This window comes from Pseudomonas sp. HP_12, from assembly GCF_055283955.1.
Genome location: NZ_JBTOQG010000004.1, coordinates 1 through 57,308, shown reverse-complemented (window position 1 = coordinate 57,308; position 57,308 = coordinate 1). Strand labels below are relative to the sequence as shown.

Annotated in this window: 52 protein-coding genes (1 of these 52 running past the window's edge); 26 read left to right on the top strand and 26 right to left on the bottom strand. The window is 61.6% G+C overall.

The window, feature by feature from the left end; translation table 11 throughout:
- From ACYASU_RS04795 to ACYASU_RS04785, 3 genes are all read left to right on the top strand, one after another.
- Nucleotides 1-29: the 3' end of a thiol-disulfide oxidoreductase DCC family protein gene (locus ACYASU_RS04795; protein ID WP_463582102.1), read on the top strand. The gene continues 436 nt to the left of window position 1, outside the view; the window shows 29 of its 465 coding nt (coding positions 437-465); the start codon falls outside the window, past its left edge; its stop codon occupies nt 27-29.
- Nucleotides 30-100: 71 nt separating this feature from the next.
- Nucleotides 101-397: a hypothetical protein gene (locus ACYASU_RS04790; protein WP_192172422.1), complete on the top strand. Its 297-nt coding sequence runs from the start codon at nt 101-103 to the stop codon at nt 395-397.
- 83 nt (nt 398-480) lie between these two features.
- On the top strand, nt 481-1,449 hold the full coding sequence (locus ACYASU_RS04785) for a L,D-transpeptidase family protein (protein WP_192172423.1): 969 nt from the start codon (nt 481-483) through the stop codon (nt 1,447-1,449).
- A 77-nt stretch (nt 1,450-1,526) separates the two neighbouring features.
- Here ACYASU_RS04785 and oprI read toward each other — a convergent pair whose 3' ends face one another.
- Complete coding sequence (gene oprI / locus ACYASU_RS04780; RefSeq protein ID WP_003199355.1) at nt 1,527-1,778, bottom strand: outer membrane lipoprotei OprI; 252 nt, start codon at nt 1,776-1,778, stop codon at nt 1,527-1,529.
- A 645-nt stretch (nt 1,779-2,423) separates the two neighbouring features.
- Here oprI and ACYASU_RS04775 point away from each other — a divergent pair.
- Nucleotides 2,424-2,705: a GNAT family N-acetyltransferase gene (locus ACYASU_RS04775; RefSeq protein WP_065988521.1), complete on the top strand. Its 282-nt coding sequence runs from the start codon at nt 2,424-2,426 to the stop codon at nt 2,703-2,705.
- A 65-nt stretch (nt 2,706-2,770) separates the two neighbouring features.
- Here the strand turns inward: ACYASU_RS04775 and ACYASU_RS04770 are convergent, their stop codons facing one another.
- A complete protein-coding gene (locus ACYASU_RS04770) occupies nt 2,771-3,847 on the bottom strand; it encodes a 3-deoxy-7-phosphoheptulonate synthase (protein ID WP_192172424.1) in 1,077 nt (358 codons plus the stop codon).
- 212 nt (nt 3,848-4,059) lie between these two features.
- Between ACYASU_RS04770 and ACYASU_RS04765 the strand changes: the two genes are divergently transcribed.
- The 5 genes from ACYASU_RS04765 (at nt 4,060) to cysB (ending at nt 8,057) form a co-directional block, all read left to right on the top strand.
- A complete protein-coding gene (locus ACYASU_RS04765) occupies nt 4,060-4,395 on the top strand; it encodes a YbbN family protein (protein WP_463582101.1) in 336 nt (111 codons plus the stop codon).
- A gap of 12 nt (nt 4,396-4,407) precedes the next feature.
- Nucleotides 4,408-5,376, top strand: a complete 969-nt coding sequence (locus tag ACYASU_RS04760; RefSeq protein ID WP_463582100.1) for a putative 2-dehydropantoate 2-reductase — start codon at nt 4,408-4,410, stop codon at nt 5,374-5,376.
- Nucleotides 5,377-5,422: 46 nt separating this feature from the next.
- The gene (locus tag ACYASU_RS04755) at nt 5,423-6,343 is read left to right on the top strand and encodes a 5'-nucleotidase (RefSeq protein WP_282371410.1); all 921 of its coding nucleotides are present in this window, start codon (nt 5,423-5,425) and stop codon (nt 6,341-6,343) included.
- 93 nt (nt 6,344-6,436) lie between these two features.
- Nucleotides 6,437-6,931 (top strand): universal stress protein, encoded by a 495-nt coding sequence (locus ACYASU_RS04750; RefSeq protein ID WP_346627775.1) that lies wholly within the window; start codon nt 6,437-6,439, stop codon nt 6,929-6,931.
- Between the two features lie 151 nt (nt 6,932-7,082).
- Nucleotides 7,083-8,057 (top strand): HTH-type transcriptional regulator CysB, encoded by a 975-nt coding sequence (gene cysB / locus ACYASU_RS04745; protein ID WP_122534560.1) that lies wholly within the window; start codon nt 7,083-7,085, stop codon nt 8,055-8,057.
- 102 nt (nt 8,058-8,159) lie between these two features.
- Here cysB and ACYASU_RS04740 read toward each other — a convergent pair whose 3' ends face one another.
- The 9 genes from ACYASU_RS04740 to rloA form a co-directional block, all read right to left on the bottom strand.
- The gene (locus ACYASU_RS04740) at nt 8,160-8,894 is read right to left on the bottom strand and encodes a phosphoadenylyl-sulfate reductase (protein WP_463582099.1); all 735 of its coding nucleotides are present in this window, start codon (nt 8,892-8,894) and stop codon (nt 8,160-8,162) included.
- A gap of 379 nt (nt 8,895-9,273) precedes the next feature.
- Entirely contained in the window at nt 9,274-10,617 is a 1,344-nt protein-coding gene (gene pabB, locus ACYASU_RS04735) for an aminodeoxychorismate synthase component I (RefSeq protein WP_463582098.1), read from the bottom strand.
- A gap of 61 nt (nt 10,618-10,678) precedes the next feature.
- Nucleotides 10,679-11,767: an ABC transporter substrate-binding protein gene (locus ACYASU_RS04730; protein WP_463582097.1), complete on the bottom strand. Its 1,089-nt coding sequence runs from the start codon at nt 11,765-11,767 to the stop codon at nt 10,679-10,681.
- A complete protein-coding gene (locus ACYASU_RS04725) occupies nt 11,764-13,875 on the bottom strand; it encodes a TonB-dependent receptor (RefSeq protein ID WP_463582096.1) in 2,112 nt (703 codons plus the stop codon). The genes ACYASU_RS04730 and ACYASU_RS04725 overlap by 4 nt, the downstream gene beginning before the upstream one ends.
- 8 nt (nt 13,876-13,883) lie before the next feature.
- Entirely contained in the window at nt 13,884-14,648 is a 765-nt protein-coding gene (locus ACYASU_RS04720) for an ABC transporter ATP-binding protein (protein WP_463582095.1), read from the bottom strand.
- Nucleotides 14,645-15,664, bottom strand: a complete 1,020-nt coding sequence (locus ACYASU_RS04715; RefSeq protein ID WP_463582094.1) for a FecCD family ABC transporter permease — start codon at nt 15,662-15,664, stop codon at nt 14,645-14,647. The genes ACYASU_RS04720 and ACYASU_RS04715 overlap by 4 nt, the downstream gene beginning before the upstream one ends.
- A gap of 578 nt (nt 15,665-16,242) precedes the next feature.
- The gene (locus tag ACYASU_RS04710; RefSeq protein WP_463582173.1) at nt 16,243-17,211 is read right to left on the bottom strand and encodes an alpha-L-glutamate ligase-like protein; all 969 of its coding nucleotides are present in this window, start codon (nt 17,209-17,211) and stop codon (nt 16,243-16,245) included.
- Nucleotides 17,211-18,761: an osmotic stress tolerance membrane protein RloB gene (gene rloB / locus ACYASU_RS04705; protein ID WP_192172433.1), complete on the bottom strand. Its 1,551-nt coding sequence runs from the start codon at nt 18,759-18,761 to the stop codon at nt 17,211-17,213. The genes ACYASU_RS04710 and rloB overlap by 1 nt, the downstream gene beginning before the upstream one ends.
- 4 nt (nt 18,762-18,765) lie before the next feature.
- Nucleotides 18,766-19,326: a retropepsin-like aspartic peptidase RloA gene (rloA, locus tag ACYASU_RS04700; RefSeq protein WP_346627768.1), complete on the bottom strand. Its 561-nt coding sequence runs from the start codon at nt 19,324-19,326 to the stop codon at nt 18,766-18,768.
- Nucleotides 19,327-19,622: 296 nt separating this feature from the next.
- Between rloA and ACYASU_RS04695 the strand changes: the two genes are divergently transcribed.
- The 5 genes from ACYASU_RS04695 (at nt 19,623) to prpF (ending at nt 26,347) form a co-directional block, all read left to right on the top strand.
- Entirely contained in the window at nt 19,623-20,330 is a 708-nt protein-coding gene (locus ACYASU_RS04695) for a GntR family transcriptional regulator (RefSeq protein ID WP_463582093.1), read from the top strand.
- On the top strand, nt 20,327-21,217 hold the full coding sequence (prpB, locus tag ACYASU_RS04690; RefSeq protein WP_463582092.1) for a methylisocitrate lyase: 891 nt from the start codon (nt 20,327-20,329) through the stop codon (nt 21,215-21,217). Before ACYASU_RS04695 ends, prpB begins: the two co-directional genes overlap by 4 nt.
- Before the next feature lie 54 nt (nt 21,218-21,271).
- Nucleotides 21,272-22,399, top strand: a complete 1,128-nt coding sequence (gene prpC, locus ACYASU_RS04685; RefSeq protein WP_463582091.1) for a bifunctional 2-methylcitrate synthase/citrate synthase — start codon at nt 21,272-21,274, stop codon at nt 22,397-22,399.
- Nucleotides 22,400-22,510: 111 nt separating this feature from the next.
- Nucleotides 22,511-25,105, top strand: coding sequence for a Fe/S-dependent 2-methylisocitrate dehydratase AcnD (gene acnD / locus ACYASU_RS04680; RefSeq protein WP_463582090.1), 2,595 nt, complete (start codon nt 22,511-22,513; stop codon nt 25,103-25,105).
- Nucleotides 25,106-25,156: 51 nt separating this feature from the next.
- Entirely contained in the window at nt 25,157-26,347 is a 1,191-nt protein-coding gene (gene prpF, locus ACYASU_RS04675) for a 2-methylaconitate cis-trans isomerase PrpF (RefSeq protein WP_463582089.1), read from the top strand.
- 63 nt (nt 26,348-26,410) lie between these two features.
- On the opposite strand, the gene ppsR is transcribed toward prpF, so the two are convergent.
- Complete coding sequence (ppsR, locus tag ACYASU_RS04670; protein WP_074887131.1) at nt 26,411-27,229, bottom strand: posphoenolpyruvate synthetase regulatory kinase/phosphorylase PpsR; 819 nt, start codon at nt 27,227-27,229, stop codon at nt 26,411-26,413.
- Nucleotides 27,230-27,378: 149 nt separating this feature from the next.
- Here ppsR and ppsA point away from each other — a divergent pair, with 149 nt between their 5' ends.
- The 8 genes from ppsA (at nt 27,379) to ACYASU_RS04630 (ending at nt 35,682) form a co-directional block, all read left to right on the top strand.
- A complete protein-coding gene (ppsA, locus tag ACYASU_RS04665) occupies nt 27,379-29,754 on the top strand; it encodes a phosphoenolpyruvate synthase (RefSeq protein ID WP_463582088.1) in 2,376 nt (791 codons plus the stop codon).
- Nucleotides 29,755-29,925: 171 nt separating this feature from the next.
- Nucleotides 29,926-30,921: an alpha/beta fold hydrolase gene (locus ACYASU_RS04660; RefSeq protein ID WP_463582087.1), complete on the top strand. Its 996-nt coding sequence runs from the start codon at nt 29,926-29,928 to the stop codon at nt 30,919-30,921.
- Nucleotides 30,922-31,141: 220 nt separating this feature from the next.
- On the top strand, nt 31,142-31,630 hold the full coding sequence (gene rraA, locus ACYASU_RS04655; protein ID WP_172612638.1) for a ribonuclease E activity regulator RraA: 489 nt from the start codon (nt 31,142-31,144) through the stop codon (nt 31,628-31,630).
- Nucleotides 31,631-31,681: 51 nt separating this feature from the next.
- Nucleotides 31,682-32,677 carry a zinc transporter ZntB gene (locus ACYASU_RS04650; protein WP_463582086.1) on the top strand — a complete coding sequence of 332 codons (996 nt, stop codon included), beginning with the start codon at nt 31,682-31,684 and terminating at the stop codon, nt 32,675-32,677.
- 86 nt (nt 32,678-32,763) lie between these two features.
- Nucleotides 32,764-33,033 (top strand): CrfX protein, encoded by a 270-nt coding sequence (locus tag ACYASU_RS04645; RefSeq protein WP_463582085.1) that lies wholly within the window; start codon nt 32,764-32,766, stop codon nt 33,031-33,033.
- Between the two features lie 2 nt (nt 33,034-33,035).
- Nucleotides 33,036-33,860 (top strand): mechanosensitive ion channel family protein, encoded by an 825-nt coding sequence (locus ACYASU_RS04640; protein ID WP_037011040.1) that lies wholly within the window; start codon nt 33,036-33,038, stop codon nt 33,858-33,860.
- Nucleotides 33,861-33,949: 89 nt separating this feature from the next.
- Entirely contained in the window at nt 33,950-34,540 is a 591-nt protein-coding gene (gene sigX / locus ACYASU_RS04635; RefSeq protein ID WP_065988497.1) for an RNA polymerase sigma factor SigX, read from the top strand.
- A 107-nt stretch (nt 34,541-34,647) separates the two neighbouring features.
- On the top strand, nt 34,648-35,682 hold the full coding sequence (locus tag ACYASU_RS04630; protein ID WP_037011036.1) for an OmpA family protein: 1,035 nt from the start codon (nt 34,648-34,650) through the stop codon (nt 35,680-35,682).
- Between the two features lie 162 nt (nt 35,683-35,844).
- Here the strand turns inward: ACYASU_RS04630 and ACYASU_RS04625 are convergent, their stop codons facing one another.
- The 4 genes from ACYASU_RS04625 to ACYASU_RS04610 form a co-directional block, all read right to left on the bottom strand.
- The gene (locus ACYASU_RS04625; RefSeq protein ID WP_463582172.1) at nt 35,845-37,497 is read right to left on the bottom strand and encodes a protein kinase domain-containing protein; all 1,653 of its coding nucleotides are present in this window, start codon (nt 37,495-37,497) and stop codon (nt 35,845-35,847) included.
- Nucleotides 37,498-37,548: 51 nt separating this feature from the next.
- Complete coding sequence (locus ACYASU_RS04620) at nt 37,549-38,760, bottom strand: nitrate/nitrite transporter (protein ID WP_172612634.1); 1,212 nt, start codon at nt 38,758-38,760, stop codon at nt 37,549-37,551.
- A 321-nt stretch (nt 38,761-39,081) separates the two neighbouring features.
- Complete coding sequence (locus tag ACYASU_RS04615; protein WP_172612633.1) at nt 39,082-39,657, bottom strand: ANTAR domain-containing response regulator; 576 nt, start codon at nt 39,655-39,657, stop codon at nt 39,082-39,084.
- Nucleotides 39,658-39,669: 12 nt separating this feature from the next.
- Nucleotides 39,670-40,878: a CmpA/NrtA family ABC transporter substrate-binding protein gene (locus tag ACYASU_RS04610; RefSeq protein WP_463582084.1), complete on the bottom strand. Its 1,209-nt coding sequence runs from the start codon at nt 40,876-40,878 to the stop codon at nt 39,670-39,672.
- 272 nt (nt 40,879-41,150) lie between these two features.
- Between ACYASU_RS04610 and ACYASU_RS04605 the strand changes: the two genes are divergently transcribed.
- Nucleotides 41,151-42,182 carry a quinone-dependent dihydroorotate dehydrogenase gene (locus ACYASU_RS04605; RefSeq protein ID WP_192172446.1) on the top strand — a complete coding sequence of 344 codons (1,032 nt, stop codon included), beginning with the start codon at nt 41,151-41,153 and terminating at the stop codon, nt 42,180-42,182.
- A gap of 147 nt (nt 42,183-42,329) precedes the next feature.
- Here the strand turns inward: ACYASU_RS04605 and rmf are convergent, their stop codons facing one another.
- Nucleotides 42,330-42,545, bottom strand: a complete 216-nt coding sequence (rmf, locus tag ACYASU_RS04600) for a ribosome modulation factor (RefSeq protein WP_074887169.1) — start codon at nt 42,543-42,545, stop codon at nt 42,330-42,332.
- A 572-nt stretch (nt 42,546-43,117) separates the two neighbouring features.
- Here rmf and rlmKL point away from each other — a divergent pair.
- Nucleotides 43,118-45,388, top strand: a complete 2,271-nt coding sequence (gene rlmKL / locus ACYASU_RS04595; protein WP_192172447.1) for a bifunctional 23S rRNA (guanine(2069)-N(7))-methyltransferase RlmK/23S rRNA (guanine(2445)-N(2))-methyltransferase RlmL — start codon at nt 43,118-43,120, stop codon at nt 45,386-45,388.
- A gap of 105 nt (nt 45,389-45,493) precedes the next feature.
- On the opposite strand, the gene ACYASU_RS04590 is transcribed toward rlmKL, so the two are convergent.
- A complete protein-coding gene (locus ACYASU_RS04590; RefSeq protein ID WP_463582083.1) occupies nt 45,494-45,886 on the bottom strand; it encodes a RidA family protein in 393 nt (130 codons plus the stop codon).
- Nucleotides 45,887-46,169: 283 nt separating this feature from the next.
- Here ACYASU_RS04590 and ACYASU_RS04585 point away from each other — a divergent pair, with 283 nt between their 5' ends.
- Complete coding sequence (locus ACYASU_RS04585; protein ID WP_463582082.1) at nt 46,170-47,714, top strand: EAL domain-containing protein; 1,545 nt, start codon at nt 46,170-46,172, stop codon at nt 47,712-47,714.
- Between the two features lie 98 nt (nt 47,715-47,812).
- On the opposite strand, the gene ACYASU_RS04580 is transcribed toward ACYASU_RS04585, so the two are convergent.
- From ACYASU_RS04580 to ACYASU_RS04545, 8 genes are all read right to left on the bottom strand, one after another.
- On the bottom strand, nt 47,813-48,079 hold the full coding sequence (locus ACYASU_RS04580; protein ID WP_192172450.1) for a hypothetical protein: 267 nt from the start codon (nt 48,077-48,079) through the stop codon (nt 47,813-47,815).
- Between the two features lie 162 nt (nt 48,080-48,241).
- Nucleotides 48,242-48,664: a cupin domain-containing protein gene (locus ACYASU_RS04575; RefSeq protein WP_463582081.1), complete on the bottom strand. Its 423-nt coding sequence runs from the start codon at nt 48,662-48,664 to the stop codon at nt 48,242-48,244.
- A gap of 204 nt (nt 48,665-48,868) precedes the next feature.
- Nucleotides 48,869-49,183, bottom strand: coding sequence for a hypothetical protein (locus ACYASU_RS04570; protein WP_192172452.1), 315 nt, complete (start codon nt 49,181-49,183; stop codon nt 48,869-48,871).
- Nucleotides 49,184-49,285: 102 nt separating this feature from the next.
- Entirely contained in the window at nt 49,286-50,716 is a 1,431-nt protein-coding gene (locus tag ACYASU_RS04565) for a DUF2723 domain-containing protein (RefSeq protein WP_463582080.1), read from the bottom strand.
- Between the two features lie 37 nt (nt 50,717-50,753).
- Nucleotides 50,754-51,728 carry a lysylphosphatidylglycerol synthase transmembrane domain-containing protein gene (locus tag ACYASU_RS04560; RefSeq protein WP_463582171.1) on the bottom strand — a complete coding sequence of 325 codons (975 nt, stop codon included), beginning with the start codon at nt 51,726-51,728 and terminating at the stop codon, nt 50,754-50,756.
- 8 nt (nt 51,729-51,736) lie between these two features.
- Nucleotides 51,737-52,477 (bottom strand): SDR family oxidoreductase, encoded by a 741-nt coding sequence (locus ACYASU_RS04555; protein ID WP_463582170.1) that lies wholly within the window; start codon nt 52,475-52,477, stop codon nt 51,737-51,739.
- A gap of 8 nt (nt 52,478-52,485) precedes the next feature.
- The gene (locus ACYASU_RS04550; protein ID WP_463582079.1) at nt 52,486-53,802 is read right to left on the bottom strand and encodes an FAD-binding oxidoreductase; all 1,317 of its coding nucleotides are present in this window, start codon (nt 53,800-53,802) and stop codon (nt 52,486-52,488) included.
- Nucleotides 53,799-55,250: a UbiA family prenyltransferase gene (locus ACYASU_RS04545; RefSeq protein ID WP_463582078.1), complete on the bottom strand. Its 1,452-nt coding sequence runs from the start codon at nt 55,248-55,250 to the stop codon at nt 53,799-53,801. The genes ACYASU_RS04550 and ACYASU_RS04545 overlap by 4 nt, the downstream gene beginning before the upstream one ends.
- Before the next feature lie 377 nt (nt 55,251-55,627).
- Between ACYASU_RS04545 and norR the strand changes: the two genes are divergently transcribed.
- Nucleotides 55,628-57,184: a nitric oxide reductase transcriptional regulator NorR gene (gene norR / locus ACYASU_RS04540; protein WP_463582077.1), complete on the top strand. Its 1,557-nt coding sequence runs from the start codon at nt 55,628-55,630 to the stop codon at nt 57,182-57,184.
- Nucleotides 57,185-57,308 lie beyond the last annotated feature (124 nt).

Genomic DNA, 57,308 nt, shown 5'->3' with positions numbered 1-57,308 from the left:
TTTCCCGACCCTCAGACCAAAACCGCTGATTTAAAGGCCTGCAGGCCTTTTCCGGGCGGGGGCTTTCGGCTAATGTGGCGCCCCCGCTCTGGAGCCCCCAATGCCGCGCCGTCCTTCCTGGTCCCTTTATGCCTATCAACTGATCGAGCCCGACGAACAGCTCGACCTGTTCGCGTGCCAGGAAATCCTCGTGCATCTGGTCGCTCGCCAGCTCGAGCTGGCAGGCTCCGCCGACCGCACCTTGTGCGGCACCTTGCTGCCCGCCCAGCCGCGCTGGTCGGAAGTCCGGCAGACGGTTTATCAGGATGAGCGACTGTGCCCGCTGTGCCGGGCTATCATCGACGCGCAACGGCGGGGCTGGCACCCGATCTGGCCGGAACTGGAAACCGGCGTCTAAGGGCCCGCGCGCACTCCCCGAATGCGCAGGCGTGCGTGTACAATCGCGCACAATCAAGCCTTCGTTTACCAAGGATTCTCCGGATGTTGTCGCGCATTCCAGCTTTCGCCCGCTGTCTGTCGCTCGCTGCGCTGTGCGCGGCCGGCCCCGTCTCCGCCCTGGAGTTTCCGTTGCCGCCGCCCGGTGAGGACATCATCGGTCAGGTGCAGACCGTCACCGCCAAGTACGAAGACACCTTCGCCGATCTGGCCACCCGCTACGACCTGGGCTATCTGGAAATGATTGCCGCCAATCCGGGCGTCGATGCCTGGCTGCCGGGCGCAGGCACTCAAATAGTGTTGCCGACGCGTTTCATCCTGCCGCCGGGTCCGCGCGAAGGCATCGTCATCAATCTGGCCGAGTACCGTTTGTACTACTACCCGAAAGGTCGGAACGTGGTTTACACCTTCCCGCTGGGTATCGGTCGCGAGGGCTGGGGTTCGCCGGTTTCCACCACCAAGGTCACCGCCAAAACGCCGAACCCGACCTGGACGCCGCCCGCGTCGGTCAAGGCCGAGCATGCCGCCGACGGCGACATCCTGCCCAACGTGGTCCCGGCCGGGCCGGACAACCCGCTGGGCCCTTTCAAATTCGGCCTCGGCTTGCCGGGCTACCTGATCCATGGCTCGAACAAGAAGTTCGGCATCGGCATGCGCACCAGTCACGGCTGCTTCCGCATGTACAACAACAACGTGCTTGAAATGGCGGACATGGTCCCGGTGGGCACCACTGTGCGCATCATGAGCGAGCCCTATAAGTTCGGCGTCAGCGGCGGCAAGGTCTACCTCGAAGCGCACACGCCGCTGGACGAAAGCGGCAAGCCGTCGGTAGTCGACAAGCACACCGCCGTGATCAACGCACTGCTCAAGCGTGAAGACCTGGCCAACAGCCTGCGCATCAATTGGGACGAAGTGCGGGACGTGGTGGCTGCCGAAGACGGCATGCCGGTCGAGATTGCCGTGCCGACCACGCCTGCGCCCGTGGTGGGCGGCGCGCCGATGACGCTGCAGTAACGCTGCGACGCCAAACGCCGGGCAATAAAAAAGCCGACCCGTTAACGGGTCGGCTTATCAATAATCCCGGGGGATTATTACTTACGGCTAGCCTTGTCCAACATACGCAGAGCGCGCTCGTTGGCTTCGTCAGCAGTTTGCTGAGCTTTTTGAGCTGCAGCCAGAGCTTCATCAGCCTTGCGATAGGCTTCATCGGCACGGGCTTGCGAACGAGCGGCTGCGTCTTCAGTTGCAGTCAGACGAGCTTCGGTTTCTTTGGATGCGCTGCTGCAACCGGTAGCCAGAACTGCGGCCAGGGCCAGAGCAGAGAATTTCAGAACGTTGTTCATCGTGTTCCCCTTAAAGGACTTCTATCAAATTAGTCATCTCTCGAGAGTGAGAAAATGACCGGCGTACATCTTACTCATTGTTTGTAGTAAGTAAACGGACCGCGCGCAAGATCTGCAGAAAATTCTTGGGTTTGAACGTGTTCCGTGCAACTCCTCACGCTTTTTCTTCGCACGCAAAGAGCCCCAGCCGGTGGTGTCTGTCAGGTGACTCCGGCCCAGGCGATTTCCCACTACCAGCGACGTACCGGCGACCATTTTTGTATAGTCGATTATCGTGACAGGCGCATCCCTGAGGGCGGTTTTAATGACCTTCAAGTGACTTGAGTGCGGGCGTTGCGTCTCAATGGACATTGCCCGGCGACAACAGGTTCCATGGTGCACGCCTTCAGATGTGCGGCAGCGCAATTAACAGTTGATTCACTTGAGCGCACTTGCTCAGGGCGCCTACTATTTGCCTGTGCTCAAATTGTTTGAGAACAGCGACGCTCTTCGCGGTGTCCAAACGGCACAGGGTGGCGCAGTCAGCTCTACTGCAGAAGTCGCTATTGCAGAAGGCAATAGTTGTCATACTGCCTGTAGAGGTTCCTTCGCCGGGAAAATGTCGATAAGGTAAGGGTCCAATTCCAAGACCCGCGAGGAGTAGTGATGAGCGAGGCGTTGTCCATCCACCATGACGAGACCGGTCACCAGTTCGAAGTCAATATTGACGGCTACCGTGCCTATCTCACTTACATGGACCTGGGTAAAGAGACCCTGGATATCTACCGTACGTTCGTTCCCAACGAATTGCGCGGACGTGGGATAGCGGCAGCCTTGACCAAGGTGGCCCTCGACTACGCCGACCGGATCGGCTACACCGTGATTCCTTCGTGCTCCTACGTGGAACGCTACATGGAGCGCAACCAGCGCCAGGCTGCCAAGATCTGACCCAGGCGCGCGTCGCACAGTAAAACGCCGAGCATGTGCTCGGCGTTGTCGTTTCTGCGGGCAGGTCAGTCGCGCTTGCGCTTGGGCAATACGTCCTTGAGCTTGGCGTGCATGCTGCGCAGCGTCTTTTCAGTGCTTTCCCAGTCGATGCATGCATCGGTGATGGACACGCCGTATTGCAGGTCGGCGAGGTCTTTGGGAATGGCCTGGCAGCCCCAGTTCAGATGACTCTCGACCATCAGGCCGATGATTGACTGGTTGCCTTCGAGAATCTGGTTGGCGACGTTCTCCATCACCAGCGGTTGCAGTGCCGGGTCCTTGTTGGAGTTGGCGTGGCTGCAATCGACCATGATATTCGGCTTGATCTTCGCCTTGTTCAGCGCCTGTTCACACAGGGCGACGCTGACCGAATCATAGTTGGGCTTGCCGTTGCCGCCGCGCAGCACGACGTGGCCGTAGGCATTGCCCTTGGTGGTGACGATGGACACGCCGCCTTCCTGGTTGATACCCAGGAAGCGATGAGGGCTGGATACCGATTGCAGGGCGTTGATCGCAACGGTCAGGCCGCCGTCGGTGCCGTTCTTGAAGCCGACTGCGGAGGACAGGCCCGAGGCCATTTCCCGGTGAGTCTGGGATTCCGTGGTGCGCGCGCCGATGGCCGACCAACTGATCAGGTCCTGCAGGTACTGAGGCGAAATCGGGTCGAGGGCTTCGGTCGCGGTCGGCAGCCCTTTTTCGGCCAGGTCGCGCAGCAATTGGCGGCCGATGTGCAGACCATCCTGAATCTTGAAAGAGTCGTCCAGGTACGGGTCGTTGATCAGGCCTTTCCAGCCGACGGTGGTGCGTGGCTTCTCGAAATACACGCGCATGACCAGATACAACGTATCGGACACCTCGGCGGCGAGTGCTTTCAGGCGATCGGCGTATTCGTGGGCGGCCTTGAGGTCGTGGATCGAGCAGGGCCCGATCACGACGAACAGGCGGTGATCCTTGCCATCGAGGATGTTGCGGATGACTTCGCGGCCCTGGCTGACAGTGGCCTGGGCGGCGGCGGTCAGCGGGATTTCGCGTTTCAGCTGATCCGGGGTGATCAGTGTCTCGTTGGAGGCAACGTTGAGGTCGTCAATCGGTAAATCAGCCATCGTGTTACTCATCAGGTCACGGATGCTGGCCGCCAGCGTCCCCGTGCGGCGGAGCCGAGCATGATTGAGCGCAACGGGGGAGCCGAACCTTAGCGCGTTAGCCGGTGGTTCGACAATGGGTAAACGTGGCTTTCGTCCAACGGTTGCGGCATTGTCTGACCTGTCTGGGGTGGCGACAGGCATCACCCGAACATCATTCAGAGGAGAAGCGTGTGGATCAATTGCAACTGACGGACTTCGACCTTGACCAGCAACTTCTCAACCTGCCCGGCGTCTCACTGCTGATTTTCACCAGCCTGGGCTGCTCCAGTTGTCGCTGGGCCCGGCATCATTTGCCCGAACAATCCTTGCCGCTGGATCGCCTTTGCTGGATCGATGCCGAAGAAAACGGCGGCGCGGTGCAGCGCTACGGCGTGTTTCATCTGCCGATGATGTTTGTGATCCGCGACGGCGCCTTCTTCGGGCCCCTTCGCACGCAGATGTCCGCCGACGCTATCGGCACAGGCCTGGCCCACGCGCTGGCGACGCCGCCAGACGAATTACCCTGAAGCGGAGTTTTCATGAGCGAGAGCACAGCGAGCGAAAGCTCAACCAGACCCCGGATCGGCATCATCGGCACCGGCGCGATTGGCGGCTTCTACGGCGTGATGCTGGCCCGGGCCGGCTTCGATGTGCACTTTCTGCTGCGCAGCGAATTCGAGGCCGTCGCCCGCAACGGACTGCGGGTAGACAGCCATGTGCATGGCCCGTTAGTGCTGGAAAATGTCCAGGCCTACGCCTCCGCCGCCGACATGCCGCCCTGCGACTGGTTGCTGATCGGCGCGAAGACCACCGGCAACGGCGGGGTGGCCTCCGCCATCGTTCAGGCCGCGGCGCCGGACGCCAAAGTTCTGCTGCTGCAAAACGGGTTGGGCGTCGAGGAAGAGCTGCGCGCCGAGCTACCGGATTCCCTTCATCTATTGGGCGGCTTGTGTTTTGTCTGCGTGCATCGCACCGGTCCGGGCCAGATCACCCATCAGGCCTTCGGTGCCGTGAATATCGGCTATCACAGCGGGCCGGCCGATACGGCAACGCGCGGGCATTGGGTCGAGGAGGGGGCGTCACTCTTTCACCAGGCCGGCGTCGACTCTGTGGCGATGGACAACCTCGACAAGGCGCGCTGGCAGAAACTGGTGTGGAACGTGCCCTACAACGGGCTTTCCGTGCTGCTCAACGCCAGCACCACGCCGCTGATGGCCGATGCCGACAGTCGCGCGCTGATCCAAGGCCTTATGGCGGAAGTGATGCAGGGCGCCGAAGCGTGCGGCCACGTGCTGCCGGAGGGTTACGCCGAGCAATTGCTTAAGGTCACCGGCCATATGCCGGATTACCGGCCGAGCATGTACCACGACTTCACCGAAAAACGCCCGCTGGAACTCGACGCCATCTATGCCCGGCCCCTCGCCGCTGCGCTTGCCGCTGGCTGTGACATGCCCAAGGTGCGCGCCCTGTATCACGCGCTGGCGTTCATTGATCGCGGCAATCGTTGACGGCCATTGCCGTGCGCTTGCCCAACTGCTGCTTTAAGGAAGACTGATGAGCACCGAGCTGAACGTTAAAACCCCGGGGAGCAAGCTGGTGCTGGCGATCTCCTCGCGGGCGCTGTTTGATCTGCGGGAAAGCCATGACGTTTACATGGCCAATGGGGTCGCTGCCTATCGTCAGTACCAGATCGACCACGAGGACGAAATTCTCGAGCCCGGTGATGCGTTCCGGCTCGTGGAAAAACTGCTCAGCCTGAACGCCAGCCTGAACCAGTCCCGGGTGGAAGTGGTGCTGGTCTCGCGCAACAGCGCCGACACCGGCTTGCGCGTGTTCAATTCGATTCAGCATTACGGCCTCGACATTTCCCGCGCGGCATTCGTTGGCGGGCGCAGTCCGTTTCCGTACCTCGCCGCCTTCGGCAGTCACCTGTTCCTGTCGACCCATGCCGATGACGTGCGCAGTGCGCTGGACGCGGGGTTCGCCGCCGCGACCATCCTCTCCGGTGGCGCCCGTCGTGCCGCCAGTGCCGAGCTGCGCATCGCCTTCGACGGTGACGCCGTGCTGTTCTCCGATGAGTCTGAGCGCGTGTATCAATCGGGTGGGCTGGAGGCGTTTCAGGCCAACGAGCGCGAGGCGGCGCGACGGCCATTGCCCGGCGGGCCATTCAAACCCTTTCTCGCGGCACTGAATGCCCTGCAGCGTGAATTCCCCGAAGAGTCCTGTCCGATTCGCACGGCGCTGGTGACCGCGCGCTCGGCTCCGGCTCATGAACGGGTGATCCGTACCCTGCGCGAGTGGGATATCCGTCTGGATGAGTCGCTGTTCCTCGGTGGGCTGGACAAGTCGGCGTTTCTCGAAGCCTTCGCCGCGGACGTGTTCTTCGACGATCAGCCGGGCCACTGCGAGCGCGCACGCGAGGTGGTCGCGACCGGGCACGTGCCCCACGGCATCAGCAACGAGCTAAAACCCTGAGGCGTTAGACCGAAAAGCAGCAGTCGGCCGTCGCAGTGCGCAGCGCGCTGCTACGCTGATGAAGTCTTCACTTCACAGGCTGCCGGGGGTCCCATGATCCGTTCGATGCTCTACGCCACGGACCTCGGTGCTTATGCGCCGTATGTGTTGCAGCACGCGCTGGTGTTGGCGCGGACCTTCGACGCCGAGCTGCACGTTGTGCATGTGGTGGAGCCGATGGGCGTGTTTGCCGAGTCCGTGCTGCAGAGCTATCTGGCGGCAGACGTCTTGAAACAGCTGCACAGCGAGGGCGTCAACACGGTCATCGACGGCATTGAGGCGCGGGTGCTGGCCAGTTTTCGCGAGGAACTGGGCGAGGGCCATGAGGACCTGGCGCTGATTCGCAGTGTTCGCGTGGTCCAGGGCGACCCATCCAACGTGATACTCGATCAGGCGCGCCTGCTCGGCGTTGATCTGCTGGTGGTGGGCAGTCGCAGTCACGGTGGGGAGGGCGATACGCCCATAGGCCGAACCGCGGCGCGAGTGCTGCAACTGGCCGACGTGCCGGTGTACATGGTGCCGATGCTGCAAAGTCGTACACAAACGTGATCGCGTTCCGGGAATGTGCCAAGGGCGTTAAAAGCTGCGTGCCATTACTGGATAAAAGTGATAAAAAGTTCTAGCTTTGCCTTCCTGACCAATAATCCAGTTATATACCGTCGCTGATGCCCGTGGCGTCTTCCGGCTTTGAGGGATACATATGAAGCTTCAACAATTGCGCTACATCTGGGAAGTGGCGCACCACGACCTCAACGTTTCAGCGACCGCGCAAAGCCTCTACACCTCGCAGCCAGGTATCAGCAAGCAGATCCGCCTGCTGGAAGACGAGTTGGGCGTCGAAGTCTTCGCCCGCAGCGGCAAGCACCTGACCCGCGTCACCCCGGCAGGCGAGCGCATTATCACCACCGCCGGCGAGATCCTGCGCAAAGTCGAGAGCATCAAGCAGATCGCCCAGGAATTCTCCAACGAGAAAAAGGGCACGCTGTCCATCGCCACGACCCACACCCAGGCGCGTTATGCGCTGCCGCCGGTGATCAGCAATTTCATCAAGCAGTACCCGGACGTCGCGCTGCACATGCATCAGGGCTCACCGATGCAGATCGCCGAAATGGCCGCCGACGGCACGGTCGATTTCGCCATCGCCACCGAAGCGCTGGAACTGTTCGGCGATCTGGTGATGATGCCGTGCTACACCTGGAACCGCTGCGTGGTCGTCCCTCAGGGCCATCCGCTGACCAAGGTGCCGAAGCTGACCCTGGAGATTCTCGCCGAATACCCGATCGTGACCTACGTGTTTGGTTTCACCGGCCGTTCCAAACTCGACGAAGCGTTCAGCCACCGTGGCCTGACGCCGAAAGTGGTGTTCACCGCCGCCGACGCTGACGTCATCAAGACGTACGTGAGGTTGGGACTGGGCGTTGGCATCGTCGCGAAAATGGCCGTCGACCCGAAGCTGGACAGCGATCTGGTGGTGCTCGACGCCAGCGAACTGTTCGAAGCCAGCGTGACCAAGATCGGCTTCCGCCGTGGCACCTTTCTGCGCGGCTTCATGTGCGATTTCATCGAGAAATTCGCCCCGCACCTGACCCGCGACGTCATGGCCAAAGCCATTCAGTGCCACAACAAGCAGGAGCTGGAAGAGCTGTTTGCCGGGGTTGAACTGCCGGAGCATTAACAGGCGAGCCTCAGCTTCAAGCGGCAAGTTTCAAGCTGCAAGAAACAGCAGACCTCACGCGGACCGCCGTTCTCTTGCAGCTTGAGGCTTGCAGCTGGTTTTCTATCCTTTCGCGATCATATTCCCGGCGTGCAACCCGCATTCCTTCTGCGTGGCTTCTTCCCACCACCAGCGGCCTTCGCGCTCATGCTGATTCGGCAGGACAGGGCGCGTGCAGGGTTCGCAGCCGATGCTGATGAAGCCGCGCTCGTGCAGGGTGTTGAAGGGCAGTTCGAGCATGCGGATGTAATTCCACACGTCAGCGCTGCTCATCTGGGCCAGCGGGTTGAATTTGTACAGCGTGCGCTCCGGGGTGGAGAACGCGCTGTCGATTTCCACCACCGCCACGTTGTTGCGCGTGCTCGGGCTCTGGTCGCGACGCTGACCTGTGGCCCAGGAGGTAACGCCGGACAGCTTGCGGCGCAACGGCTCGATCTTGCGGATCCCGCAGCACTCGCCATGGCCGTCGCGGTAGAAGCTGAACAAGCCCTTTTCCTTGACCATCGGCTCGAGCTTTTCGCGGTCCGGGCTGACGATGTCGATGTCGATTTTGTACTGCTCGCGGACCTGATCGATGAAGCGATAGGTCTCCGGGTGCAGCCGGCCAGTGTCCAGGCTGAACACCTTGACGTTCTTGTTGATTTTCCAGGCCATGTCCACCAGCACCACGTCCTCCGCGCCACTGAAGGAAATCCACAGGTCGTCGCCGAAGTGCTGAAAGGCGAATTTGAGGATGTCGGACGGGGATTTGTTGGCGTAGGTGGCGGCGATGTCGTCGACGTCGAAAGGGTGGTTCATCTGGGCGGCTTCCTGATCAGGGCTGGCGCTTAGGCGCTCGTAATGGCGCAGATGGTAACAAAAAACATCGCGCCTTTTGGCTGAAAGCGCCGGATTGCTTTGGGTTGGAAGCTGAGTGCTGAGCAATGGGTGCAGAGGGTGGGGTTGGGACCGACGCTGATACTCCAACAGGTCCAACGAACGGCCGAAATCCTGAGGCGACCCACGATCCTGCGGGAGCGAGCTTGCTCGCGAATGCTTACTGTCATTTCCCGGAGAAAGTGGCTGGCTGTGTTGGCGTCTTCGTGAGCAAGCTCACTCCCACATGGAACGTGTTCGCCGTCCAACGGCGCGGTATCTGCGCAATCGAGAGTCGGTCCATCCGCACCCGCCGCCCCGCTCACAACCCCTCAAGCGTCTCCATCAACACCCGCACTTTGGTGAAGGTCTCCTGATATTCCGCCTCCCACTGCGAATCAGCGACGATCCCGCCGCCGCCCCAGCACGCCATCTGGCCGTCTTTTGCCAGCAAACTGCGGATCGCGATGGAGCTGTCCATCTCGCCACGCACGTCCAGGTACAGCAACGAGCCGCAATACAGCGCCCGTCGAGTCGGCTCCAGTTCGTCAATGATCTGCATGGAGCGGATCTTCGGCGCGCCCGTGATCGAGCCGCCGGGAAAGCTGCCGCCAATCAGGTCCAGCGCGTCCTTGCCGTCGGCGAGTTCGCCGGTGACGGCGCTGACCAGATGATGCACGTTGGGATAGCTCTCCAGGCTGAACAGCTCCGGCACGTTTACCGAACCGATCCGGCAGGTCCGGCCCAGATCGTTGCGCAGCAAGTCGACGATCATCAGGTTCTCGGCGCGGTCTTTCGCACTCGTTAGCAGCTCTTGAGCAAACGCCACGTCCTCATCGGCATCCCGCCCGCGCGGCCGCGTGCCTTTGATCGGCCGGGTCTCGACCTGACGCTGACTGACTTTGACGAACCGCTCTGGCGACAGGCTCAACACCGCATCGCCCTCCGGCAGGGCCAGATACCCGGCGAACGGCGTGGGGCAGGCCAACCGCAGCGCCTGATACGCCGCCCATGGATCACCGAGGTACTGCGCGCGAAAGCGCTGGGCGAAATTGACCTGATAGCAGTCACCGGCCTGGATGTAGGCGTGAATCCGCTCGATGGCCTGTCGGTACTGCTCGGCATCGATGTCCGTCGCAAAGGGCGCGGTCAGCTCGAACGATGCGTCCGGTTGCGCCACCGGTTGCTCGAACAGCGCGATCAGGCGCTGGCGTTCGACGTGATCAAGGGCAGGATGAAACACCAACTGGCTGGTGTGCTCGTGGTGATCGGTGACCAGCGCCCAGGGGTAGAGCCCCAGCCGTGCGGAGGGCAGGTGCAAATCATCGATGGCCTGATCGGGCAGGGGTTCGAACAGGCGGCCGAAGTCGTACGCCAGATAGCCGATCAATCCACCGGCGAACGGCAGCGCGCAGTGCTCGGGCAGGTCGGCTTCGCCGAGGCGGGCCAGTGATTCACGCAGGCGATGAAGAAAGGCCGGGCCGGATTCGTCCGCCACCGGCTGCGGGGTTTCCAGCGGCCAGGCGCTGAGCAGATCGAAGCGGCCCCGGTCGGCAGTCGGGCGACCGCTGTCCAGCAGCACGGCACCCGGGGCGCGGCGCACGCGGGCGAAGTAGCCGCTGGGGTCGGCGTGATAGGGCAGCGGGTGTACGGAGCAAGTTGGCATGCGAGGCGTGGATCAGTCAGTGCGCGAGGACGGCGATTGTAGTCTTCCCCAAGGGCGAGTCCTAGGGGGAAGGCGCAGTCGCTGGCGGCTCGCCGTGCAAAATTCGTTGGGCATCCTCCGGCGTCAGCGGGTAATCGAAAAAGCGCCGGTAGAAGTCCATCGTCTGTGCCGCCATGTCGACGTCAGGAAACAACGCCGGATGCAACTGCTGCGCGGCCCAGGCCACCTGAAGCGCCACTTCGGTGCCGTAACGGTCCCACGGGAAAACCCCGGCCGGGTTACGCAGGACGCGCCCGTTGCGCACGGCATCAAGCTGGTTCAGCAACTGCGGTTGCGCTGCCTGATTCAAATCACCCGCGGCCGCCGCGAGGATCAGCACATCCGGCTGCCACGCCAGCAACTGCTCAGCCGACACGATCTGCATATTGCCCTTGAGCCCCGTCGCAGCATTGCGGCCTCCGGCCATCTCGATCCAGTCGTCGATCAGCGTATCGGCGCCATCCACTTTCAACGGATTCACCGACGCGATGTGCAGCACTTTGGGGCGCTGTTCCGTCGGGATACCCGCCACCACCCCATTGACCGCTTCCAGCTGTTGATCCAGAAACCCGTTATAGGCGAGAGCGCGCGCAGTGGGTTCTGCACCGCCGAGGGCCTTGGCGGTGTTGAGCATCGAGCGTTTCAGCCCGGCCAGGTCGGTGTAGCCCATCTGCATGACCGGCAGGCCGAGCTGTCGATAGGCGATGACCTGCCGATCGCCGAGGGCGGTGAACACCAGATCGACGTGCGCGGCGAGCAAGGTCTCGGCATTGAACGCCGTGCCCTGGATGGCCGTGGCCTGGCTCAGCGCGGGGAGGACCTTGAACATCCACGGCTGGCTTTCAGGATGGTTGACCGTCGCAACAATGCGCGAGCCGGCGCCCAGCGTCATTAGCAGCACGTGATGGGCATACCAGGCGTCAGCGATACGCGCGGGTTCGGTGGGAATGCTGATCCGTTGGCCGACATCGTCCTGCACCTGTCCGGGTTTCAGCGGGCTGGCCTGAATGTGCTGGCCGGCATCGTTCGGGGCAGCGAAGGCGCTGGCACTCAGACTGACGAGCATCACGACGCTCAACAAACCGCGCACGCCGACCCGCCCCTTGCTCACAGGTCCACCTGAATCGACGCCTGCACCATGCGCGGCGCGGCCGGTGTCGCGCTGGCTTGCCCGGCGCCGGTGTAGCCGTTCAGCCCGCCGGGGACGATGTTGGTCCAGTAGCGTTCGTTGGTCAGGTTGGTGACTTCGAGGCGGTAGACCGTGTCGCGCTTCATCAAACGGGTGCTGTAGCTGGCGCCGGTGTCGAAGGTTGTGTAGCTGCCGACCCAGTGATCGTTGCTGTCATCGGTGGGGCGGGCGCTGGCATAACGGGCGTTGAGGTTGACCGCGAGGCCCGGCACCTGATCGATGTGGTATTCGGTCAGCAGACTGGCCGTCGTCCGTGATAGCCCAACGATCCGGGTGTCTTCCGTGCTGTCGTTGCCGGTGGACAGCAGCTTCGGGTCCAGCCAGGTGATGCCGCCGAACATCTTGAGATTTTGAGTCAGGTCGCCGTCGGCGAGGAATTCCACCCCGCGATTGCGCTGATCACCCGCCACGGCGTAGACGTTATCGGGCTGGGTGTAGGCGAAGGGGCGTTTGATCTGAAACGCCGCCAGCGACAGGTTGACCCCGCGCGCGACCCATTTGCCGCCCAGCTCCCACATGCGGCTGCGATACGGCGACAGGATCGCCCCGGCGTTGCTGCTGCCGGCCGCGGCGCTGTCGCCCTGTTGCAGGCTGTCGGCGTAGGTCAGGTACAGCGTCAGGTCGTCCACCGGCTTGTACATGACGCTGCTAGCCGTGCTGATGCCCGAGTCCCGGGATGACGTGTGGACGCCCGCTTGAGAATAATTGTCGGCGGTCAGGCGGCTCTGGCTGCCGCTGAGCATCAGGCTCCATTTCGGTGTGAAGGTCAGGGTGTCGCCCAGCACGAACGAGCGTTGGCGGGCGTTGGCCGAGTGGTATCGGTCTGTGAAGTCGGGGAAGTCCGGCTCGTCGAAGGCGCCCGGGTGGCTCAATGACGCGCTGCCCAAGGTTGTCGTTCCGCCCGCCACGGGGTTGTAGTTGTCCCAGCCAAAACCGGTCACGCCGACGGTCAGGTCGTGGCGAATGCCGGCGGTGTAGACGCTGCCGTTGAGGTTGGCCAGGTAGCTATTGATGGTGAAACGGCTGGCAGTGGCGCTGGCCACCGAGCTGCGATACGTCCCAGTACTGTTGATCAGTGTGTTGGTGACCGCGGTGGATTCGCGGTCAGCGATCTGCCGCAGTGCGCCGACGTCGAGTTTCCAGTTGCCGTCGAAGTCGTGCTTGAAGTGCGCGCTGGCGGTGTCCGTGGTGTTGTTGTCGCCGGCATAATTTTGCCCGAGATTGCTGCGGGTCGGGTCCGGCGCGTGGGGCAGCGTCGCGCCCGAGGCGACGGCGAACTTGCCGGGCAGGCCCTTGGATAGATAGCTGTAGTGGCTGAAGTTGGTCTCGATGACGCTGTCGTCACTGATCTGGACATCCGTGGCGAGGCTGACCAGCTGCCGGCGCAAGGTGCTGCCCGGGGCATAGCTGTGGCCTTGCTCGTCGGCGACGTTCAGGCGGTATTTGATCTTGCCGTCCGGGTCGAACGGGCCGCTCAGGTCGGCGGCCTTGAGCCAGGTCAGACCGGTGCCTACGCCGACCGTCACCCGATTGCGGGTGAAATCCGTCGGTCGTTTCGACAGCAGGTTGAAGGTGCCGGCCGGATTCGCCGGGCCATACAGCGAACCCGACAGGCCGCTCAGCACTTCGACGCCGCCCAGTTGCTCGGCCTGGTAATCGGTGGTCGAGACCACGTTGAGGCCGTCCAGCCGGCTGTTCTGCACCACGCTGCCCTGCAGGCCCCGGGTTTGCGGCCGGGCGCCGTCGGCCTGTACGGAGGGCATGTAGCGAATGATGTCTTTGAAGCTCTTGAGCTGTTGGCTGTCGATCAGGTCGGAGGACAGCACGCTGATGGAGTAGGGCGTGTCCAGCAGCCTGCGCTCACCCATGGGGCCGAGGGTCGCCGACTTCTCCCGCGCCTGATCGGCAATCGACTGTTCGGCGCTGATGTCCAGCGGTGCCAGGGTCATTTCCTGCGCCAGACTGACCTGGGTAAAGCCGCCAAACAAAAGCGGCGCGAACGCCAGGCGCGATGAGAAGGATCGGGTCATGTAAACACTCAGCAAGGAATAAAAAAGCGGTGGCCGTTGGTGTCGATCTGCTCGACGGCGATCTGGTAAAGACGCGCCATGAGGGCGCTGTCGATGACGTCGTGGGGCGCGCCGTCGGCGATGAGTTGGCCGTCGTGCAGCACCAGCACGCGATTGGCTGAGGCAAGGGCATGTTCAGGGCGATGGGTGCTGGAGAGAATGCTCATGCCTTGGGCGGCGAGGCGCTTGAGCAAGGCCAGCAGGCGCAATTGATGGCCGTAATCGAGACCGGTGACCGGCTCGTCGAGAATGATGATATTGGCGCGCTGAACCATGGCCCGGGCGATCAGCACCAACTGGCGCTCGCCACCGGACAGTTCGGTGTACGGCCGTTCACTCAAGTGATGAATGCCCAGGTCGGTCAGGGCCTGCTGCACAGAGGCCTTGTCGTCGCGGCTCGGCGCATGGCCCAGACCCACAGTGGGCAATCGCCCCTGCCCGACGATGTGGGCGACGCTGAACGGAAAGCTCGGGACGTGGCTCTGCGGCACGTAGGCAATCTGCCGGGCCACGGCGCGACGTTTCATCGAGCGCATCGGTTGGCCGTCGATCAGCACCTCGCCGGAGTGCGGCGTCAGCAACCCCAGCAGCAGCCTCATCAACGTGCTTTTTCCGGCGCCGTTGGCCCCCAGCAGGGCGATGTTGTCGCCGGCTTTTATGTCCAGGCAGACGTTATCTAGGATCAAGCGCTCGCCGATCCGATAGGTCAGTCCGCGGGCCTGCAAGCGCTTCATAGCCAACCCTTGCGCACGCGATGCAGCACCAGCACAAAGGCGATCGCGCCGAGCAACTCGGTAATGATGCCGAGGGGGATTTCTCCCGCCGACACGCTGCGAGCGATGCCGTCGGCCCCCAGCAGGAAGATCCCGCCCAGGCAGGCGCTGAGGGGCAGCAGGCGCGTATTGCCGGGGCCGACCAGCAACCGCGCCAGGTGCGGAATCAACAGGCCGATCCAGCCGACCATCCCGGCCAGACTCACAGTGAGCGCGCAGATCAGCGTGGTGAGGACAATCAGGCCGCCGCGAATCTGTTCGACCGGCACGCCAAGGCTCAGGGCTTCGTCGTCACTCAGTGACAGCGCGTCGATGGCGCGGCCGGTCAGGCACAGCAACACGATGGCCACGCCCAGAATGGGGCCGATGATCCACAGCGCCTGCACATCCACGGCACTGAGGCTGCCGAGCAGCCAATAGACGATGCTCGGCAACTGGTCCACCGGATCGGCCATGTATTGAGCAATGGACAGCAAGGAAGTGAAGAGGGCGTTCGCGACAATGCCGCCGAGCACCAACAGCAGGATCGAGGGGGTCTGAAACATGTGCGCGATGCCCAGACCGACCGCTACGGCGATGAGCCCGGTCACGCAGGCCACCAGCGCAATGGCCAGAGGCGGCAGGTGCCAGATGATTCCCAGCGCAGCGCCGAACGCGCAGCCGCTCAACACCCCCAGCAAGCCCGGCGACACCAGGGGATTGCGGAACACGCCCTGATAGGCCGCGCCTGAGACCGATAGCCCGGCGCCCACCAGTATCGCCGCGATCACCCGTGGCAGGCGCGCCTCGATAATCAGGGCGTGGAGCAGGTCGTAGCGCGGGGCGGGCATGTCGCTGAGGCCCAGCATCGTCGCAACGAACGAGCAGAGATCGTGGATTGAAATTTGATAGCGGCCCAATAACAGCGCGCAGACAGCCGTCAGGATCAACGCCAACAGGCTGAGCAACAGAGGGAAATACAGCTTGGCAGGGGACATCTGTTACTCATTGTTTCGGTATGTAAAAAACTATACAGCGATGGGCGAGGGTTCTCTAGGGACGGGATGCCGCATGGGGTGAATCTTCATTTAGCAGGGGGTTTATGGGTGGCGAGTTTCGGCTTGAGTTTTGCGGTGTGACGCCTGACGTCTTCCCGGCTAAAGCCGGTCCTACAGCCCGAGTTTCAGCCGGTCCCACTGACGGCACGCGGTATTTAGTGGGACCGGCTTCAGCCGGGAAGGGGGCGGTGTGAACGCCATCAGATGTGCGGTGTGGCGCCTGACGTCTTCCCGGCTAAAGCCGGTCCTACAGTCCGAGTTTCAGCCGGTCACATTGACGGCACGCGGTATTTAGTGGGACCGGCTTCAGCCGGGAAGGGGCCGGTATGATCGCCATCAGATGTGCGGTGTGACGCCTGACGTCTTCCCGGCTAAAGCCGGTCCCACAGTCCGAGTTCAGCCGGTCCCACTGACGGCACGCGGTATTTAGTGGGACCGGCTTCAGCCGGGAAGGGGCCGGTGTGAGCGGCATCAATGTGTCAGAGGAACACTGAACATCGTGATCAACAGACATAGAATTAAACGTGCCCAAACAACCCCTGAGCAAACTTGACCCGCTCTTCGGGACTCTCCTGAACACCTTCCGCCGCCAGTTCCTCGAGCCGCTTCTCCACCGCCACAGTCCGGTGAGTCAGCCCGCAGTCATTGGCGATCTGGATGTTGAGCCCCGGCCGGGCATTCAGCTCCAGAATCAACGGCCCTCGATCCTGGTCCAGCACCATGTCAACGCCGATATAGCCCAGGCCGCACAGCTCGTAGCATTCAGCCGCGAGCCTCATGAAACCGTCCCAGTTCGGCAGTTGCACGCCGTCTACCGCATTGGTGGTGTCGGGGTGCTTGCTGATGATGTTGTTCAGCCAGGTGCCGCGCAGCGTCAGCCCGGTCGCCAGATCGACGCCGACACCGATGGCGCCCTGGTGCAGGTTGGCCTTGCCGCCGGACTGTCGGGTCGGCAGGCGCAGCATGGCCATGACCGGATAGCCCATCAGCACGATAACCCGGATGTCCGGAACGCCCTCATAACTGATGCTCTTGAAAATCTGATCGGGCGTGACCCGGTATTCGATCAGCGCGCGGTCGCGATGGCCGCCCAAGGAGTACAGCCCGGTGAGGATGCTGGAAATCTGGTGCTCGATTTCGTCGTGGCTGATGATGCGCCCGGACACCGTGCGGAAGCGCTCTTCGAAACGGTCGGCGATGACCAGAATGCCGTCGCCACCCGCGCCTTTGGCTGGCTTGATGACAAAGTCGCTGCGCCCGCCGATGATCCCGTCAAGCTTGTCGATTTCCTTTTCGGTGGAAATGACCCCGTACAGCTCGGGCACATGAATGCCCGCCGCGATGGCCCGCTCCTTGGTGATGATCTTGTCATCGACGATCGGGTAGAGGCTGCGCTTGTTGTACTTGAGCACGTAGTCGGCGTTACGCCGATTGATGCCCATGATCCCCTTGGCTTCCAGTGCCTTCCAGGTTTTCCACCAGCCGATCATTGATGGTGTTCCCGCTCGGCATCTTCCTTGAGGAAGGCCTTGAAGCGAATCAGCTCGGTCAGCCGATAACCGCGATAACGTCCCATCGCCAGCATGAAGCCCACCAGAATCAGCAGAATCGCCGGGAAGGTGAACACGAAGTAGATGAACTCCGGAATGCTCATGATGATGTGCGCCAGGGACGCCGCGAACAGCGTGCCGATGGCGACTTTCATCGCGTGCCCGCCGCCGCGTTCTTCCCAGGTGATCGACAGGCGTTCGATGGTCATGGTCAGAATCACCATCGGGAACAGCGCCACCGACAGCCCGCGCTCAAGGCCCAGTTTGTGGCTGAACAGGCTGATGGCGGCAATCAACACCACCACGAAGGTCAGCACCACCGACAGCCTCGGCAGCATTTGCAGTTTGAGGTGTTCCAGGTACGAGCGCAGGGACAGGCCCAGTGCCGTGATGATGGTGAACAGCACGATGCCAAAGCCCAGCTGGGTCTCGCGGAACGCCAGCGCGATCAGCACCGGGGTGAAGGTGCCCAGGGTTTGCAGGCCTACGAGGTTGCGCAGGATCAGGATCACCAGCACGCCGATCGGGATCATCACCATGATCATGAAGGTCTGCTGGGTTTGCAGCGGCAAGCTGTAGAGCGAGTATTCGAGGAAGTCGGCGTCGGTGCTTTCATCGGTCAGCTTGGCCAGACGAATCGCGTTCATCTCGCTGTTGTTCAGGCTGAAATTCACCGTGGCCTTCTTGCCGCCCTCGACGGAGATCAGGTTGTCATTGCCGATCCACCACAGCAGGCGGTCCTGGGGCAGGCCCGCTTCACCGGTTTCCGGATTGAAATACAGCCAGTCCTTGCCATTGAAGCTGCGCAGCCACAGTTCCGGCGACTGCGGCTGATCGGCGACCAAACGGATGGTGTGGGCTTTCTCCACCGGCACGTGGGCGATGGACAAAAGGGTTTCGGTGATGCGCGCCTTGTTCGCCACCGAGGTATCGCCGGCCAGCAGCAGCTTGACGTTGTCGTCGCTCAGATTGTTGACCCGCTTGATGGCTTCGCTGACGAAGGTTTCGACGTCGGCGGAATGCTGCCGGATCGGCGCAAGCAGGGCGTCGGCAGCGATTTTTTCCGGCCCTTCGACGACGATGCTGTCGCGGAAGATCGGCCCCTTGATCTTGGCTTTCTCGCCGCTATAGCGCTTGGTCAATACCAGTCGGTAGTACAGCGTCTGATTGCCGGTGGCCCGGCGCGCGGACCAGGTGACCTTGCGGTTGCCGTCGGCGCGGTTGACGTTCACGCCATAGTTGTTGGAGATGAAGCTTTCATTGAGGCTGATGTAATCGCGGGACAGCGGCGGCACGTACATCTGCACCTTGACCGTGTCCTTGGGGTTGGCGACGAACTCGACCTTGGCGTCGATGTTCCACAGGTCGTCGGTTTCATCTTCGGTCACCGGAATGCCGAGTACCAATATCTGATAAGCCGTGATCGCGATGCCCAGCGTGACGAGGGTCGCGATCAGGATCTTCAGATGGAGGGTAAGAGAGCGCATGTCGTTACTCTGCGGTTGGAGCATTGACGCAGGCAGGCTTGCCCGCTGCGTATTTCAGGCTTGGATCGACCAGCGCATCGAAGTGCTTGAGGGCTTCGGAGCCAATCAAAAGCGGGTATTGGAATGCGCTGCGGTCGGTCAAGTTCACTTCTATGGTGCGCAGCGCCTCGCCCATGCAGACATCCAGGCTGATGACCGGGCGTGCGGTGTATTTCTTGTCGTCATCAGCGTCGATGTCACCTGCGCGGCGCTTGATTTTGCTGACCCGGGCCAGGGGGCGTTCGATGGGGTGTTCGTGGGCGTCGTCGATGGCCAGGTAAAAACGCACCCAGGAATCGCCATTGCGCTTGAAGCGCTTGATGTCGCGGGCGCTCAGGGAGGCGGTTTTGGCGCCGGTGTCCAGTTTGGCCGCGACCTGCAGGTCGATGTCGGCCAGCTCGGCATATTCGTTCAGGCCATACACCGTCTTTTCAGCGGCCAGGGCCAGGCTGGGGAGAAAAAACCCGGGCAGAAAGAGGCCTGGCAGGTACAGCGATAAGAGGAAGAGAAGAGGGTGGCGGCTCATAAGTCCAGGCGCGATGAAAAGTGAAGAAGCTGCTTTGACGTCGAAAAGTGGTTTTGGTTTGACCAAGGGTGCCGCTCCTGCGAAAGCCGCCTGCTGCCCGCGTGGGCGTTTTGAGGCGGCCGGCATTCTAGCATGAAGCTTTTATGGCACCAGCGAAGGGCGGCGCGGATACGGGCTGTCGGACTTTTCGTCAAAATGTGTCGCTATTAGATGATTGTCGACAATCGATCGTTTTGTTTTGACGAATCTGGCATCTTTCGCTAGATTTACTGGCATTCAATCAGCAGGTGTCAACAATGTTGGATGCCGCAGAAATTCTGCCTGCCTCTCCGGTGGATGCCGAGACCCTGTCCGAGAACGTGTTCCGCCGTATTCAGGCGGCTATCGTCAAGGGCGATATCGCCCCCGGCAGCAAGATCTCCGAGCCCGAACTGGCGCGCACTTACGGCATCAGCCGAGGGCCGTTGCGCGAGGCTATTCACCGGCTCGAAGGCCAGCGCCTGTTGGTCCGCGTGCCCCACGTCGGCGCTCGCGTGGTTTCCCTGAGCCATGCCGAACTGGTCGAGCTGTACGAAATCCGCGAATCCCTCGAAGGCATGGCCTGTCGCCTGGCCGCCGAGCGCATGACCGCTGAAGAAGTCGACGACCTGCGCCGCGTGCTGGAAACCCACGAATGCGACAGCGCCTTCCAGGCCGGCGTCGGCTATTACCAGCAGGAAGGCGATTTCGACTTTCATTACCGGATCATCCAGGGCGCGCGCAACAGCACGCTGACCCAGATGCTCTGCGATGACCTCTATCAACTGGTGCGCATGTACCGCATTCAGTTCTCGACAACGCCCAACCGCCCGCGCCAGGCGTTCGCCGAGCACCACCGTATTCTCGACGCCATCGCCGACCGTGACGGCGAGCTGGCCGAGCTGTTGATGCGCCGCCACATTGCCGCATCCAAATGCAATATTGAGCAGCACTTCCACGCTGCCACTGCCCGAGGTGAACAATGACCACAAGAACCACTCCCGGCCAACGCTTCCGTGACGCTGTCGCCAGTGAACATCCGCTGCAAGTGGTCGGCACGATCAACGCCAACCACGCGCTGCTGGCGCAACGCGCCGGCTTCAAGGCCATTTACCTGTCCGGCGGCGGTGTTGCGGCGGGTTCCCTGGGCGTGCCGGACCTCGGCATTACCGGTCTGGACGATGTGCTCACCGACGTGCGCCGCATCACCGATGTCTGCGAGCTGCCGCTGTTGGTGGACGTCGACACCGGCTTCGGTGCCTCGGCGTTCAACGTGGCGCGCACGGTGAAGTCGATGATCAAGTTCGGCGCGGCGGCGATGCACATCGAGGACCAGGTTGGCGCCAAGCGCTGTGGTCATCGGCCTGGCAAGGAGATTGTTTCGCAGCAGGAAATGGTCGATCGCATCAAGGCGGCGGTTGATGCGCGAACCGACGACAGTTTCGTGATCATGGCGCGCACCGATGCGCTGGCGGTGGAAGGGCTGGAGTCTGCTCTGGACCGCGCCGCTGCGTGCATCGAAGCGGGCGCGGACATGGTCTTCCCGGAAGCGATCACCGAGCTTGAGATGTACAAGCTGTTTGCCTCAGGGGTGAAGGCGCCGATCCTCGCCAACATCACCGAATTCGGCTCGACGCCGCTGTTCACCACCGACGAGCTGAAGTCCGCCGAAGTAGCGCTGGTGCTGTACCCGCTGTCGGCGTTCCGGGCAATGAACAAGGCGGCGGAAAACGTTTACACCGCGATTCGTCGCGACGGCACCCAGAAGAACGTCGTCGACACCATGCAGACGCGCATGGAGTTGTACGAGCGCATTGACTATCACGCGTTCGAGCAGAAGCTCGATGCGCTGTTTGCGCAGAAGAAATCGTAGAAAAGCCGCAAATGAATTGCCGATTCCCACACAACTACAAGACTGGAGACAGCAATGGCTGAAGCAAAAGTATTGAGCGGCGCAGGCCTGCGAGGCCAGGTGGCCGGACAGACCGCGTTGTCCACCGTCGGCCAGGCCGGCGCCGGATTGACCTACCGCGGCTATGACGTGCGTGAACTCGCCGCCCACGCCCGATTCGAAGAAGTCGCGTACCTGCTGCTGTACGGCGAACTGCCAACCCAGGCGCAGCTCGACGGTTACCTGAAGAAACTTCAGGGCCTGCGTGACCTGCCCCAGGCGCTGAAAGTAGTGCTTGAGCGCATTCCCGCCGACACCCACCCCATGGACGTCATGCGCACCGGCTGCTCGATGCTCGGCAATCTCGAGCCCGAAGCCAGTTTCGCCCAACAGCTTGATTCCACTGACCGCCTGCTGGCCGCGTTCCCGGCGATCATGTGCTACTGGTACCGCTTCAGCCATGACGGCAAGCGCATCGACTGCGTCACTGACGAGGTGTCGATCGCCGGGCACTTCCTCAAGCTGCTGCTGGACAAGGCGCCCAGCGAATTGCATCGCAAGGTGATGGACGTCTCGCTGATCCTCTACGCCGAGCACGAATTCAACGCGTCGACCTTCACCGCCCGGGTCTGCGCGTCGACCCTGTCCGATCTGTTTTCCTGCATCACCGCAGCCATTGGCACGTTGCGCGGGCCTTTGCACGGCGGCGCCAATGAAGCGGCGATGGAGATGATCCAGAAGTTCTCGTCGGCCGAAGACGCGACCCAGGGCACCTTGGCGATGCTCGAACGCAAGGACAAGATCATGGGCTTCGGTCACGCGATCTATAAGGACAACGACCCGCGTAACGAGGTGATCAAGGGCTGGTCGAAAAAACTCGCGGAGGAGGTCGGCGACACGGTGTTGTTCCCGGTCTCCGAAGCCATCGACAAAACCATGTGGGAGCAGAAGAAGCTGTTTCCCAACGCTGACTTCTATCACGCCTCGGCGTACCACTTCATGGGCATCCCGACCAAGCTGTTCACGCCGATCTTCGTCTGCTCGCGCCTGTCCGGCTGGGCCTCCCACGTGTTCGAACAGCGCGCCAACAACCGCATCATCCGACCGAGCGCCGAATACATCGGCGTCGAACAGCGCACATTCGTGCCCATCGAACAGCGCTGATGGGGCAGGGGCCACTGACTGAAGACTGAGACTAATTCCTGTGGGAGCGTGCTCAGTTCAAGGCCGGTGCAATCCCCCGCCTTTTGAAACTACCGTGATCGAGTCCTGACGATGAACACTGAATACCGCAAAGCCCTGCCCGGCACTGCGCTGGATTATTTCGATGCCCGCGCGGCGGTCGATGCGATCAAGCCCGGCGCCTACGCCACGCTGCCGTACACCTCCCGCGTGCTCGCCGAAAACCTGGTGCGCCGTTGCCATCCGACGACCTTGACGGCCTCGCTCACGCAGTTGATAGAACGCAAGCGTGATCTTGATTTCCCGTGGTTTCCGGCGCGGGTGGTCTGCCACGACATCCTCGGCCAGACCGCGCTGGTGGACCTCGCCGGCTTGCGCGATGCCATCGCCGACATGGGCGGCGACCCCGCGCAGGTCAACCCGGTCGTTCCGGTGCAGTTGATCGTCGATCACTCGCTGGCCGTCGAATGCGGGGGCTACGACCCGGATGCGTTCAGCAAGAACCGGGCGATTGAGGACCGTCGCAACGAAGACCGCTTCCACTTCATCAACTGGACCAAGCAGGCGTTCAAGAACGTCGAAGTGATCCCGCCGGGGAACGGCATCATGCATCAGATCAATCTGGAGCGGATGTCGCCGGTGATCCAGACGCTGAATGGCGTCGCCTTCCCGGATACGCTGGTCGGCACTGACAGCCATACGCCTCACGTGGATGCGCTGGGCGTCGTCGCCATTGGTGTAGGCGGCCTTGAAGCCGAGAACGTCATGCTCGGCCGCGCCTCGTGGATGCGCCTGCCGGACATCATCGGCGTCGAACTGTCAGGCCGTCCGCAGCCGGGCATTACCGCCACCGACGTGGTGCTGGCGCTCACCGAATACTTGCGTCAGCAAAAGGTCGTCGGCGCGTACCTTGAGTTCTACGGCGAAGGCGCCCGCGCGCTGACCCTCGGCGACCGTGCGACCATCTCGAACATGGCCCCCGAATACGGCGCAACCGCCGCCATGTTCAGCATCGATCAACAGACCATCGATTACCTCCGGCTGACCGGTCGCGAAGACCAGCACGTGCAACTGGTCGAAACTTTCGCCCGCCACACCGGGCTCTGGGCAGACAGCCTGGTCACCGCCGAATACGAGCGCGTGCTGCGTTTTGACCTGTCCAGCGTCGTGCGCAACATGGCCGGGCCGTCCAACCCACACGCACGTGTAGCCACTTCTGATCTCGCCGCCAAAGGCATTGCGGCGCCGTGGGAGGAAACCCCGGGCGAAATGCCGGACGGCGCGGTGATCATCGCCGCCATCACCAGTTGCACCAACACCAGCAACCCGCGCAACGTCATCGCTGCAGGCTTGCTGGCTCGCAATGCCAATCGCCTCGGCCTGACGCGCAAACCCTGGGTCAAGTCGTCCCTCGCGCCGGGCTCGAAGACCGTCGCGCTGTACCTCGACGAGGCGGGGCTGACCGGCGAGCTGGAGCAACTGGGTTTCGGCATCGTCGCGTTCGCCTGCACCACCTGCAACGGCATGTCCGGCGCGCTGGACCCCGTGATCCAGCAGGAAATCATCGACCGCGACCTGTACGCCACGGCAGTGCTTTCGGGCAACCGCAACTTCGACGGGCGCATTCACCCTTACGCCAAGCAGGCATTTCTCGCCTCGCCGCCGCTGGTGGTCGCCTACGCCATCGCCGGAACGATCCGCTTCGATATCGAGAAAGATGTGCTGGGTCTTGGCCCGAACGGCGAAGAAATCCGCCTGAAAGACCTCTGGCCAACTGACGCCGAAATTGACCAGGTGGTGAAGGCCTCGGTCAAGCCGGAGCAGTTCCGTCAGGTGTACATCCCGATGTTCGCCATCCACGAAGATACCGGGCCGAAAGTCGCGCCGCTGTACGACTGGCGCCCGATGAGCACCTACATTCGCCGACCGCCGTACTGGGAAGGCGCCCTGGCCGGCGAGAGAACCCTCAAGGGCATGCGTCCGCTGGCGGTGTTGCCGGACAACATCACCACCGATCACCTGTCGCCGTCCAACGCGATCATGCTCGACAGCGCGGCCGGCGAATACCTGGATAAAATGGGCCTGCCGGAAGAGGACTTCAACTCCTACGCCACCCATCGCGGCGATCACCTGACGGCCCAGCGTGCCACCTTCGCCAACCCCAAACTGTTCAATGAAATGGTGGTGGAGAACGGCAAGGTCAAGCAGGGTTCCTACGCGCGGATCGAGCCGGAAGGCCAGGTCACGCGGATGTGGGAGGCCATCGAAACCTATATGGCGCGCAAGCAGCCGCTGATCATCATCGCCGGCGCCGATTACGGCCAGGGTTCGTCCCGGGACTGGGCCGCCAAGGGCGTGCGCCTGGCGGGCGTCGAAGTCATCGTCGCCGAAGGCTTCGAGCGCATCCACCGCACCAATCTGGTGGGCATGGGCGTGCTGCCGCTGGAGTTCAAGCCGGGCACCAATCGCCTGACCCTGGGCATCGATGGCAGTGAAATCTACGACGTGATCGGCGCGCGTACGCCGGGTGCCACCCTGACGCTGATCATCCAGCGCAAGAACGGCGAGCGCGTTGAGGTGCCGGTGACCTGCCGCCTCGACACGGGGGAAGAGGTGTTGATCTACGAAGCCGGGGGCGTGCTGCAACGCTTCGCCCAGGACTTCCTCGAATCCTCGGCCGTCGCCTGAGCCGACGCGCGCTCTATATGACGCGCGCTCTATATAAAAAAGGAACAGTTCATGGCTTCCACAGCACAGATCAAGATTCCCGCGACCTACATGCGCGGTGGCACCAGCAAGGGCGTGTTTTTCCTCCGGGACAATCTGCCCGAAGCCGCGCAAACCCCCGGCGCGAGCCGTGACGCCTTGTTACTGCGGGTGATCGGCAGCCCCGACCCCTACGCCAAGCAGATCGATGGCATGGGCGGCGCGACGTCGAGCACCAGCAAAACGGTGATTCTGTCGAAGAGCGAGAAAGCCGATCACGACGTCGATTACCTGTTCGGCCAAGTTGCCATCGACAAGGCCTTCGTCGACTGGAGCGGTAATTGCGGCAACCTGTCGGCGGCGGTCGGCCCGTTCGCCATCAGCAACGGTGTGGTTGACCCGTCGCGCATCCCCCGCAACGGCGTGGCGGTGGTGCGCATCTGGCAGGCCAACATCGGCAAAACCATCATCGCCCACGTGCCGATGACCGACGGCGCGGTGCAGGAAACCGGCGATTTCGAGCTCGACGGCGTGACCTTCCCGGCGGCGGAAGTGCAGCTGGAGTTCATGGACCCGGCCGCGGACGAGGAGGGCGCTGGCGGCTCGATGTTCCCCACCGGCAATCTGGTGGATGAGCTTGAAGTGCCGGGCGTCGGGACGTTCAAGGCGACGATGATCAATGCCGGCATCCCGACGATCTTCGTCAACGCCGCTGACATCGGCTATACGGGCAGCGAGTTACAGGACGCGATCAACAGCGACCCGAAAGCCCTGAGCATGTTCGAAACGATCCGCGCCTATGGGGCCGTGCGCATGGGGCTGATCGGCACTGTCGAGGAGGCAGCAACCCGTCAGCACACCCCCAAAGTGGCGTTTGTGGCCGCGCCTGCGGACTACCTGTCTTCCAGCGGCAAGCGCGTCACACCCGAAGATACTGATTTGCTGGTCCGCGCCATGTCCATGGGCAAACTGCACCACGCCATGATGGGCACCGCGGCAGTGGCGATCGGCACGGCGGCAGCGATTCCGGGCACCTTGGTCAACCTGGCAGCGGGCGGCGGCGAGCGCAGCGCCGTGCGCTTCGGCCATCCCTCCGGGACCCTGCGTGTCGGCGCTGAAGCGGTCCGGGTCGACGGCGAATGGCAAGTCAAGAAAGCCATCATGAGCCGCAGCGCGCGGGTGTTGATGGAAGGCTGGGTGCGCGTGCCGGGTGACAGCTTCTGACCGAACGGCACGGCCTGACTCCGTCAACTCGCAGCTTGTAGCTTCAAACTTGCCGCTGCTCAGCTACTTAAACCGCCGCTCGACGCCTTTCTCCACCAGCACCTTCGCCGAGATTTCCTCGACCGAAAAATGCGTGGAGTTGATGTGCGGGATGTTTTCGCGGCGGAACAGGCCCTCGACTTCGCGCACCTCGAACTCGCACTGGGCGTAGCTGGCGTAGCGGCTGTTGGGTTTGCGTTCGTGGCGGATGGCGGTGAGGCGGTCGGGGTCGATGGTCAGGCCAAACAGCTTGTCCCGGTGCAGTTTCAGCGCAGCAGGCAACTGCAGGCGTTCCATGTCATCTTCTGTCAGCGGGTAATTGGCCGCGCGGATACCGAATTGCATGGCCATGTACAGGCAGGTCGGGGTTTTGCCGCAGCGTGACACGCCCACCAGAATGATGTCGGCCTTGTCGTAATAATGGGTTCTGGCGCCGTCGTCGTTGTCCAGCGCGAAGTTCACCGCCTCGATCCGCTCCATGTAATTGGAGTTGTGCCCGATGGAGTGGGATTTCCCCACCGAGTAGGACGAGTGTGAACTAAGCTCCAGCTCCAGCGGGGCGAGAAAGGTCGAGAAGATGTCGATCATGAAGCCGTCGGAGGTCGCGAGAATCTCGCGGATGTCCTGATTCACGATGGTGTCGAAGATGATCGGGCGGGCTTCGTCCTTCTCGGCGGCCTTGTTGATTTGCTGCACCATGGCCCGCGCCTTCTCGACGCTGTCGATATAGGGGCGCGTGAACTTGTTGAATGTAATGTTTTCAAATTGCGCTAGCAGGCTCTGGCCAAGGGTTTCGGCGGTAATGCCGGTGCCATCGGAGATGAAAAAAGCGGATCGTTTCATTTGCGCCCCGGGGCCTTAAGTTGAAGACAATTTGTGGATATGATAGGCCGACTTGCGGGCCATGACTGGCCGCAGTCTACCCGTTTTCAATCGCCGCGATTCCCGCACCAAAGCATTTCCAACAATAACCGGTTAGTGGAGAGATCACCTTGGTAGAGTACGTAGTTTCCCTCGATAAGCTCGGCAAACATGATGTTGAGCACGTGGGGGGCAAGAACGCATCCCTCGGCGAGATGATCAGCAACCTGGCGGGCGCAGGCGTGTCCGTTCCCGGTGGCTTTGCCACTACCGCCCAGGCCTACCGTGATTTCCTTGAGCAGAGTGGCCTGAACGATCAGATCCATCAGGCCCTCGACGCGCTGGATGTCGACGACGTCAACGAGCTGGCGAGAACCGGCGCCAAGATCCGTCAGTGGATCATGGAAGCTGAATTCCCCGAGAAGCTCAACGCCGAAATCCGCACCGCCTTCGCCGAGCTCTCGGCGGGCAACCCGGACATCGCGGTGGCCGTGCGCTCTTCCGCTACCGCTGAAGATTTGCCGGACGCCTCCTTCGCCGGTCAGCAGGAAACCTTCCTGAACATCCGTGGCGTCGAAAACGTGATCCGCGCGGCGAAAGAAGTGTTCGCCTCGCTGTTCAACGACCGCGCCATTTCCTACCGCGTGCATCAGGGTTTCGACCACAAGCTGGTGGCGCTGTCCGCTGGCGTGCAGCGCATGGTGCGTTCTGAAACCGGCACCGCTGGCGTCATGTTCACTCTGGACACCGAATCCGGTTTCCGCGACGTGGTCTTCATCACCGGTGCCTACGGCCTGGGCGAAACCGTCGTCCAGGGCGCGGTCAACCCGGACGAATTCTACGTTCACAAAAACACCCTTGAAGCCGGTCGCCCGGCGATCCTGCGCCGCAACCTGGGCAGCAAGGCGATCAAGATGATCTACGGCGAAGAAGCCAAGGCCGGCAAATCGGTCAAGACCATCGACGTCGACCTGGCCGACCGCGCGCGTTTCTGCCTCACCGACGAGGAAGTCAGCAACCTGGCACGCCAGGCCATGATCATCGAAAAGCACTACCAGTGCCCGATGGACATCGAGTGGGCCAAAGACGGCGACGACGGCCAGCTGTACATTGTGCAGGCGCGTCCGGAGACCGTGAAAAGCCGCAGTTCGTCCAATGTCATGGAGCGTTACCTGCTGAAGGAGAAGGGCACCGTTCTGGTGGAAGGCCGCGCCATCGGCCAGCGCATCGGCGCTGGCAAGGTGCGGATCATCAAGGACGTGTCCGAGATGGACAAAGTCCAGCCCGGCGACGTGCTGGTCTCCGACATGACCGACCCGGACTGGGAACCGGTGATGAAGCGTGCCAGCGCCATCGTCACCAACCGTGGCGGGCGCACCTGCCACGCCGCGATCATTGCCCGCGAGCTGGGCATTCCGGCCGTAGTGGGTTGCGGCAATGCCACCGAGCTGTTGCAGGAAGGTCAGGGCGTCACCGTGTCCTGCGCCGAGGGCGACACCGGTTACATCTTCGAGGGCGAGCTGGGCTTCGACATCAAGCAGAACTCCGTCGACGCCATGCCTGACCTGCCGTTCAAAATCATGATGAACGTCGGCAACCCCGATCGCGCGTTTGATTTCGCCCAGCTGCCCAATGCCGGTATCGGCCTGGCGCGTCTGGAATTCATCATCAACCGCATGATCGGCGTGCACCCCAAGGCGCTGCTGAACTACGCCAACCTGCCCCAGGACATCAAAGAAAGCGTCGACAAGCGCATCGCCGGTTACGACGACCCTGTCGGGTTCTACGTCGAGAAGCTGGTCGAAGGCATCAGCACCCTGGCAGCGGCCTTCTCGCCGAAGAAAGTCATCGTGCGCCTGTCGGACTTCAAGTCCAACGAATACGCCAACCTGATCGGCGGCAAGCTCTACGAACCGGAAGAAGAAAACCCGATGCTGGGCTTCCGTGGCGCGTCGCGTTACATCAGCGAAAACTTCCGCGACTGCTTCGAGCTGGAATGTCGTGCCCTCAAGCGCGTACGCAACGAGATGGGCCTGACTAACGTCGAAATCATGGTGCCGTTCGTCCGCACCCTGGGCGAGGCGAGCCAGGTTATCGATTTGCTTGCTGAGAACGGTCTGGCCCGTGGCGAGAACGGTCTGCGCGTGATCATGATGTGCGAACTGCCGTCCAACGCCCTGATGGCCGATGAATTCCTCGAATTCTTCGACGGTTTCTCCATCGGTTCCAACGACCTGACCCAGCTGACCCTGGGCCTGGACCGTGACTCCGGGATCATCGCCCACTTGTTTGACGAGCGTAATCCTGCGGTCAAGAAGCTGCTGTCCTACGCCATTCAGGCCTGTAACAAGGCCGGCAAATACATCGGCATCTGCGGCCAGGGCCCGTCCGATCACCCGGATCTGGCGCGCTGGCTGATGGAACAGGGCATCGAAAGCGTTTCTCTGAACCCCGATTCGGTACTGGAAACCTGGTTCTTCCTGTCCGAAGAGGACGCTCCAACCTGATGCAGATCGAGTAAGATGCCGGCCCGTTTCCATGGGCCGGTTTCCCGAGAGGGCGGTTTTTAACGAATCCGCCCTTTTTTGTGGGTGATTTTCAGTGCGCTGGCAGCGTCAACCTGCTGTTCCGCGCAACCGCCATTCACCCATCCACCAAGAGCGTCCAGCAAAAGCACCATGCAAAGCAGCAGTCATCTCTTTCCCGTGGCCCTGATCAGTGCCGAGCGTCGTGGCGACCTGACCGAGGACGTCTACCGTTTGAAACCCGGCAACAGCCCGGATTTCACTGTCGAAATCGCCGTCACCCGGCTGGGTCTTGTGGCTGCACCGGATGCCCGAGGCGTGCCGGTGGTCCTGCTGCACGGCAGCTTTTCCAATCGGCGCTTCTGGTACTCGCCCAAGGGCATCGGCCTGGGCGCGTATCTGGCCCGCGCCGGGTTCGATGTGTGGATCCCGGAAATGCGCGGTCACGGCCTGTCGGCGCGCAACAGTGCGTACAAAACCAATTGCGTGGCCGATTACGCACGCTTTGATCTGCCGGCCATCGCGGCGTTCGTGCGCGAGCAGACCGGCGAGGCGCCCCACTGGATCGGCCACTCCCTGGGCGGCACGACCCTGGCTGCAGCATTCGGCGGGCAGTACCTGACGGCGGACGACGCGGCCTCGGTGGCTCTGTTCGGCAGTCAGGTCACCCGAAGCCATTGGCCGCTGAAAGTACCGCCGCTGCAATGGGCGGCACGGCTGCTGCTTAAACGCTTCGAGCACGTGTCAGGCCCGCGTTTCAAGCGCGGCCCGGAAGACGAGCCCATGGGCGTCCTGCTGGAAAGCATGCGCTGGGATAGCCTGTTCGGCGGCTTCGGGCACAAGAAGGAGGACTGGTGGGCCGGGCTGCAACAGGTGACGGTCCCGCTGCTGTGCGTAGCTGGCGCTGGCGATCATCAGGACCCGGAATGGGCGTGCCGCGACCTCTTCGAGCGCTTCGGCTGCGAAGACAAGACGTTTCTCGTCCTTGGCCGCGAACAGGGTTTCAGCGAAGACTTCGGCCACGTGCCGATGCTGGTCAGCAAAGCCGCGCAAACTCAGGTGTGGCCGCGCGTGACGGACTGGCTGAACCGCCATGTTCCGGTGGTAAAGGCTGAATCAACGCTGAACATGATGGCAACTCCGTCATAGTCACGGTTTCAGCCATTCCTTGGGCGCCGACTTGTCGCTAAGCTGCACCCATTCTCATCACCGGGGCCGAACGGCAGGTGGCGACTCGTTGGTCAGATGTGTGTTCTGTGTGAGGTGCTATATAAGGATGCAGCCCGTTGAAGCGTCGGCCGTTGACGCAGGCCATCTATCCTTGTAGTTGTTTTCCCCCATCACAGAGCTTTCCTGACAGGAGTTACCCATGCATTACATCACCCCGGACTTGTGCGACGCCTACCCTGAGCGGGTTCAGGTGGTGGAGCCGATGTTCAGCAACTTTGGTGGCCGTGATTCATTCGGCGGCGAGATCGTCACGCTCAAGTGCTTCGAAGACAATTCGCTGGTGCGCGAGCAGGCCGAACAGCCTGGCCACGGAAAAGTATTGGTCGTGGACGGCGGAGGCTCGCTGCGTTGCGCATTGCTCGGCGACATGATTGCCGAAAAAGCAGCGAAAAACGGTTGGGAGGGCATGGTGATCTTCGGCTGCGTCCGCGACGTCGATGTACTGGCACAGACCGACTTGGGTGTGCAGGCATTGGCCAGTCACCCGCTCAAGACCGAAAAGCGTGGCCTCGGTGACCTGAACAAGGTGGTGACCTTCGGCGGTGTGACGTTCAAGCCGGGCGAATTCATCTATGCCGACAACAACGGAATCATCGTTTCGCCCAGCGCACTGAAGATGCCGGACTGATCGGTTTTATCCCTCTTCACGCTGGTAGCCATTCACTCAGCAAGGACACGAATGTTCGACGAAACAAACGCGCAGTGGGGGCTGGTTCATGCCCTCGTGTTGGACGGGAAGGGCGGGGCGCGTTCAATCCCCCGAACTGCACTGGATGGCCTGCAGCTGGAGCCCCACGAAAGTGTGTGGCTCCACTGGGACCGCAGCCATCCGCAGACCCAGACTTGGCTGCGCAAGACCAGCGGTCTCAGCGAATTCGTTTGTGACCTGATGCTGGAAGAAAACACCCGGCCACGGCTGCTGGCCTTGCCCGACAACGAGCTGTTGCTGTTCCTGCGCGGGATCAACCTGAACCCTGGCGCCGAACCGGAAGACATGGTCTCGGTACGCATCTTTGCCGCCGCCCAGCGCGTTATCTCGTTGCGATTGCGTTCGCTAAGGGCAACCGATGAGCTGATCACTTCACTGAATGAGGGCAAGGGTCCTAAAACCGCGTCCGAATTGCTGCTGTATCTGGCTCAGTTTCTGACCGACAAGGTTCAGGCAGTGGTCAGCGAGCTGACCGAACTGGTCGATGACATGGAAGAACGCATAGATGCCGACGAGCGGTATCTGCCCGAGCACGGCAACATGGTGCACATCCGCCGGCGAGCGGCGGGACTGCGTCGGTTCCTTGCACCGCAGCGCGAAATCTACGCCCAGCTGACGCGCAGCAAGACGCCGTGGTTCGTGGAAGACGATGCCGACTACTGGAACGAATTGAACAACAGCCTGACGCGCTATCTCGAAGAGCTGGAATTGACCCGAGAGCGCGTGGGGCTGGTGCTTGAGGCGGAAGACAGGCGCCTCAACGAGCGAATGAACAGGACCATGTATCGGTTTGGGATCATCACTGGGATCTTCCTGCCGATGAGCTTCCTGACAGGATTGTTGGGGATCAACGTGGGGGGCATCCCGGGGTCGGAAAATCCCTACGGATTTGTGTACGCTTGCGGCCTGATGCTCATTGTGGCCGTCGGCCAGATGTGGCTGTTCAAGCGTTTGCGCTGGGTGTGAGGATGAAAAATCGGAAGGCGTTCATGTGCGTCGTGTGACTCAGGCAGAATTGGCTGCGTCTTTCAGTGACATTGCGTGAGGTGCCTATGCACGACCCGTTTGAAGAATCACTGCGAGACATGCTCAACTCGTCGTCCAGCAGCCGGGACGACGATGCCGTTCTGGGCCGAGTGTTGAAGACCGCCAACCGTCAGGTGGGCGCCGGTGATCTGTTCAGCCTTCTGGGTCGTTGCACGCAGGCTTTGATGATCGCCGTCAATAACGGTTCCGCTCACGTTTCACCCGTTTCCCGCCGCAAGGCGACACGTGCCGGTACTACGTCTACCGGTGCCGGTACACAAGACAAGGCTGATTGAATATGGAATTGGATCTCTGGACGCAGAGCCTGGTTACCGCAATGACTGCGCTGTGGACCAAAGTCGCGAATTTCATCCCGAATCTGTTCGGCGCGCTGGTCGTTGTGCTTTTGGGCTTCGTGGTGGCAAAGCTGCTCGACACCCTGCTTTCGAAGTTGTTGGCCAAACTCGGTCTGGATCGCCTGATGGGCGGCACCGGTTTGACCAAGCTGATCAGCCGCGCGGGCATTCAGGTCCCGATTTCGACCCTGATCGGCAAGATCGTTTATTGGTTCGTGCTCTTGATTTTTCTGGTGTCGGCGGCAGAATCGCTGGGGCTGGAGCGGGTTTCGGCGACGCTGGACATGCTCGCGCTGTACCTGCCGAAGGTGTTTGGCGCCGCGCTGGTGTTGCTGGTGGGTGTCTTGCTGGCGCAGTTGGTCAACGGTATTGTGCGGGGCGCTGCCGAAGGGGTGGGCCTGGATTACTCGGCTGGCCTGGGGCGAATCGCCCAGTGGCTGGTGATCATCATCAGTATTTCGGTGGCGATCAGTCAGCTGGAGGTCAAAACCGACCTGCTGAACCACGTTATTGTTATCGGATTGATTACCGTTGGTCTGGCCGTTGCGCTGGCCATGGGCCTGGGAAGCCGCGAAATCGCGAGCCAGATCCTGGCAGGAATTTATGTACGTGAGCTGTACCAGGTAGGGCAACAAGTGCGTGTGGGTGAGGTCGAAGGGCAGATCGAAGAAATTGGCACGGTGAAGACCACCCTGCTGACCGAGGAAGGCGAGTTGGTGTCTTTGTCCAACCGGATCCTCCTCGAGCAGCGAGTGAGCAGCCGTTGAGCCGGCGAATCTGCTAATGTATGCCGCCGCAAAACCCGGGCGATTCCCGGACGCGGCGGACATCTACCCGACTGTCGGCACGACTTGTTTTGAATAACGTTCAAACGCCCTCTCTGCGCTACGACCCACGCGAGCTCTCCGATGAGGAGCTGGTTGCGCGTTCGCACGCCGAGCTGTTTCATGTGACGCGTGCCTACGAAGAGCTGATGCGTCGTTACCAGCGGACACTTTTTAACGTCTGCGCACGGTATCTGGGGAACGATCGCGATGCTGACGATGTCTGTCAGGAAGTGATGCTTAAGGTGTTGTATGGCTTGAAGAACTTCGAGGGTAAATCGAAGTTCAAAACCTGGCTCTACAGCATCACGTACAACGAATGCATCACGCAGTACAGGAAGGAGCGGCGAAAGCGTCGGTTGCTGGACGCTTTGAGTCTTGACCCCCTCGAGGAAGCGTCGGAAGAAAAGACGCCGAAACCAGAAGAAAAGGGCGGGCTTGATCGTTGGCTTGTGCATGTGAATCCGATCGACAGGGAAATTCTGGTGCTACGATTTGTCGCAGAGCTGGAATTTCAGGAGATCGCCGACATCATGCACATGGGCCTGAGTGCCACGAAAATGCGTTACAAACGGGCACTTGATAAATTACGTGAGAAATTTGCAGGCGTTACCGAAACTTAACTCGGTGCAAATATCTCTAACGAGCAGGCAAGTTCTGATAGACTTGCCGACGAGTTGTCTCTCGCTAAGGGGGACTGCTTTACAATCACCAGATGGGGATTTAACGGATGAAACTGAAAAACACCTTGGGCTTGGCCATTGGTACTATTGTTGCCGCAACTTCGTTCGGCGCTCTGGCTCAAGGCCAAGGCGCAGTCGAAATCGAAGGCTTCGCCAAGAAAGAACAGTTCGACAGCGCTCGTAATTTCAAAAACGACGGCAACCTGTTCGGCGGTTCTGTTGGCTACTTCCTGACCGACGACGTTGAATTGCGTCTGGGCTATGACGAAGTGCACAACGTCCGTAGCGACAATGGCCAGAACATCAAGGGCGCGAACACCGCTCTGGACGCTCTGTACCACTTCAACAACCCGGGCGACATGCTGCGTCCATACGTTTCGGCTGGTTTCTCCGATCAGAGCATCGATCAGAACGGCAGCAACGGTCGTAACCGCTCCACCTTCGCCAACATCGGCGGCGGTGCCAAGCTGTACTTCACTGACAACTTCTATGCCCGTGCTGGCGTTGAAGCTCAGTACAACATCGACCAAGGCGACACCGAGTGGGCGCCAAGCGTCGGTATCGGTGTGAACTTCGGCGGCGGTTCGAAGAAAGTTGAAGCAGCACCGGCTCCAGTAGCTGAAGTGTGCTCCGACAGCGACAACGACGGCGTTTGCGACAACGTTGACAAGTGCCCTGACACCCCAGCAAACGTGACTGTTGACGCTAACGGCTGCCCAGCTGTTGCTGAAGTCGTACGCGTTGAGCTGGACGTTAAATTCGACTTCAACAAGTCGGTTGTGAAGCCAAACAGCTACGGCGACATCAAGAACCTGGCTGACTTCATGAAGCAGTACCCACAAACCACCACCACTGTTGAAGGTCACACTGACTCCGTCGGTCCTGACGCTTACAACCAGAAGCTGTCCGAGCGTCGTGCAAACGCCGTTAAGCAAGTTCTGGTTAACCAGTACGGTGTTGGCGCTAACCGCGTAAACTCGGTTGGCTACGGTGAAACCCGCCCAGTTGCTGACAACGCAACTGACGCTGGCCGCGCTGTAAACCGTCGCGTAGAAGCACAAGTAGAAGCCCAAGCTAAGTAATTAGCCTCGCTTCACGAAAAACCCGGCTCCGGCCGGGTTTTTCTTTGCCTGCGATTTAACCTCCTCTCGTCCCCATTCATTCCCGGTCTGATCGTCTAAGCGAATAGACAGAGATGAACCTGGATCCATCTAAGCAGATGCCCTTGAACGACTAAGTCCAGACTAGCGTTTGAGCAGCAAACCCCACAAAACCAGATTGAACAGCAGCGACATCAGCGCAATTGCGCGCCACACCTTGAGCGGCTCGCGCTCCAGTAGTGGGACAGTGCGTTTATCCAGCGGCGAAAGTTCGCCCTGTTGAAAATGCACGAGCCAGTGCTCCGCAGTCTCGAAACGCTTCAGCGGATCAGCCAGCAGCGCGCGTTGCAGATGCTGCTCTAGCCACTCCGGGACATCCGGTCGGTAACGACTGACCGACAGCGGTTTGCCAAAGCGGCGGCGCTGGAAGGGCTCGATCTCGCCGTAGGGGTAATGACCGGTCAGCAGGAAATACAGCGTGACGCTGGCGGCATACAGGTCGAAACCTTGGCAGGGTTCTGCGCCTTCGAAGACTTCAGGCGCCATAAAGCTGGGCGTGCCGGGTACGTCGCCGCCTTGATCCACTGACAGACCCGGGCTGTAGGCGAGCCCGAAATCCAGGACGCGCAAACCTCCCGCCTGCTCGAGCAGCAGATTTTCCGGCTTGATGTCGCGGTGAATGATGTTGCGCCGGTGCAGCAGACCAACGGCAGCGATCAACTCCCTGGCTAGACTCAGCCACGGCGACAGCGCCATCGGCCCTTCCTGCTCAAAGATCTCAGCCAGGGTCTGTCCGGGGTACTCGCGCATGACGTAGTACAAATGCTGGCGCTGGCCGAGCGGGTGCAGCTCGGGAAAGAAGCGACCCGCAACGCGACGCAGGAACCATTCTTCGAGCAACAAGGCCTCTGCCGCGCCGGCCTCGTCAACCCGTGAGGGCGGCAGCGTCTTCAGCAGCCACGGTTGCTGCTGGCTGTCGCGTACGCGGTAGAGCAGGGACTGTCGCGAGTCGCTCAAGCGCGTTTCGACCTGCCAGCCTTCAAACGTCTGGTCTGCTTTGAGAAGGGGTGGGGCAGGCCATTGCTGCAGTTGCAGCAGCGTTTCACCCAAGCTGTCCGAGCCCAGTTGATCCACCTGAATCAGCAAGGCGCTGGCATTATCGGCGCTGCCCGAAAGATGCGCGGCGTTGACCAGCGTGCGGACGGCCGTGTCCAGATCTGCCTGTTCGTTGAGGATCGAGCCGATTCGGTCATCGCCCAGCGTTGCCCACACGCCGTCGCTGACCAGCAGCAAGCGCTCGCCGGGCCGCAGTTCGCCGTCCAGGTAATCCATGACCACGTATTGATCCAGACCCAGCGCGCGTTTCAGCACGTGCTGCATGTCTGGCTGTTCCCATACGTGGTCCTGGCTGATTCGCTGGAGCAGCCCTGAGTGCCAGCGGTACACACGACAGTCGCCGACATGGGCGAGGGTGAAGCGTCGCCCACGCAGGACCAGCGCACTGAGGGTGGTCAACAAGCCGTTGGCCAGCAGCCAGCGGTTCTGTGCCAGCAGCAGGCGGTCAAGGGCCTGGGCGACGCTCCAGGTTTCCGGCGTCGCGTAATAGTCCATCGCCAGCGCTTGCAGCGTGGCCCGGGAGGCCAGACCGCCATCGGCGCATTGGCTGACGCCGTCGGCAAGGGCGAACAGATAGCCCTTGCTGGCCGCGAGCGCTGGAGCGGGAGTGACCACGCGAAGGGCGTCCTGATTCTCCGCCCGCGGCCCGGTGGCGCTGAATTCGGCGACGCGCAGTTGCAAACCGGTCGCAGTGGGCGCGACCGGCGTCAGCCCCGGATTGACGCTCACGGCCTAGACACGGGCGGCGGTGACCGCGGCCGAGCCCCAAGTGGTTCTCCAGCGACGCTTGACATTCATCAGGCCGAACCAGGCTAGCACGCCAAGGAACGCGAACAGCCATAGGCCCAGTTGGTACTCGCCAGTGTTCTGCTTGATCGCGCCGAGCCCGGCGGCGAGCAGGAAGCCACCGATGCCGCCGGCCATGCCGATCAGGCCGGTCATCACGCCGATCTCTTTGCGAAAGCGTTGCGGCACCAGCTGGAACACCGCGCCGTTACCGGCACCGAGGCCGAGCATGGCCGCGACGAACAGCGCCAGTGCGGCCCATGAGCTGGGCAGGTTAAACCCGACGGCGGCGATGCAGATGGCGGCGACAGCGTACATGCCCGACAGCGTGCGAATCCCGCCGAAGCGATCGGCGAGGGCGCCGCCCAGTGGCCGCATCATGCTGCCGCCGAAGACGCAGGCGGCGGTGTAGTAACCCGCCGTCACCGGGCTCAAGCCGTATTGATCGTTGAAGTAGCCGGGCAGGGCGCTGGCCAGGCCGATGAAGCCGCCGAAGGTCACGCTGTAAAAGAACATGAACCACCAACTGTCGCGGTCGCCCAGGGCCTTGAAATAGTCAGCCATGGATTTGGCTTTGGGGCGTTCCGGGGCGTTTTTCGCCATGAGCGAGAACGCGATGAGGGTCAGCAGCAATGGCGCGACGGCAAAACCGAACACATTGTTCCAGCCGAAGCTGGCGGCCAGGACGGGCGCAATCAGTGCCGCGAACACAGTGCCGGAGTTGCCGGCGCCGGCGATGCCCATGGCTTTGCCCTGGTGCTGCGGCGGGTACCACTGGGAGGCGAGGGGCAGGGCCACGGCAAAGGACGCGCCCGCCATGCCAAGGAATACGCCGAGCAGCAGCGCCTGTTCATAGCTGTGAATGCCCAGTTGCCAGGCGCCCAGCAGCGCGGTGATGACGATGACCTGGCCGATGATCCCGGCAGTTTTTGGCGACAACTGATCGGCCAGCATGCCCATGATGAAGCGCAGCACCGCACCCGCGAGAATCGGCGTGGCGACCATCAGGCCCCGCTGCTGGGTGGTCAGGTGCAGGTCGGCGGCAATCTGCACGGCCATCGGGCCGAGCAGGTACCAGACCATGAAGCTCAGGTCGAAATACAGGAACGCTGCGAACAGTGTCGGTTTATGGCCGGCTTTCCAGAAACTCGTGTTCATCTACCACCTCATCTGCAGGGATTCGTGTTCGGTGGAGATGTCGCTCGCACCGCTACGGGTCAGGTCATGCAGGCGAAGCACCAGACCGGCACTCCACCCGCCCCGATGTGTTCAGGGCAAAAACGAAAAAACGCCGCAGCCCTGTGCGCTTTCGCGAAGGGGTGCGACGTCTTTGTCGTGAGTGGGCAACCGCCGTTGGCTACCTGTGATGTGTAGCTAGCAATACATGGGCCAAATGTGCGCCGCGAGCTGTGGGCTAGAGAAGGGTTGGGTGAAACCGTCTGGATCAAACAAGCACGGCCAGCCCGAAAATGGAAAGGCTCAGCCCAACAGCTCACTCATGGCAATGATTTGTTCCGCCACCTGAATCAGTTTCTGCTGCCGGCTCATGGCCTGGCGTCGCATCAGGGTGTAGGCCTCTTCTTCGTTGCACTGCTTCATCTTCATCAGCAGGCCCTTGGCCGTTTCGATGCGCTTGCGTTCGGCCAGTTGCTGGTCGCGGGCATGCAGTTGCGCGCGCAGGTCCTGATCGCTTTCGAAGCGGGCCATGGCCACGTCCAGAATCGGCTGCAGGCGCTGTGCGTGAATGCCTTCGACGATGTAGGCGCTGACCCCGGACTTGATCGCCTGACGCATCACGACCGGGTCGTGCTCGTCGGTGAACATCACGATGGGGCGCGGCAGATCGCGGGTCACCAGCACCACTTGCTCCAGCACATCACGGCCCGGCGATTCGGTGTCGATGAGGATCACGTCCGGGCGCACTGCCTGAACCCGCGCCGGCAGGTCGATGATCAGCCCGGATTCGTCGATCACCTCGAAGCCGGCCTCGGTCAGCGCCGCTTTCAGGCGACCGACCTTCTTGGGGGTGTCATTGATCAGCAGGATTCGCAGCATCTTGGCGTCTCCTCAGCGATCAGCATGAACGAGGGTGGCATCGGCCAGCGCGTGCAGCTTGAAGCTGCGGGCGTAACGCGCCGGGTCGCTGCCGTCCCAGATTTTGCCGTCGATCAACTGGCTGCTGCGCATCGGCGACGGCGGGACGGCGATGCCCAGTGCGTCGGCGGCCTCGCGGTACAGGTCGAGCTGCTGGACGCTGCGGGCAACGTCGAGATAATCCGGGTCTTCGCGCAGCAATCCCCAGCGGCGGAACTGGGTCATGAACCACATGCCGTCGGACAGCCAAGGCATGTTCACCTGACCGTGGCCATGGAAGCGGATCGCGTGGTGGTCGTGCCATCGGTTGCCGAGCCCGTCGTCGTACTCGCCCAGTAGCCGGGATTCGATGGCGCCGACCGGTGCATTCACGTACTCGGCGGCGCTGAGCAGCTGCGCGGTGCTGCGCCGGTTGTCGGTGCTCTCTTCGATGAAGCGACTGGCTTCAAGCACGGCCATTACCAGCGCCCGCGCGGTGTTCGGGTACTGCTCGGCAAATTCCAGGCTGCACGCCAACACCTTTTCCGGGTGATCCGGCCAGATGGCCTGGGAGGTCGCCAGGGTGAACCCCAGGTTCTGCTGAACGGCGCTGGCACCCCACGGCTCACCGACGCAAAAACCATCGATGCGCCCCGCCTGCAAGTGTTCAACCATCTGCGGCGGCGGCACCACCACGCTGTCGACGTCGCGCAGCGGATGAATGCCCTGGCTCGCGAGCCAGTAATACAGCCACAACGCATGATTGCCGGTGGGGAAGGTCTGGGCGAACGTCAGTTTTGAGTCGCTTTGGTGCGTGCGCCGATCGAGTGCCTCAGGAGTGGTCACGCCGGCATCCTGCAGCGCCCTCGACAGGTTGATGCTCTGGCCGTTCTGGTTCAGCCCCATTAGCACGGCCATGTTTTTTGCCGGCCCGGCCAGCCCCAGTTGCACGGCATAGACCAGACCGTAAAGGCTGTGGGCGGCGTGAAGTTCGCCGCTGACCAGTTTGTCCCGCAGGTTGGCCCACGATGTCTGCCGGTGCAGGTTGATGTGCAGGCCATAGGGCTGAGCGAAGCCCTGGGTCGCGGCGACGATCAGCGAGGCGCTGTCAGTCAGCGCCATGAAACCGAGGTCGACACTGGTCAGTTCCGGTGCATCGCTGCCGTTGACCCAGGCCAGCGAGGGGGTAAGCGTGTCATTCATGAGTGCCATTCCGCGTGGAGGCCGACGCGCTGGTCAGCGCTGCCGATCGTCCAAAAAAAACGCCGCCTCGCCCCGATTGAACCGGGGCGCCAGCGACGTCGTTGTCCTGTGTCTCGCTCCGCCATTGGATCGAGTCGATATAGGCACTAAGCAAGCCATATGCCAGCGGGAGCCGAGGTTGTAAGCAAAGTTCTCGACATGCCTCGCGCTTCGCCCGCACCGGCGTTTATAATCCGCCGCTGATCCCAGCCGCAATCGAGCCGCCCCCGCCCATGTATAACTTGGCCCGCCAGTTACTGTTCAAACTCTCCCCGGAAACCTCCCACGATCTGTCCATTGACCTGATCGGAGCGGGCGGGCGTCTGGGGCTCAACGGCCTGTTCAACAAGGCGCCGATGCAGTTGCCGGTGACCGTCATGGGCCTGCGCTTCCCCAACCCGGTCGGGCTGGCGGCAGGGCTGGACAAGAACGGCGCGGCCATCGACGGCTTCGCCCAACTGGGCTTCGGTTTCGTCGAGATCGGCACGGTCACGCCGCGCCCGCAGCCGGGCAATCCAAAACCGCGCGTATTCCGTCTGCCCCACGCCCAGGCGATCATCAACCGCATGGGCTTCAACAACCTGGGCGTCGACCATCTGGTGAGCCGGGTGCAGGCCGCGCAGTACAACGGCGTGCTGGGCATCAACATCGGCAAGAACGTCGACACGCCGGTTGAGCGCGCCGTAGATGACTACCTCATCTGCCTGGACAAGGTGTACGCCCACGCCAGTTACATCACCGTCAACGTCAGCTCGCCCAACACGCCGGGACTGCGCAGCCTGCAATTCGGCGATTCGCTCAAGCAACTGCTCGAAGCCTTGCGGGTACGTCAGGAAGCCCTGACGCTGATCCACGGCAAACGCGTGCCGCTGGCGATCAAGATTGCCCCGGACATGAGTGACGAAGAGACCGTACTGGTGGCCAGCGCGTTACTGGAATCGGGGATGGACGCGGTGATCGCGACCAACACCACCCTCAGCCGCAAGGGCGTCGAGGGCTTGCCCCACGGTGACGAAGCGGGCGGGCTTTCGGGCGCGCCGGTGCGCGAGCAGAGCACGCACATCGTCAAGGTGCTGGCGGGTGAGTTGGGTGGGCGCTTGCCGATCATTGCCGCTGGCGGCATCACCGAAGGCAGGCACGCAGCCGAGAAGATCGCGGCGGGGGCGAGTCTGGTGCAGATTTATTCGGGCTTTATCTATAAAGGGCCGGCGCTGATTCGCGAGTCGGTGGACGCGATCGCAGCGATGACTCGCCAAGCGGTCTGATCGCTGACGGCGTGAACAAAAAGAGGGGTTCCGACTGGAACCCCTCTTGGGCTTTAGCCCGCCGCCCGGGTGGGGCGTGCGTGGTCATGATGAAGCGATCAGGAATGTCGAAGAAGCTTTAGGTCAGGCCGTAACGTGAGGGTGGCGTCAGCCGACCGCGTGAAGTTCGTTGAGTCTGTGAATGCCCGCAGTGCCGGTCATACCGTCCCAGTTGTCGCCGCGTCCTTCTCGCCAGCCATTGATCCAGGCTTGACGCACTGACGGTAGAGTAAATGGGCAAAGCTCACGGGATTTACCGGATACGCCGTACTGGTATCCGCGCGAAAATGCTCTTTCCATCGGATCACGCTTAAGTCTTCTCATAGGGTTTTGCCCTCGTTTGTTGACTGTAATGTCCCTGGAGACCTCAGGTTGAGGTCCGGCAGAAAATCCTCTGCCGTTAGCAGCCCGCTGCCGGCGTCGCGGGCTTGAGGCCACCGCCGTTGCGGCGATGACCTTGGGTGATTTCTAACCAATGAGGGATACGCTGTGAATGATCGTTTTGTCATAAGAACGTAACCATTCAGGCATTACGACCATAAGCGCTGACGCGTTTCAGCGCAGTTTTGTCAGAGGGTCCCCTTGAACCGGGGCTTTCACGTGGCAGTGCAAGTGTTTCGCAATTGAGAGTGCTGGCCGTTTGCAGTCAGTGGAAAAACGACGAAGGGTCGGCGATGTGACTTTTTATTGCAGCCACCGTCGTGCTGAATAGTGGTTTTTTAACATCAAAACGTCGGCGTTGATGCGCTGGCGGACCGTCGCACTCGAAATGTATCGGTGCGAGGGAAAGGCACAAACTGTGTGCCGCGCAGGCGTCCTCCTTGAAAGGCGTCTGTTGGAATCGGGCCGGACAATGCGTTGTCCGGCCGCTATGGCCTTAGGCTCTGGAATACTCAATGTCGGACCGTTACGAACTTTTCCTCACCTGCCCAAAAGGCCTCGAAGGGTTGCTGGCGGAGGAAGCCACCGCCCTCGGTCTCGAGGAAACCCGCGAACACACTTCCGCCATCCGCGGCACCGCCGACATGGAAACCGCCTACCGGCTGTGTCTGTGGTCGCGTCTGGCCAACCGGGTGCTGCTGGTGCTCAAGCGTTTCCCGATGAAAGACGCCGAGGACCTCTACCACGGCGTGCATGACATCGAGTGGGCTGACCATCTGGAAGCGGAAGGCACGCTGGCCGTGGAGTTCAGCGGTCATGGTTCGGGCATCGACAACACCCATTTCGGCGCCTTGAAGGTCAAGGACGGCATCGTTGACCGCCTGCGCACGGCAGACGGCGTACGCCCGTCGGTGGACAAGCTCAACCCGGATCTGCGTGTGCACCTGCGTCTGGACCGCGGCGAAGCGATTCTGTCCCTGGACCTCTCCGGCCACAGCCTGCACCAGCGCGGCTACCGTCTGCAGCAGGGCGCCGCGCCGCTCAAGGAAAACCTGGCCGCCGCGATCCTGATCCGTTCCGGCTGGCCGCGCATTGCCGCTGAAGGCGGCGCGCTGGCTGACCCGATGTGCGGCGTGGGGACTTTCCTGGTCGAAGCGGCGATGATTGCCGCCGACATCGCGCCCAACCTCAAGCGCGAGCGCTGGGGTTTTTCGGCCTGGCTGGGGCACGTGCCGGCGATCTGGCGCAAGCTGCATGACGAAGCGCTGGAACGTGCGCAAGCGGGTCTGGCCAAGCCGCCGCTGTGGATTCGTGGTTACGAAGCCGATCCGCGTCTGATCCAGCCGGGCCGCAACAACGTCGAGCGCGCCGGCCTGAGCGAGTGGATCAAGATCTACCAGGGCGAAGTGGCGACCTTCGAGCCGCGTCCCGATCAGAACCAGACCGGTCTGGTCATCTGCAACCCGCCGTACGGCGAGCGTCTCGGTGACGAAGCCAGCCTGTTGTATCTCTACCAGAACCTCGGCGAGCGCCTGCGTCAGGCCTGCCTGAACTGGGAAGCGGCGGTGTTCACCGGTGCGCCTGACCTGGGCAAGCGCATGGGCATTCGCAGCCACAAGCAGTACGCGTTCTGGAACGGCGCACTGCCGTGCAAGCTGTTGTTGATCAAAGTGCTGCCGGATCAGTTCGTCACCGGCGAGCGTCGCACCCCGGAGCAGCGTCAGGCCGAGCGTGAGCAAGCCGCCTACGATCAGGCGCCGGACGAGCCGCAGGAGCGCCAGTACAACAAGAATGGCAACCCGATCAAGCCGACGCCGGCCCCCGCGCCGGTCATCGAGCAACCGCGCCTGAGCGAAGGCGGGCAGATGTTCGCCAATCGCCTGCAGAAGAACGTCAAGGCGCTGAGCAAGTGGGTCAAGCGCGAAGGCATCGACTGCTACCGTGTCTACGATGCGGACATGCCCGAGTACGCCATGGCCATCGACCTGTACCACGACTGGGTCCATGTTCAGGAGTATGTGGCGCCGAAGTCCATTGATCCGGAAAAGGCTTCGATCCGCATGTTCGATGCGCTGGCGGCCATCCCTCAGGCGCTGGGCATCGACAAGAGCCGCGTGGTGGTCAAGCGGCGCGAACGCCAGAGCGGCACCAAGCAGTACGAGCGCCAGAGCGCCCAGGGCAAATTTAACGAGGTCAACGAAGGCGGCGTGAAGCTGCTGGTCAACCTCACGGATTACCTGGACACCGGCCTGTTCCTCGATCACCGGCCGATGCGCATGCGGATCCAGCGCGAAGCGGCGGGCAAGCGGTTCCTCAACCTCTACTGCTACACCGCAACCGCCAGCGTGCACGCAGCCAAGGGCGGCGCGCGCAGCACCACCAGTGTCGATCTGTCGAAAACCTACCTGGACTGGGCGCGTCGCAACCTGTCGCTGAACGGCTTCTCGGACAAGAATCGTCTGGAGCAGGGCGACGTGATGGTGTGGCTGGAAGCCAGTCGCGAAGAGTACGACCTGATCTTCATCGACCCGCCGACCTTCTCCAACTCCAAGCGCATGGAAGGCGTGTTCGACGTGCAGCGCGATCAGGTGCAACTGATCGACCTGGCCATGGCACGTCTGGCGCCGGGCGGCGTGCTGTATTTCTCCAATAACTTCCGCAAATTCCAGCTCGAAGAGACGCTGGTGGAGCGTTATGCGGTGGAGGAGATCACCCAGCACACCGTGGATCCGGACTTTGCGCGCAACGGCAAAATCCACCGCGCGTGGAAGATCACCGCGCGCTGAGAGTAAATGGCAGGCTGAAGCGTCGGGATAACTGACGCTTCAGCCTGGGTTTCCCGAAGCCAATGCGCCTGCGTTTCGCACACACAGAGGCCACGCTTCTGATGATCAGCGCTGCACCGCCACGCACTTGATTTCCACCAGCAGGCCGGGCCGGGCCAGTTCGCTGACGCCGAGGCATGTCCATGGGCAGGTGCCGCGGGGGAAGACGCTGTCCTTCACTGCCCTGAACACGGGCATGTGACGGTGCAGATCAATGTGATAAGTCGTCAGGTCGACGACGTCTTCGAAGGTGCATCGTCCAGCGGCCAGCACGAGCCGCAGGTTTTCCCACGCGGCCAGGAATTGCTGCTCCGGGTCTTCGATGACTGTCAGCTCAGGGGTGCGACCGACCTGACCGGCGCAGTAAAGCGTTTTGCCGACCTTGACGGCAGGGGCATAGCCCGCGCGCTCGGCGAGTAGACGCATTTCGTCCGGGACGATGAGTTGACGGTCGGTCATGGGGTGGGCACTTTGAGTTTCGTTGGAGGCGCACGCTATCCCAGGTGGTTGATGTCCGTCCAGAGCGTGGGTGGCCTCTCGGTTTTCGAGAGGTGATGTGTGGCTGGCCCGAACGTCAGCGTTTTTCCGTTTTGCGTTGAGAGCGCAGAAAGAACGTCGGCGCGAAGTGTTCGGGTGGCAAAACCTTCCGCGCCTCCTTGCCCGGTAGTCCAGGATAAATCACACTCCGAACGCCAGGTCATGATCATCGGGAAAGGATGAGTCCATTTTTTGAGGCAAGGGAATGCGTAAATCAAGAGTCATCATAATAGCCACCCTGTCAGGGCTGATAGGGGCTGTTTTGCCCATGATAACGATGGCTTACATTTCCTGGGAAAGGGCCCTGGCCAAAGAACGAACGCATTTGGAGACCTACTCCGAGCGGGCTCTCAAAAATATTAGCTTGTCATTGCAGCAAGGACTCAACGTTATATCGGACATGGAGAACTGGTCCGGAACTCCGTGCTCTCCCGAGCATATTTCGTTGATGCGAAAAGCGACCGTGAACACCCGTGCGGTGGAAGAAATTGATTATCTTGAGCAAGGGTCGCTTGCTTGTACCTCATGGGGAGTCACGTCGATACTGTCTGGATCGACGACGTCGACCTATACCGATGCGGGAGGCTATAAAATCAATGTTCGCCTGATCCCGCGTGACCACGGGATCCAGCCGATTACGATCATCCATCGTGGTGCCTACAACGTACTTATAAATGCAGAAAGGCTGAGCGACATCATTCTGGATGATCGAATGCAGCTCGGGGTTTTTTACCAAGGTCAGTTAGTGAATATCTCTCGGGGCGCGGATGAAAAGACGATTTCCCGACTTGCTTCAAGTCAAGATCGAAATAATAAAGACTATCTCCATGCGGCTTCCACTCAGGACGACTGGTTCGCGCTTGTGATGGAGCCCATTACCAGCGTCGACACAAGCTTTTACAGCGAGCTGGCCTGGATGCTGCCGATTGGCATAGGTATCGGTTTCGTCGTCGTGCTATCCGTCATCCGAATCATGCGCATCAGACTCTCGCCGATGGCGGAGATGCAGATCGCAATCGCCCAGCGGGAGTTCACTGTTCACTATCAACCGATCATTGATCTTGAAACTGAACAATGTACAGGGGCCGAGGCATTGGTCCGATGGCTGAGGCCGGACGGAACGGTTGTGGCCCCTGATCAGTTCATTCCGCTGGCTGAAGAAACAGGGCTGATTTTGCCCATCACTGACCAAGTCATCCAGGGCGTCATCAGAGACATGGCGCAACTTCTGCGGGATAACCGTCATCTTCATGTCGCCATCAACATATGTGCAGATGATCTTAAATCTGGGCGTTTTCTTGACACGCTTGATCATGCATTGAAAGGCTCCATGATTGACAACAGTCAAATATGGATAGAGGCAACTGAGCGAGGCTTCATTGATGTTGAATCGGCCGTCGCGACACTTGAAAGAGCTCGGGCGCTGGGGTTCAAGATAGCCATCGATGACTTTGGTACGGGGTACTCCAGTTTGCAATATCTGGAGCGCCTTCCTGTCAATGTGCTCAAGATAGATAAATCTTTCGTGGACGCCATCGATAAATCTTCAGCGTCCAGCTCGGTGGTGACGCATATTATTGCAATGGCTAAAACACTGGGTCTGGACATTGTTGCCGAGGGGGTCGAGAGCCCCCATCAAGCAGATTACCTGCGAATGCATAAGGTAGATTACGCTCAAGGTTGGCTGTACTCGAAAGCATTGCCCTCCCATGATTTTCTGAACTTCATCAATGCCCAAAAAAACCGCTAGGGCATCTCCGCGATCTCACACAGGTCGAGGAGCTGGACATTGCCAGAAGCGGGGCACCTTGGCGGTGCCCGCTGCGCTGAGTTTCTGCTCAACAGGGATTAATGCACCGCCCACGAACGGGGTGCCGGAGTGTGGCTGAATTTGGAGATGCCTTTGACCCAGAACCGTCGATGAGGATTCTGGTCCGGCGGCAGCAACGGCTGGCTCGACCACTGGTGATGACGCTTGGCTTCATCGCGATACGCTTTCCACTCCATGGCCTCGGCGGTGTCCTGCGCGGCGCGTTCGTCATCAAACCAGCCCAAAACAGAAACTTCACCTTGATCGCGGCCATGCTCTACCAGCAGAAAAATGTTTGTGTACATACCTGTGCCTTTCACTGATCCGGTCCGACCCGACATTTCGGGCTCTACGAATAGCGTATCGACAGCGGCGGCGGAAAATTTAGCCTCGGGTTTCTCTGCCGGCTTTTGCGGTGTGACGCCCGGCGCCTTCCCGGCTAAAGCCGGTCCCACGGGACAGCGGCATCACTTTGGCAGCGGTGTGAGGATGTCAGCCTTGTCGTCCAGCAGAATGAACACCAGCAACTTCGCAGGCTGGGTTTCGCTGGCGTTTCGCGATTCGAAGTGCTTGGAGCCAGCCGGCTCGTACCACGTCTGGCCCGCCTTATAGGTGATCGCCTTGCCGTCGTTGACTCTCGAGATCACTTCGCCTTCCAGCACGTAAGCGATCGCGCTGCCGCTGTGGCTGTGGGCGATGGAGGCCTGGCCCGGCGTGTAATCGACGGTCAGGACCATAGCTTTTTTGCCCGGTGCATTGAGCATCGGGTGCTCTTCCAGCACGGTGACCTTTTCCTGCTCGGCATCGTGGGCCTGGACGCTCCCCACGGACAGCAAGCCGGCGAAGGCCAGCCAGCAGAGCGGGGCGGTGAGGAAATTGAGGGGTTTCATGAGCGGATCATCTGGCAGCAATTGATGACCACTACGCTAAGCCCGCCGATGCAACGCGGCTACGTCCAATTGCCCAGAAGATCACGGGACCAATGGCTGATCCCCAGAAACGAAAAAAGGGCCGAATCACATTCGGCCCTTCATCGTATTCAGCGTCGCCCCGGCGCAATCGCACTCAAGGGCATACGGTCATCACAACAGCGATTACTTGCTGCCGCTGGACCCGCTTGCGCCACCGCCAGTACCGCCGCCGCTGCCGCCCATGCCGTTGCCATTGGTCATGCCGCCGCCATCAGCGTCGGTGCGGTTGGTGCCGTTGGTGCTGCCCATGCCTTTGGTGCCTGGGGTCGACGTGCCTGGCGAGCTGCCGTCGCTGCTCTGACCGCTGGTGGAGGTGCTTGGCTTAGGACCGTTCTTGTCGATCGGATCGGTTGGGCCTGTGGAGCCTGCAAATGCGGAGCCAGTAGCAACAGCCATCAGGCCAGCGAGTGTCAGGGCAGTCAATTTTGTCTTGATCATGATGTGAATCCCTTTGTTGTCATGGATACCTATTGGTCAGTCGGGCAATGCAAGAGGTGCATTCGTCCCGACGAACGGTCATCCACGATCACTCAGGTTTGGCTATTTCGCGCGCAGCTCGTATCCCACCGCCAACGTCTGCAGATCAAAACGATCGGAAATGCTCGAGCAGTAGCTGGTCCTCGCCAGGAAGGCCCCGGGGCCGTTCAGATACGACTCGATGTCCTGCGCGCCTTCACACAGCGCTATCGTTCGACCCTTGAGCAACCCGCTGGCCTGCGCCGAGCGCAGCGCACCGTTGGGCGTCCAGTCGGCGACGATAAGCGCGCCTTCCGGAGCCGATTGTTCGTAACTGTGCACGAAGGTTTCCGCCGAGCGATCCCGCAGGTACGGCGCCATGAAGTAATGGATGTCGTCACGGAACGGCAGCGCTTCCTTGTGGGTCGGCAGCGCAACGGCGCCGCTGGCGTAAATCGCGTACACCGCGAGAATGGTCACCGGGCCGCTGAAGGGCAGGGCGTAAGCGACCACGGCGGCCTTGCGACGCGCCAGCCACGCCTGCACATGGATCACGCCGATGATGCTCAACAGCACCGCACCCGGCAGGAAAAACGTGAAACGATCGGTGACGTTGTACGACACCGCAAAGATGAAGTTCAGCACCGCCGCGCACCACAGCAGTCGCAGGCGCCGGCTTCTGGGGAACAGCACCAGCGCCACCAGTTGCGGGCCAAGTAACGACAGCAGCAGCAGCGCCACTGAGTTCTTTTCGTGCCACATGTCGTCGAAGCGAAACAGCGAGCCCTGCCAGCTTTGCTCGGTGGGGTTGTCGGGGATGCCGATCAGGTAACGATGGCCGATATCGATCAGGCTCAGGCCGTTCTGCATCTCCTGCAGAACACCGGGAATCGCCACCGCAAAGCCCAGCACAAACCCCGGAATCGTCACCAGAACCCGCGCCCTGTGCTGCCACACCAGTTGCACATACAGCGGGAACAGCACGATGAACGTCAGTTGATGAATGGCCGCAGCCAGCCCGGTGAGGATGCCGATGACGAACAACGCGGTGAGCAGGCCCAGACGCGATTTATCGCGAAAATGCACCATGTACGCCAGGGTCACCAGCAGCGTGTGCAGCAGGTAAACCTCGGCCTTGGTCGAGACCCAGAACACGCAATGGCACAACACCGCAGCGGCAATCGCCAGCAAGGCCTGCTGCGACGTGGCGCCGACGCCCTTGGCCAGACGGAAGATCGCCCAGCCCAGCGGGATCAGCAGCATCGAGTTCATGAAACTCAGCACCAACGGGCCGAAATTCGCGAACAGCGCCGTGGTGACGAACAGGTACAGCGGGTGATCCAGCGGCCCGAGGGTTTCGCTAAAGTAACGGCCTTCCGAGGCATCGGCGATGAAGATGCCATTGTCCATCCACTGAATCGGTCCGCTGGAGGCCAGAAAACTCCAGAGGACGGCGGCCACCGCCAGCAACAGGGGAATGCCAAACAACGCTCGATAACGTACTGCTGCCACCATGACTTGCACTCCTGTCCCTTAATCCCGTCGAAAAGCGTTATTGAATCGGTTGAACCCGAGGCGCCGATGCCTCGCCTTTGAGCCTGACCAGCATCACCGCGCCGATGGCCACGGCGAACCACAGCGTCGCCAGCCGAATCAGTACGGTGGCGGCCACGGCGTCGGCGCTGTTCATGCCTTTCCAGGCCAGCAGCCCGACCATTACCGCCTCCGCGCCGCCGAGGCCGCCGGGCATGAAGCTCACTGCGCCGGCCAGCATTGCCAGGGCGTAGACGAACACCGCGAAGGTCAGCGGGATGTCGGCGCCCATCCATTTCAGAATCCAGTCGAACGCCAGCGCCTCGGCGCTCCAGGCGACGACGCTGAGGGCGGTCAGGCCGAGCATCAGGCGCAGGCGATGGCATTGCTGCGCATGCACCAGCACCTGCAGCAGATGGCGCAGCAGCCCGAGCACCTTGCCGCCACCGGCCGGCACTGTTTCGGTGATCCGCTCAAGCAGGCGACGTTGCGACAGCACCACCAGCCCGACCGCCACCAGCGCCACGCCGACCACGATCATCGGCCACGCCTGGGGGTACAGCGACAGGCCGAACAGGGTCAGCAACACCACCGCAAACAGGTCCGAAAGCCGTTCGCTGAAAAACGCCGCGAAGCTCTGCGGGTAGGGCACGCCCCAGCGTTTCAGCAGCACGCCGCGCAAGGCTTCACCGGCCTTACCCGGCGTGGTGGTCAGGGCAAAGCCGGCCAGGTAAATGTTCAGGCTCGGCCGCCACGGCATCGGATGGCCGAGCACCTTCAGGTAGGTCTGCCAGCGGACAAAGCGCAGGCCATAATTGACCGACGACATGAACAGCGCGATGACAATGCCGACCAGCCCGACCTCGCTCACGGCGGCGCCCACCGCCTGCCAGCCGCCCCACAGCGAAAAGCCCAGATAGCCCAGCGCCGAACCGACCACCGACAGCACCACCGCGCGGTAGCGCCAGCCAGACAGGTGCGAAGGCTCTGTCACGGCTTCGCTCATAGATTCAGCCTCTTGAAGACCGGCTGCGGGATCGAGCGAATGACCAGCATTATCAGCGCCCAGAAGCCGGGTGCGTAGAGCGTCGGCACCTTGTTGGCGATGCCCTTGACGATGCGCTGGGCGACCTGCGCCGGTTGTGCCAGCAAGGCCGCCGGCAACGACAGCCCCTGGGTCATCGGGGTGTCGACAAATCCCGGCTTGATGGTGGTGACGTGTACGCCGACCTTGAACAGCCGCGCCTGCAAGCCTTCGCAGTAGGTCGACACCGCCGCCTTGGCGCTGCCGTAGAGGTAATTGGAAGGGCGGCCTCGGTCAGCCGCCACCGAAGAAATGATCGCCAGGCTGCCGCAGCGCTGGGTCTCGAACTGCATCGCCAGCACGGTCAGCAGGGCGATCACCGAGGTGCAGTTATTGGCGAATTCCTTGAGGGCCATGTGCACGTCGCGCTCGCAGGCCTTCTGGTCCGGCAGCGTGCCGTGGGCGATCAGGGCGATGTCGATCTGACCCAGGGCGGTCAGGCAGCGCCCCATCATCAGCGGGTGCGCCTCGATGTCGTTGGCGTCCATCTCGTGCAGCGTGACGTTGCTCGCCCCGCGCGCCTTGAGGTCAGCGGCGGTCTGCTGCAGCTTCTCGACGTTGCGCGCCACGAGGAAAAAATCGCTGCCTTCCGTGGCCCACAACCGTGCGCAGGCACTGGCGATGGCGGAGGTGGCGCCGATGATCAGGACTTTCTTCACGGCAGTTTTCATAGGATCACACGGCTCCAGAAACGGGACATCAAAGAGGGATCGCGCAGCGCTTCCAGCTGCTCCCAGGCGGGGTAGGCACGACGGAAATCGGCGCCGCTCATGTGGGCGTCCTTGGCCGGGTACAACCGCCCGCCGGCAGCGCGAACAATGTCGTCCAGACGTGGGAACAGAACGTTTTCCAGCGCCTCGCTCTGGGCAAAATCCAGCGCCAGCGAAGTGCCCTCCAGCGGGAACGACAGCAGACCCGGGGAAGCAATGTCGCCACAGCGCTTGAGCACGGCGAGGAACGAGCCCTGGCCGGCGTCGGCGATGGTGCGCAGCAGTTCGCCCATGGCGGCTTCGGCGTTCGCCGCAGGCACCACACACTGGTATTGCTGAAAACCCCGGCGGCCATAAATACGGTTCCAGTGCAGGATCCGGTCGAGGGGGTAGAAGAAGGGTTCGTAAGCGCTGCGGCCCTGCTTGCGCTGGCTGGGGTGCAGGCGCCAGTAGAGGCTGTTGAAGGCGCTGAGGGAGATTTTGTTGATCAGCGACACCGGCGGCGTCAGCGGCACGCTGAGCTTTTTGCGCTGACCGACGTCGAGGGAGCCGTACTGCGCGTGATCACCAACGATGAACACCCCGCGTCCGGTCTCGGCGCCCTTGGCCAGGCAGTCGACCCAGGCAACGCTGTACTCATGACGCGCGTCGAGCTCGGTCGACAGCGCAAAAAACTCGGCCAGATTGGCGAAGCGCACGGTGGTGGTGTCGATCTGGCTGGCGCGGATCGGCATCAGCTGAATCTGCGCCCAGTGAATGATCCCGGTCAGGCCGAGGCCACCGATGCTCGCGGCGAACAGGGCTGGATGATCTTCAGGCGAGCAGATCACTTCCGGCTCGCCATGGCGCAACAGGCCGAAGCCCAGCACATGACGGCCGAAGGTGCCGCGCACGTGATGGTTCTTGCCGTGAACGTCATTGGCGATGGCGCCGCCCAGCGTGGCGAACTGAGTCCCGGGCGTCACCGGCAAAAACCAGCCTTGAGGGATGGCCACGGCCAGCACTTCCGCCAGGGTGATGCCGGCTTCGGCCTTGATCACGCCGGTGGTCCAGTCGGCGTCGATCAGCCGGTCGAGCGAGCGCATGTGCAGCACTTCGTCGCTGGTGGCCAGGCAACTGTCGCCGTAGCTGCGGCCGTTGCCGTAGGGCAGGCTGCTACGATGGGCGCCGATCACGCGGTCCATCTGCGCCGGCAGTTCGTCCAGCCACACGCAGCCGTGACCGCGTTGCGGTCGATGGGGGAAACGTCCCCAGGAATACAACGGTGCGCTCATGCGGCGATCCAGAACATCATCAGAAATGCGGCGCCGATGAGTTGGCTGGTGCGGTCACGGATGGCGAACACCACCGGGTCTTCGTTCATCTGCCCGCGATGGGTCAGCATCCACACCCGCGTCACCCAAAACAGCAGCAGCGGGCAGGCCAGCCAGATGATGTGCGGCGTGACGTACAGCTCGGTGGTTTTCGCGTCCTGGATGTACAGCGCCAGCACCATGACCGCGAGGTAACCCGACGACGCCCCCAGCGAGGCGATCATGTCCAGGTCGCCGGGGTGGTAACCGCGCCCGCGGGCCAGGGTATTCACCTCCCGGGCGCGGGCATCGCGCAGCTCGGCGTAGCGCTTGACCATCGCCAGGCTGAGGAAAATGAACATCGAGAACGCGAGGATCCAGAACGTCAGGGTCAGGCTGAACGCCGCGACGCCGGCAATGATCCGCGCGGTGTAGAGCATCGCCAGGGCAATCACGTCCCAGGCCATCAGGCGTTTGAGCCTCAGCGAATACGTCAGCGTCAGGCCGTAGTAGGCCGCCATCACCGCCGAAAACTGCCACGGCAGCAGCAACAGCGCGGCGCCAAAGGCCATCGCCAGCAGCGTCGGCACCATCACCAGTCCGGTCTTGATCGACAGACGCCCACTGGCGAACGGCCGGTTGCATTTGCTCTTGTGGTGGCGGTCGTCGCACAGGTCCAGCAGGTCGTTGAGGATGTAGACGCTGGAGGCGCATAGGCCGAAGCAGAGGAAGGCGATGACCCCGTCGCGCATCAGCTCGAACTGCGCCAGGCGATGGGACGCCAGCAGCGGCACGAAGATCAGCGCGTTCTTCAGCCACTGGTGAAGGCGCAGGGCCCTGCGCCAGTCGCGCAGGCTTGGCGTGTTGCTATGAATGGTCGGTTCGACGCGCACTTGCGCGTTTACTTTTGCTTCCACACCGCGATCGGGGTTGACCACATAGGCCTGGCGGGACACATCCCATATGGGCAAATCATCTTTCGAGTTGCCCACGTAATCGAAACCGCCCTCGCCGAAGTGCGCAACTAACAGGTCGCGCTTGTTGTTGCCGGACAAGTTGCGGTTGGTATTGGAGGCCAGCACCAGATCAAATAACTGCAGGTGATCGGCGATGCGCTCGGCCAGGCTGACATGACTCGCCGTCGCCAGCACCACCATTCGGCCGGTGTCGCGTTCGCGCTGGATCATCTCGAGGATCTGCGGATCGTACGGGAGCACCGAGACGTCTATTTCGGAGTTGAGGGCCAGGCCTTCCTTGAGCGCGGCCTTGCCTTTGAACAGCCATCCCAGCATTTTCAGGGCTTTCAGCGGCTGGCCTCGAACAAACGCCATGGCCGTTTCCATGAGCAGATCCGAGCGCAATAACGTGCCGTCGAGATCAACTACCAACGGTGGGGAAGTTTCGAGAACTCGTCCCTGAATTCTGGCCATAGTGAGTGCTCCTGTAGGGTCACAGGACTATAAACAAAATAGGATTTTCACAACTTCATTTAAATTAAAGGGGCTCGCCCGGCACGTCGGCGAAGTGGCGTCAGAATAAAATTGGGCATTTTTGAGGAAAGTCTGCGGGATTGTTTCTCGTTAATAAGCCGAGCGCTGCCGGGGAATTGGCGACTAACTAATGACTTTTCGAGAGTGACGGTTTAGTGCCGTATTCAATTCGTCGATTCACGTCTGTCTGGATTCAGCGTGCTCCCAGGGGGCAGCGCCAGAGGCTGATCTCGGAACGGCGCTGTCGTTTCGACTCACATCGCAGTCATAATGACTCGCCCTTGCACCCCTTTCCCATGCCATGACCGGGAGCTTCCATGACCCATCCTTTGCTGCTGGCGCTGATTCCGCTGGTTGCCGACGTGTCCCGGGACCTGCCGGACGATGAGCGCTACCGCCGGTTGCTGCGGTCGCTGCGCCAGCTTTTTCCGTGTGACGCCGTGGCGTTGCTCAAGCGGGAGGATGAGGTGCTGGTGCCCTTGTCCGTCGAGGGCTTGAGCCCGGACACGTTGGGGCGACGATTCCGGCTGGGGGAGCACCCGCGGCTGGACATCATTCTGCAAAACCGCGAACCCACGCGTTTTTCCACCGACTGCGACCTGCCGGACCCTTATGACGGGCTGGTCGAAGGCGTGCATGGCGATCTGGAGGTGCACGATTGCCTCGGCTGCCCGCTGTATGTGCAGAACACGCTGTGGGGGGTGATTACGCTGGATTCTGTTGATCCGGCGCGCTTTGGCCGGGTTGATCTGGGCGATCTCCAGGCGTTCGCCAGCCTGGCGGCGGCCACCGTGATGGCCAGCGAGCGGATCAGCCAACTGGCGCGCGGCTTTGAGGATCAACGCCACTTGGTCGAGGTGTACAAACGTGCCGCAGGCGGACGCGGGCCCCGGGAGCTGATCGGGCAAAGCCCGGTGCACAAACGTTTGCAGCAGGAAATCCAGTTGGTGGGCAACAGCCCGCTGACGGTCTTGATCACCGGCGAAACCGGTGTGGGCAAAGAGCTGGTCGCCGAGGCCATCCACCTGCAGTCACCCCGGGCACGAAAGCCGCTGATCAGCCTCAATTGCGCCGCGCTGCCGGAACAGCTGGTGGAAAGCGAGTTGTTCGGTCACGTCAAAGGGGCGTTTTCCGGCGCGGTCAGTGGGCGCAGCGGCAAATTCGAGCTGGCCCACGGCGGTTCGTTGTTCCTCGATGAGGTGGGCGAGCTGCCGCTGCCGGTGCAGTCGAAGTTGCTGCGGGTGTTGCAGAGCGGCCAGTTGCAGCGGGTAGGGTCTGATCAGGAGCATCGCGTGGACGTGCGGATCATCGCCGCGACCAACCGTGATCTGGCAGAAGAGGTGCGCGCTGGTCGCTTCCGCGCGGATCTCTATCACCGCCTGAGCGTTTACCCGCTGGTGGTGCCGCCGTTGCGCGAACGGGGTCGCGATGTGTTGCTGCTGGCGGGGTATTTTCTGGAGGAGAACCGGGCGCGGATGGGGCTGCGCAGTTTGCGCATGAGCCCGGCGGCGCAGGCGGTGCTGTTGGCGTATCCGTGGCCGGGGAACGTGCGGGAGCTGGAGCATCTGATCAGCCGCGCGGTGCTCAAGGCGCTGTCGGGGCACGGCGAGCGGCCGCGGATTCTGACGATCGAGGCGGAGGTGTTGGGGCTTGATGAGTTGCGGGTGGCGGCACCTGCTTTGGCGCAGGTGCACGGCGCCATGCCGGTGATTCAGCCGGGGGAGGGGTTGAAGGAGGCGGTGGACGGGTTTCAGAAGCGGTTGATTGGTGAGGCGCTGGAGCGGCATCAGGGGAAATGGGCGGACATGGCGCGGGAGTTGGGTGTTGATCGGGCTAACCTTAGTCGCCTGGCCCGGCGACTGGGGATTCGGTAGGTTTTTTTGGATCGGGGGTGTCAGAAATTTTGTGTTCGGGCATAACATGAGTAAGAGGTGCATGTATGCCAACCAAAAAGAAACCTGCGTTACGCGAGCTACCCAAAATCCCTAAAGAGCTGCT

Excerpts from the sequence above, each read along its gene's own strand:
- ACYASU_RS04785 (WP_192172423.1), top strand. The coding sequence starts at position 481 with ATGTTGTCGCGCATTCCAGCTTTCGCCCGCTGTCTGTCGCTCGCTGCG.
- ACYASU_RS04775 (WP_065988521.1), top strand. The coding sequence starts at position 2,424 with ATGAGCGAGGCGTTGTCCATCCACCATGACGAGACCGGTCACCAGTTC.
- ACYASU_RS04715 (WP_463582094.1), bottom strand. The coding sequence starts at position 15,664 with ATGTCCCCTGCCAAGCTGTATTTCCCTCTGTTGCTCAGCCTGTTGGCG.
- ACYASU_RS04590 (WP_463582083.1), bottom strand. The coding sequence starts at position 45,886 with ATGACCGACCGTCAACTCATCGTCCCGGACGAAATGCGTCTACTCGCC.
- rmf (WP_074887169.1), bottom strand. The coding sequence starts at position 42,545 with ATGAGAAGACTTAAGCGTGATCCGATGGAAAGAGCATTTTCGCGCGGA.
- ACYASU_RS04740 (WP_463582099.1), bottom strand. The coding sequence starts at position 8,894 with ATGAACCACCCTTTCGACGTCGACGACATCGCCGCCACCTACGCCAAC.
- ACYASU_RS04620 (WP_172612634.1), bottom strand. The coding sequence starts at position 38,760 with ATGAACACGAGTTTCTGGAAAGCCGGCCATAAACCGACACTGTTCGCA.
- ACYASU_RS04660 (WP_463582087.1), top strand. The coding sequence starts at position 29,926 with ATGCAAAGCAGCAGTCATCTCTTTCCCGTGGCCCTGATCAGTGCCGAG.
- ACYASU_RS04615 (WP_172612633.1), bottom strand. The coding sequence starts at position 39,657 with ATGCTGCGAATCCTGCTGATCAATGACACCCCCAAGAAGGTCGGTCGC.
- ACYASU_RS04605 (WP_192172446.1), top strand. The coding sequence starts at position 41,151 with ATGTATAACTTGGCCCGCCAGTTACTGTTCAAACTCTCCCCGGAAACC.
- ACYASU_RS04565 (WP_463582080.1), bottom strand. The coding sequence starts at position 50,716 with ATGGTGGCAGCAGTACGTTATCGAGCGTTGTTTGGCATTCCCCTGTTG.
- rloB (WP_192172433.1), bottom strand. The coding sequence starts at position 18,761 with ATGCGCTCTCTTACCCTCCATCTGAAGATCCTGATCGCGACCCTCGTC.
- ACYASU_RS04575 (WP_463582081.1), bottom strand. The coding sequence starts at position 48,664 with ATGAAACCCCTCAATTTCCTCACCGCCCCGCTCTGCTGGCTGGCCTTC.
- acnD (WP_463582090.1), top strand. The coding sequence starts at position 22,511 with ATGAACACTGAATACCGCAAAGCCCTGCCCGGCACTGCGCTGGATTAT.
- ACYASU_RS04610 (WP_463582084.1), bottom strand. The coding sequence starts at position 40,878 with ATGAATGACACGCTTACCCCCTCGCTGGCCTGGGTCAACGGCAGCGAT.
- rlmKL (WP_192172447.1), top strand. The coding sequence starts at position 43,118 with ATGTCGGACCGTTACGAACTTTTCCTCACCTGCCCAAAAGGCCTCGAA.
- ACYASU_RS04695 (WP_463582093.1), top strand. The coding sequence starts at position 19,623 with ATGTTGGATGCCGCAGAAATTCTGCCTGCCTCTCCGGTGGATGCCGAG.
- ACYASU_RS04640 (WP_037011040.1), top strand. The coding sequence starts at position 33,036 with ATGGAATTGGATCTCTGGACGCAGAGCCTGGTTACCGCAATGACTGCG.
- ACYASU_RS04755 (WP_282371410.1), top strand. The coding sequence starts at position 5,423 with ATGAGCACCGAGCTGAACGTTAAAACCCCGGGGAGCAAGCTGGTGCTG.
- ACYASU_RS04725 (WP_463582096.1), bottom strand. The coding sequence starts at position 13,875 with ATGACCCGATCCTTCTCATCGCGCCTGGCGTTCGCGCCGCTTTTGTTT.
- oprI (WP_003199355.1), bottom strand. The coding sequence starts at position 1,778 with ATGAACAACGTTCTGAAATTCTCTGCTCTGGCCCTGGCCGCAGTTCTG.
- ACYASU_RS04720 (WP_463582095.1), bottom strand. The coding sequence starts at position 14,648 with ATGAAGCGCTTGCAGGCCCGCGGACTGACCTATCGGATCGGCGAGCGC.
- ACYASU_RS04650 (WP_463582086.1), top strand. The coding sequence starts at position 31,682 with ATGTTCGACGAAACAAACGCGCAGTGGGGGCTGGTTCATGCCCTCGTG.
- ACYASU_RS04750 (WP_346627775.1), top strand. The coding sequence starts at position 6,437 with ATGATCCGTTCGATGCTCTACGCCACGGACCTCGGTGCTTATGCGCCG.
- prpC (WP_463582091.1), top strand. The coding sequence starts at position 21,272 with ATGGCTGAAGCAAAAGTATTGAGCGGCGCAGGCCTGCGAGGCCAGGTG.
- ACYASU_RS04630 (WP_037011036.1), top strand. The coding sequence starts at position 34,648 with ATGAAACTGAAAAACACCTTGGGCTTGGCCATTGGTACTATTGTTGCC.
- cysB (WP_122534560.1), top strand. The coding sequence starts at position 7,083 with ATGAAGCTTCAACAATTGCGCTACATCTGGGAAGTGGCGCACCACGAC.
- prpB (WP_463582092.1), top strand. The coding sequence starts at position 20,327 with ATGACCACAAGAACCACTCCCGGCCAACGCTTCCGTGACGCTGTCGCC.
- ACYASU_RS04645 (WP_463582085.1), top strand. The coding sequence starts at position 32,764 with ATGCACGACCCGTTTGAAGAATCACTGCGAGACATGCTCAACTCGTCG.
- ACYASU_RS04550 (WP_463582079.1), bottom strand. The coding sequence starts at position 53,802 with ATGAGCGCACCGTTGTATTCCTGGGGACGTTTCCCCCATCGACCGCAA.
- rloA (WP_346627768.1), bottom strand. The coding sequence starts at position 19,326 with ATGAGCCGCCACCCTCTTCTCTTCCTCTTATCGCTGTACCTGCCAGGC.
- rraA (WP_172612638.1), top strand. The coding sequence starts at position 31,142 with ATGCATTACATCACCCCGGACTTGTGCGACGCCTACCCTGAGCGGGTT.
- ACYASU_RS04545 (WP_463582078.1), bottom strand. The coding sequence starts at position 55,250 with ATGGCCAGAATTCAGGGACGAGTTCTCGAAACTTCCCCACCGTTGGTA.
- ACYASU_RS04770 (WP_192172424.1), bottom strand. The coding sequence starts at position 3,847 with ATGGCTGATTTACCGATTGACGACCTCAACGTTGCCTCCAACGAGACA.
- ACYASU_RS04585 (WP_463582082.1), top strand. The coding sequence starts at position 46,170 with ATGCGTAAATCAAGAGTCATCATAATAGCCACCCTGTCAGGGCTGATA.
- pabB (WP_463582098.1), bottom strand. The coding sequence starts at position 10,617 with ATGCCAACTTGCTCCGTACACCCGCTGCCCTATCACGCCGACCCCAGC.
- ppsR (WP_074887131.1), bottom strand. The coding sequence starts at position 27,229 with ATGAAACGATCCGCTTTTTTCATCTCCGATGGCACCGGCATTACCGCC.
- ACYASU_RS04790 (WP_192172422.1), top strand. The coding sequence starts at position 101 with ATGCCGCGCCGTCCTTCCTGGTCCCTTTATGCCTATCAACTGATCGAG.
- ACYASU_RS04570 (WP_192172452.1), bottom strand. The coding sequence starts at position 49,183 with ATGATCAAGACAAAATTGACTGCCCTGACACTCGCTGGCCTGATGGCT.
- norR (WP_463582077.1), top strand. The coding sequence starts at position 55,628 with ATGACCCATCCTTTGCTGCTGGCGCTGATTCCGCTGGTTGCCGACGTG.
- ACYASU_RS04760 (WP_463582100.1), top strand. The coding sequence starts at position 4,408 with ATGAGCGAGAGCACAGCGAGCGAAAGCTCAACCAGACCCCGGATCGGC.
- ACYASU_RS04580 (WP_192172450.1), bottom strand. The coding sequence starts at position 48,079 with ATGTACACAAACATTTTTCTGCTGGTAGAGCATGGCCGCGATCAAGGT.
- prpF (WP_463582089.1), top strand. The coding sequence starts at position 25,157 with ATGGCTTCCACAGCACAGATCAAGATTCCCGCGACCTACATGCGCGGT.